This window comes from Rugamonas sp. (assembly GCF_025354735.1).
Taxonomy (GTDB): Bacteria; Pseudomonadota; Gammaproteobacteria; order Burkholderiales; family Burkholderiaceae_D; genus Rugamonas.
Genome location: NZ_JANXMI010000134.1, coordinates 1 through 57,671 on the forward strand (window position 1 = coordinate 1; position 57,671 = coordinate 57,671).

The following is a 57,671-nucleotide window of genomic DNA, read 5'->3' on the forward strand; positions in this document are numbered from 1 at the left end:
AAGTTCGTGATCATTGGCCACTGATTTATAGCCTTGTCGGCCATCCAGATATTGCCGAACCACTGTCAGCTTGAACTGCTCGTTGTACTTGGTCATGAAAAAAACCCAAAAGTTGGTGTCCAACTTTTGGGGTTCAGTTCAGGGAGGCTGGCCAGACTTCAACTACCGATGCCGCAACGGCGCGGCGATCAGCGCTCCGAGGTTTTATCGTTGCGGTCGCGTTCGTCCTTGTGGCGCGGTTCTTCCTTGCGCTTGTCGGCGGCCGGCTCGCGATGCTGCTCGACGGCTTCGCGACGCGGTTGCGCCTCGACATTCTGCCGCCCATCGCGATTGGCTTGCTGCGCTTGCGATTGCGGCTGCGATGACGGCGGCTGCGGCGCTTGCCCGTGCGCCGCCATCGACTGCTGCGCCTGAAGATGCTGTTGCAGTTGCTGCTGCTGTTGTTGCAATTGCTGCTGTTGTTGCAGTTGCTGCTGTTGCTGCGCCTGCTGCTGCTGTTGTTGTTGCTGTTGTTGTTGTTGCTGTTGTTGTTGTTGTTGTTGTTGCTGTTGTTGTTGCTGCTGTTGTTGTTGTTGTTGCTGTTGTTGCGCCGGCGCGGCACCGCGCACCGGAATCTCGGCGCCCGGCGCCGGACGCGTCCAACGGCCATCCTGCCCCGGCCGCTGCGCACGGTCGTCATGATACTGATCGCGCTGCGGCGCATTCATCGGCACATTCGCCGTCCCGTTCACCGATCCATTCACCCCGGCCGGCACGACGGGCGACCCGCCATGCGGTCCTTCGCGCCATTCCGGATGACGGCCGTCGCCGCTGCGCGCCACGCCGCCCGGCGACGGCAGCGCCGCCATCGACGGCAAATTGCGCGCCGCGCCCGGCGCCACCAGCACGCGCTGCGCGGGGCTGACCGGCACCATGCGGCGCGCCTCGAATTGCGCGCGCGGCAGCACGGTGACGCCGTCGCGATGATCGCGCCGCTCCTCGAAGCGCTCGACGGTGCGGCCGTCATGGCTCCACGCCAGACGCCGTCCGACCTCGATCGACACCCGGTACGTCGGCACATAAGCCTCGCGCGGCGACAGCGGATACCAGCCCATGCCCGGCGCGCGGCCGGCGCCGAACGCGACTTCGCCGCCGCCGACCCAGCCCACCAGCGCCGGCGACCACACCGGCCGGCCGACGCCGCGTCCCGGCGCCCAACGCCAGCGTTGTCCCACCATCACCCAGCGGCCGTAGTGCGACGGCGCATAGCCCCAGGGCGCGTTGTCGACCCAGGTCCAGCCCCAGGGATCGAGCCAGATCCAGCGGCCGTCGCGGTAGGGCGCCCAGTCGGCCGCGACCGTGTTCGGCGTCCACAGCGGACCGTAGTCGTTGCTGTCGACCCAGCTGCCGTTGCGGTCCAGCTCCTCGTAGCCGGTCACGTCCGGCGGCACGTAACGCGACGCGACGGCGGTGTCGTCGCCGCGGTCGCGCGCCTGGGCCCAGTCGTCGAAACCGTCGCGCCGCAGCAGGCCGGTGCGCACATCCTCCGGCGTGACCTCGACGCTCTTGCCGCTGCGCAGCGACACGATGGTGCCGGCGCCGTCCACCTGGGCCGCGCCGGCCAGCACGGCGACGGTGGTGGTGTCGGCCACGCGCTCGGTGTCGACCCGCAGCGCGGTCGGCTCGTTGAGGGTGACGCGCGCCTGCGGCGTCGTCAGCGCGAAGCCGCGCAGCAATTCATCGGTCTTGACGCGCACGTTGGCGCTGCCGTAGTTGAGGCGCAGCTGCAGGCGGTCGTCGTCGAGCTCCGTCACTTCCAGGTCGGAATCGCCGTCGAGGCGGATGGCGGCCGAGCCGACCCGCACTTCGGCGCGCGCGCCGCGCATGGTGGTGATGTGGTTGGCGCTGGTGACCGGCCAGTTCAGCAGCGCGACATTGGCCACGCCGTCATTGCCCAGCACCGTCACCTGCCCCTGCACGCTGGAAATGCGGCCCACCAGCTGCGGCGGCTCGGACTGCGCCAGCGCCGGTCCGGCGAACACGGCCGCCAGCAGCATCGATAAAACTCTATTGCGGCCCATGGCTCGCTCCCGTCATGATGGTTGATGCCTCGTCAGCTAGTAACGCGGCACTTTGATGCAGGACTACCGTCCTTACAAATACTTGCAGATTTTGTCAGCCGGCCGCCGGCGCGCCGCGCTTGACGAAGAACAGCGCCGCGCCGACCGCCATCAAGAGGCCGCCGAACACCCGGTTCTGTTTCTTGACGGCGCGCGGGTCGCGGAAGAAGCGCTGCATCGACGACGCCAGCCAGGCGTAGCTGTGCATGACGATCAAATCGATGCCGCACATCGTCGCCGCCAGGATCAGCAGTTGCGGCAGCAGCGGCGCCCCGTGGGTGATGAATTGCGGCAGCACGGCGACCATGAAGATGATGCCTTTCGGATTCGTCGCATTGGTCAGGAAGCCGGTCAGCCAGCGCTTGCGCGCCGACGGCAGCCGCTGCAAAGGCGCGGCCTCGGCCGGATCGTCCAGCCGGACCCTGGCGCGCCACTGGCTCAGGCCCAGGTAAATCAGGTACAGCGCGCCCACCGTTTTGACGATGGAAAACGCCAGTTCCGACGCCATCAGCAGCGAACCGACGCCCGCGCCGGCGATACAGAAAATTAGCAACAATCCCGCCTGCAAGCCGAAGATGGTGGCGCTGGCCTTCTTGACGCCGTACGACAGGCCGTGCGACATCGACAGCACGGCGCCCGAGCCCGGCGAGACGGCGATGATGCAGGCGGCGACGACAAACGTGATCCAGGTTGCGAAATTCATGCTGACCCCAAGAGAAAAAGTGGTGAGCCGGCGTCTCATGACGCCAGGCAAGAGCCATTGTAACGGGCGGCCGTGGCGCGGAGCGAAAGCGGCCGCCACGCGCCACCGCCGTTGCGGCTGAGGTAAGATGGCCGTTCCCACCATTTCCCCCGCACCCATGCCTTCCGTCCGCCACACCCGCCCCCCTTCGACCGTCCACGCGGAGCGCCGCTGACATGGCCGGCACCAGCCTGCTGGCGCTGCTCGACGACATCGCCAGCATCCTCGACGACGTCGCCCTGATGAGCAAGGTCGCGGCCCGCAAAACCGCCGGTGTGCTGGGCGACGACCTGGCCCTGAACGCGCAGCAGCTGATCGGCCTGCGCGCCGAACGCGAGCTGCCGGTGGTGTGGGCGGTGGGCGTCGGCTCGCTCAAGAACAAGGCCATCCTGGTGCCGGCCGCGCTGGCCATCAGCGCGTGGGCGCCGTGGGGCATCACGCCGCTGCTGATGGCGGGCGGCGCCTACCTGTGCTACGAGGGCGTCGAAAAGCTGGCCCAGCCGCTGCTGCACGGCGCCGCCCACGAGGAGGACGCGACGGCGGCCGCCGCGGACGAGGCCGATCCCGCCGCGCTGGAACGCGCAAAAATCCAGGGCGCGATCCGCACCGACTTCGTGCTGTCGTCGGAAATCATCGTCATCGCGCTGGGCACCGTGGCCCAGGCCTCGTTCGGCCAGCAGGTCGTGGTGCTGACCGGCATCGCCGTCGTCATGACCGTCGGCGTGTACGGCATCGTGGCGGCCATCGTCAAGCTCGACGATGCCGGCCTCTACCTGAGCCGGCGCGGCGGCGCCGTCGCGCGCGCCATCGGCGGCGTTCTGCTGACGGCCGCGCCCAAGCTGATGAAGCTGCTGTCCGTGGTCGGCACCGTCGCCATGTTCACGGTCGGCGGCGGCATCCTGACGCACGGCCTGCCCGCGCTCGCCGCGTGGATCGAGGCGGCCGCCCACGCCGGCGCCGCGACGCCGCTGGCCGGCCCGCTGCTGGCGCCGGCCATCCCCGTCGCGCTCGAAGCGCTGGCCGGCGTCGCCGCCGGCGCGCTGGTCCTCGCCGCCGGCCAGGTACTGCGTCGCTTCAAACGCCGCAGCTAAGCCCGCGCGCCGACGTCGGGAGTTGATCCACCGGATCATCCACCGTGTCCTGTGCCGATGCCATGGCGTCGCCGTTGTTGTGCGGGTGATGCGGGTGGCGCGTGTCGTGTGGCGCTTGCCGTGCTTGCCGTCGTTGTCGCATACTATCGCCATCGACAGCGCCATCTTCAATCGGCCGGCTCCGTCCCGGAACTTTTTTCGCGCCGCGCCGTCGAACCTGTGTGTACAACGGTGGACGACCCGGGGGCGTCATGAATCACGAACGAGAACAGCAGCGCCTGCACCTTGCGCTCGATGCGGCCAGCATGACGATCTGGGACTCGGAACTGCGCGACGGCAGGGTCGAGCTGAGCACCGTGAAATGGGCGGCGCCCGGCGCGGCGCTGCTGGGCCTGGCGCCGGACTTGCTGCTCCAGCCCTTCCCCGACTTCCTGCGCTGCGTGCACGCCGACGACCGCAGCGCCGTGCTCGGCACGATGCAGGACGGCGTCGACCACTACACGGGCTACGAAATCGAATACCGCGTGCTGTGGCCGGACGGCACGCTGCACTGGCTGGCGGCCAAGGCGCAAGTGTTTTGCGACGCGGCCGGCGCCGCCAGCGACACGCTGGGCATCGTGTGGGACATCACGGCCCGCAAGCGCGACGAGCTGCGCCGCGCGCGCGAGCGCGAACTGGCCGAGACGACGCTGCGCTCGATCGGCGAGGGCGTCATCACCACCGACCGCCACGGCAAGACGGAATTCCTGAACCGCGTCGCCGAGCACCTGACGGGCTGGCCCAGCGAACTGGCGCGCGGCCACGACATCGGCGCCACCTTGCAGCTGGTCGACGAGGCCGGCGGCCCCTCTCCCGAACACGTGGCGCTCAAGTGTCTGCGGCTGCGCCAGGCCATCAACTTGGCCACGCCCAGCCTGCTGGTCATGCGCGACGGCCGCCGCCTGGCCGTCGAGGAATCGGCCGCGCCGATCTGGTCCGACGACGGCGAACTGCTGGGCACGGTCGTCGTGTTCCGCGACGTCAGCCACGAGCGCAAGCTGAGCAAGCAGCTGTCGTGGCAGGCCACGCACGACACGCTCACCGGCCTGATCAACCGGCGCGAATTCGAAGCCTGCATCGCCGCCGCCCTGCACAGCGCCAAGCACGACGGCCACGTCCACGCGCTGCTGTACATGGACCTCGACCAGTTCAAGGTCGTCAACGACACCTGCGGCCACTCGGCCGGCGACCTGCTGCTGCAGCTGCTGGCCAAGATGCTGCAACAGCAGTTGCGCGACAGCGACATCCTGGCCCGCCTCGGCGGCGACGAGCTGGGCGTGCTGCTGCCGCACTGTCCGCCGGAGCAGGCGCTGCGCATCGCCGACGACCTGCGCCAGGCCATCAAGAATTTCCGCTTCGTGTGGGAACACAACAGCTTCGAACTGGGCGCCAGCATCGGCATGGTCGACATCAACGACAGCAGCAAGTCGACGACGGAACTGCTGATCGCGGCCGACCAGGCTTGCTACCAGGCCAAGGAGGGCGGGCGCAACCGCGTGCACCGCTACCAGGAATCGGATGTGCGGCGGGCCCAGCGCCACGGCGAGATGCTGTGGGTGGCGCGCCTGAACGACGCCTTCGCGCGCCAGGCCTTCCGCCTGTACGCACAGCCCATCGTCAGCCTCGGCCCGCGGCCGGAGCGGCACGACGAGGTGCTGATCCGCATCGACAACGAGCACGGCGGCCTGATCCTGCCCGGCGCCTTCATCCCGGCCGCCGAGCGCTACGACATGATGACGTCCATCGACCGCTGGGTGATCCGCGCCGTCTGCGCCCACGTGCGCAGCGTGCGCGACGGCCTGGCGCCCGAGCAGGCCTACATCGACGCCCACCAGAGGGCGCCGGCCCAGTATTCGATCAACCTGTCGGGCACCTCGCTGGGCGACGAGGGCCTGCACGACTACATCGTCGACCAGTTCGTCGCCCACGCCATCGCGCCGGAGCAGATCTGCTTCGAGATCACGGAGACGGCCGTGATCGCCAACCTGCCGAAAGCGCACACCTTCATGAGCCGCCTGAAGGCGCTGGGCTGCCGCTTCTCGCTCGACGACTTCGGCAGCGGCCTGTCGTCGTTCGCCTACCTGAAGGCGCTGCCGGTGGACTTCCTCAAAATCGACGGCATCTTTATCCGCGACATCGCCACCAACGCCATCAACCGCGCCATGGTCAAGGCGATCAATGAGGTCGGCCACGTGATGGGCATCCGCACCGTGGCCGAATACGTGGAGGACGCGCCCACCCTGGCCGTCGTGCGCGACATCGGCATCGACTACGCCCAGGGCTACGCGGTGGGCGCGCTGCGGCCGCTGACGGCGGGCCTGGAATGAAGGACAGGATGGCCGCAAGCACCAGCGTTGATTCCACTGTTTTTGATGTAGATCAATCAAAACGGCGGCGCGACACCCTACACTGGCCGCATATCTTGCAATGAAGCAAGTAATCGCAGTCTTCAGGAGGGCGCCATGCGCAACAACTCACCCGTCACCGACCGCGAGGTCGAGGTATTGCCCGACCAGGCCATCGTGTCCAAGACTGACTTGGACGGCAACATCAGCTACGTCAACCCGTATTTCATCGCGATCAGCGGCTACGACGAGGCCGAGCTGATCGGCGCGCCGCAAAACATCCTGCGCCATCCCGACATGCCGGCCGCCGCCTTCGCCGACCTGTGGGCCACGCTGCGCGCCGGCATGCCGTGGACCGGACTGATAAAGAACCGCTGCAAGAACGGCGACTTTTACTGGGTCAAGGCGAATATCACGCCGATCCGCGAGCAGGGCCGCGCGCTCGGCTATATGTCGGTGCGGGTGCGCGCCGACGCCGACCAGGTGGCCCAAGCCACGCTCGCCTACCGCGCGCTGGGACGGGCCGGCGGCGCCAGCGCCATCCGCAATGGCGCGCTGATCCGCGCCGGCGCGGCCGGATCGCTGGCGCGGCTGCGCCACACCACGCTGGCCACGCGGATCTGGCTGTGCACCAGCGTCGTCAACCTGCTGCAGGCGGCGGTGTGCGTCCTCAGCCTCGTGGGCCACGACGGCCCGGCCGGCGCGCAAAGCTACCTCATCTTCGGCGCCACCTTCATCGGCCTGCTCATCAACGTGTTCCTGTGGGCCACCTTGCGCGGCTCCGTGCTGCGGCCGCTGGGCCAGGCGCTGCGCGGCGCGCGGGCGATCGCCGCCGGCGACCTGTCGGGCAGCTTCGCCAGCGGCGCCACCGACGAAATGGGCCAGCTGCTGCGCGCGCTCGACCAGATGAACAGCAATTTGATCGCCACCATCCGCGACGTGCGCAACAACGTCGAAACGATGGCCGTGGCCACGCGCCAGATCGCCGCCGGCAACGCCGACCTGTCCGGCCGCACCGAGGCGCAGGCGGCCAGCCTGGAGCAGACCGCCGCCAGCGTCGACCAGTTTTCCGCCACCGTCAAGCAGAACGCCGCCAATTCCACCCAAGCGAGCGCGCTGGCGGCGGCGGCGTCGACGGTCGCGGTGCGGGGCGGCGCCATCGTCGCCGACGTCATCGCGACCATGGACGACATCAACGGTTCCTCGCGCCGCATCGTCGACATCATCGGCCTGATCGAGGGCATCGCCTTCCAGACCAACATCCTAGCCCTGAACGCGGCCGTCGAGGCGGCGCGCGCGGGCGAGCAGGGCCGCGGTTTCGCCGTCGTCGCCGGCGAGGTGCGCAACCTGGCGCAGCGCTCGGCCAGCGCGGCCAAGGACATCAAGCAACTCATCGAAGTATCGGTCGGCAAGGTCGGCGCCGGCATGGTCAAGGCCCGGCGGGCCGGCGCGACGATGGAGCAGGTGGTCGGTTCGGCGCGGCAGGTGACGGCCATCATGCAAGAGATTTCGACGGCGTCGCGCGAACAAAGCATGGGCGTCGACCAGGTCAACGCCGCCATCGCCCACATGGACCAGGTGACGCAGCAAAACGCGGCGCTGGTGGAGCAGGCGGCGGCCGCGACGGCCAGTCTGGCGGCCGAGGCGGGCGGACTGACGCGGGCGGTCAGCCTGTTCCAGTTCGGCCCGGCGCAGCGGACCGGGCGCGCGGCGCCGCCGGCGCAGCGGCCACGGCGAGCGCAGCCGGCCATGCCGCGTTTGGCGGCCTGACCGCGCCTTCAGCGATAAGGCTCGGTTCCGGCCGCGATGGCGCGCAACCGGTCCGGCGCCAGCAATTCCACCTCGCGCCGGCTCACCGTGAGCAAGCCGTCTTGCTTAAACCTCGACAGCAAACGGCTGATGCTTTCTATCGTCAGCCCCAGATAGTTGCCGATGTCTTCGCGCGACATGCGCAGCTGGAAGGCGTCGGCCGCATAACCGCGCGCCGCGTAACGCGACGACAGGTTGACGAGGAAGGCGGCGAAGCGCTGATAGGCCTGCATATTCCCGAGCAGCAGCATGACGCTTTGCTCGCGGCTGATTTCCTGTCCCATCATGCGGTGAAAGTGGCGCAGCAAGGTCGGCATCTCGCCCAGCAACTGCTGCAAGCGGTTGAATGGAATTTCGCACACATCGCTGTCTTCCAGCGCCCGCGCGTCGCACTGGTGGCGCTCAGTGCTGATGGCGTCCATGCCGAGCAGCTCGCCGCCCATCTGGAAACCGGTGATTTGCTCGTGGCCGTCGGCGCGCAACTGGTAAGTCTTGAAATGACCGAGCCGGATCGCGTACAGATTGACGAAGGGATCGCCGATACGGAACAGCGTGGCGCCACGCTCGACCTTGCGGCGGTGGCCGATGATGCGGTCCAGCTTGTCCATATCGGCCAGGTCCAGTCCCATCGGCAGACACAGCTGATGCATGCTGCACGTGGCGCAGCGCGCGCGCAGGATCTCGACGGTCACGCCGGGCGACAGCGGGGAAGGCAGGGCGGGTCTCATGGCGCCAGTGTAGTGCAGCCGGCGCGGCGGCTTGAAATGGGACCATGCGGCGATGCGGCGTACGGCCCGGAGGCATTGCGGCATGGCGGCGGGCGGCGGGCGGGACGGGGCGGCGCGATCGGCCGTCGCGGGACGGGCGCGCGGTCCGGCCGTAGCGATGCGGGCGCCGCGGTTCGGGCCGGCCGATTCAGGCCAGCAGATATTCGCGCGCCATCAGGCGGGCGCGGTGCAGCCGGCTTTTGGTGGCGGCGGTGGTGATGTCGAGTTGGCCGGCGATTTCAGCGATGCTCATTTCGGCGAAGTCGCGCAGCAAGATCACTTGCAGATAGTCGGGCGGCAGCGATTCGAGCGCGTTGACCAGCTCGATGCGCAGGCCGGCCGTGTCCTGGCTGGCCAGCCATTGCTCGGCGCGCTCCTCGTCCCAGGGATCGCTGCTGAGCGCCTTGCGCGCCAGCTTGTGGCACTCGTGCCGCACCACCTGGAACAGCCAGCCGGAAAACGCCGCCAGCAAGCGCACCGACGCGAGCCGGCGCGACAGCACCAGCAGCGCTTCCTGCACCGCGTCGTCGACGTCGCTAATCAGGCAGGAACGCTGAGCGTAGCGGCGCAGGTCGGGCTGGCACAGGCGCAACAGCTGGGCCAGCGCCGCCGGATCGCCGCGGTGGGCGGCGTCCAGCACGGGCAGATAACGGTCAGCGAGGGCCATGGGCCTGCTTGGCGGCCTTGTCGAGACGACGCCCGACCATGGCGCACATCGGGCAAAAGCCGAACAGGCCGGAGCCGACGATGCCCGCCGCCGCCAGTGCCAGCACGATGCCGGCCGTGCCGCCGATGACGCTCAAGCCGATGATAACGGCGGCCACGCCGACGATCACGCGCAACACGCGCTCCCAGTTGGGTACATTTTTCACATAGAACATATTGCTCTCCTTTAGCGTTAGAGGAAACCCCTCACCCACTAAGAGGCGGGCAGCGGCCGTTTCGATTCGCGGGCCGCAAATTATTTATTTTCCGGCCGCCGATTTGCATTGCCGCCCGATACTCGTTAGGCTAGCGCCATCGTTCACCCACGCATCGCATCCCATGGCCGTCGCCCATCCTCCCGTTCTGGACCAGCATCTGTGCTTCAAACTGTACTCGACGTCGCTCAAGATGACGCAGTTGTACAAACCCATGCTGGCCGCGCTGAACCTGACTTATCCGCAATATCTGGTGATGGTGGTGCTGTGGGAACGGGAAGGGCTGGGCATCAAGGACGTGGCGGCCCGGCTGCAACAGGACTCCGGCTCGATCACGCCGCTGGTCAAGCGGCTCGAAGCGGAAGGCTATCTGTTGCGCAGCCGCGATCCGCAGGACGAGCGCAACCGCGTGCTGACGCTGACGGCGGCCGGCAAGGCGCTGCGCAAGGATGGCGTGCGCATCAGCGAAGCCATCGCCCACGCCTGCGCGCTGACGCACGGCGAAGTGGCGGACATGATGGGCGGGCTGGAGCGGCTCAACGCGCGGCTATGATCGTTGACGCCTTTGCCCGAAGTAGGCTAAACTTCATTCAATACGGCCCCTTTCAGTTTCCCGGCTTCGGCTAGGTAGTTGCTTAGGGGTTTTTTATTGTCTGCTCATTCGAAAGCATCCCATCCATCTACAGCTCCCATGCCCCCAAGGCTCAAGCCAAGGTGGCGAAGGTCGGGGAAGCTCGCCAGATGGTTCTTTACTCGCAGCTTCCAGCGAGAATGGGGATTGATCGTTCCCAGCATGTGGCCTGCCATGACAAACAGCATGTAGCAACGGGCTTGCCGATGAGTGTGCCCATGAAAATGCTGAATCCACGGGATCTCTTCCTGCGGGGGCAGTTTCGGCTGCTCGACGATGTTGCGGTTCCATAGCCGGCAATGATGAGCGCAAACGTTACGAAAATAATTCAGACTACGCAGCCAACCTGCAAAGATACGTCCATTGCTGATCCCGTATTTTTTGGCAATGCTATCCTGATCTTTTTCTTGCATACCGCCAAACAACTTTGACATCGTCCCGAAGTCCCAAACTTCGCAAGCTATCCATATTGCCAGTGGGAGGCCATATTTGCTTTTGTTGTGGATGACGAACTCTTCCTTAGATCTGCTGACCAATCGCGCGTGATTACCTATCCATTGATGGTGCTGGGAAGTCCCCGTCTTCACGTCTATTTTTTCCGTGAATGTAGAGTGAAACAGGTCCGCATGTAGATAGGCGAATCTATCGTAATTTCCAAGCCTATGCGAAATGTCTACCCGCATTGCTATTTCGATTCGTTCGAGCGCATCCATCGCAAGAAGGCGCAACTGCTTGTCGAACACATACAAGTCGACAGCATTGTGAAAGCTGGCACCATCCTTAAATGTATCCAAAACGACGCGATTGACCTGCTCTCGTTTTTTCGCTTTCGGCGGATAGTCGCAGCACTCCCCGGTGCGTTCCCGGAACGCAAACCAATAACCGCTAAGTCGGTAGTAGCCGATACGCGCAAGGCAGGCGATAGCTTTATCCCTATCACCGATCAGTAGTCCGCGCGACTCCAACATGTCGATTTGCTGGTGTTCATCCTTCCATGGTTTGCAGTATGCCATACCAACTTTCTCGGGATTAGGCACTTATTTTATCTGCGGCTGAACGGATAGCTCGGTCAATTTTCAACTAAAGCCATATCTTTTTTTGCCCGGCTGGTGCGACTCGCCACCGCAAGCAAAACATCGCTCACGCATTCAAGGAGGACGAGTCCGAAGCACCTTGCATGCACACAAGCGACGCATCAAAAATAAATTGCACGCTAATGATTAGTGCGCTATATTACGTCCATGCCGCAGCCATCACGTTCCGCCGCGGCAGCAGAAACCGCATCAACATTGTTCAAACCAGCCATATAATTAGCGCGCTAATAAATAGCGCTTTATGCAAACCCGCCGCACGACGGCTACCCGCAAAGGATTCATCATGAACCGCACTTCGATCTCCACCGCCCTGTTCGCCTCCGCCGTCCTGTCCGCCGTTGCCGCCCTGCCGGCGCAAGCGGCCCCGGTCGCCGACAGCGGCACCACCGTCGTGCTGGTCCACGGCGCGTTCGACGACGGTTCCAGCTGGGACAAAGTGATTCCGCTGCTGCAGGCGAAGGGTCTGAAAGTGGTGGCCGTGCAAAATCCGCTGACGTCGCTGGAAGACGACGTCGCCGCGACCCAGCGCGTGGTCGATGCGCAAACCGGTAAAGTGGTGCTGGTCGGCCACTCCTGGGGCGGCGCCGTCATCACCCAGGCCGGCACCAGCGACAAGATCAAGGCGCTGGTCTACGTGGCCGCGTTCGCGCCGTCGGAAGGCGACGTCATCGGCAGCATCGGCAAGGATTATCCGACCCCGCCGGGCTCGATCACCCTCCAGGCCGACGCCGCCGGCTATTTGTCGCTGCCGGCCGCATCCGTCAAGCTCAACTTCGCGCAAGACTTGCCTGCCGCCGCCGCCAATCTGATCGCCGTGACCCAGGGTCCGATCAATTCCAAGGCCTTCGGCACGCCGATCACCGTGGCGGCCTGGAAAAACAAGCCCAACTATTTCATCGTCTCGGCCAAGGACCGCATGATTTCGCCGGACCTGGAACTGGCCATGGCCAAGAAAATCGGCGCCACCACCACCACGCTGCAAACGAGCCACGTGCCGATGTTGTCGCAGCCCAAGGCCGTCGCCGACGTCATCATCGCCGCCGCCCAGCGCTAAGCGGCGAGCGCCGGCGCGCCGTCCCGTTCCATGGACAGCCTCCGCAACGCCCGCGCGTTGTGGCGCTGTCCATTTTTCTTTCTTGCCAAGCCTGGTCTTTGATAGGAGAATCGCCCGGCACGCCGCCATTTCGTCGTCCCAGCAAAGGAAAGCATGAAGCCACTCGGCATCAAAGTGAAAGTCGCGCTGGCCACCAGCGTGACGTCGGTCGTGATCGTCGGCCTGCTGACGGTGTTGCAGATGCGGCGCATGCAGGACGATTTCACCAAAGTGCTGTTCACCCAGCAGACGGCGCTCATCAACCGCACCGCCGAGGAGCTCGACGACAAGCTCACCATGTTGCTCGGCATCGTCGCGCTGTCGGCCCAGCAGACGCCGGCGGCGCTGATGGACACGCCCGGCCGCCTGCGCGACTATTACCGCAACCGCGCCGTGCTGTCGCTGTTCGACGACATGCTGGTGCTCGACGCCCACGGCATCGTCGTCGCCGACTTGCCGGAACAGGACAAGCGCCTCGGCGTCGACGCTTCCGACCGCGCCTACTTCAAGCAGGTGATGGCGCAGAAAAAGCCGCTCATCACCGAACCGCTGATCGGCCGCGTCAACAAGCAACCCATCGTGCAGATGGTCGCGCCCATCCTCGACGACAAGGGCGAAGTGGTCGGCGTGCTGATGGGCGTGCTGCGCCTGTACAAGGACAATCTGCTGGGCCACCTGCGCACCGCCAAGGTCGGCCGCAGCGGCTATTACTTCGCCCTCACGCGCGGCGAGGCGCCCGTCTACGTGCTCTACCCGGACGCCCGCCGGTTGCTGCAGCCGCGCCCGAAAAACGGCAATCCGGCCACCACCCGCGCCCTGCAGGGCTTCGAGGGCACGACCATCAGCACCAACAGCTTCGGCCTGCGCGCGCTCAACAGCTTCAAGACGCTGCACTCGGTGAACTGGGTGCTGGCCGCCACGCTGCCGGCCGAGGAAGCGTTCGAACCCTTCGACGGCGTGCTCTACCGGCTGGCCCTGTGGTCGGTGCTGGCCTCGGCGCTGGCGGCGGCCGTGATCGGCTTGATGACGCTGCGGCTGATGGCGCCGCTGGTGCGGCTGCGCGACGCCATCCTCGCGCTGCGCCACGACGCCACCCGGTTCACGCCGATCGCCGTCGTCACGCACGATGAAATCGGCGAACTGACGATGGCCTTCAACGGCCTCATGCACGAGCGCCTGGCGGCCGACGCCCGCCTGCAAAGCCTGATCGAATTCGCCCCCAATGCGGTGCTGGTGATCGACGGCGACGGCCGCATCGAGCGCTTCAATCGGGAAGCCGAGCGCTGCTTCGGCTATGCCCGCGACGCCATCGTCGGCCAGCCGCTGGAACAGCTGGTGCCGCAACGGCTGCGCGCCGAGTACGTGGCCTACCGCGAACATTTCGTCCATACCCGTTTGAGCGCCGAGCCCCTGCGCATGGGCGCCGACGGCCGCGACCTGCTGGGCCTGCGCCGCGACGGCAGCGAATTCCCGGTCGAACTCAACCTGAGCGCCGTGCACACCGACCAGGGCACCAAGGTGCTGGCCGTGGTCACCGACATCACCGAGCGCCACCGCCTGCGCCTGGAGCTGGAAACGCGGGCCCAGGAACTCGAACGCGAGCGCGACCGCGCCGAGGCGGCCAACCGCGCCAAGAGCGACTTCGTGGCCAATATGAGCCACGAAATCCGCACCCCGATGAACGCCGTGCTGGGCATGGCCTATCTGCTGGGCACCACGCCGCTGACGCCGCAACAGCGCAAATACCTGGCCATGGTGCGGGTGTCGGGACAGTCGCTGATGGGCATCCTCAACGACGTGCTCGACTTTTCCAAGATCGAGGCGCGCAAGCTCGACATCGTCCCCATCGACTTCGACCTCGACGAGACCATGAACACGCTGGCCACGACGATGACCATGAACGCCGGCGAAAAAGAGCTGGAGCTGGCCATCAGCGTCGACCCCGACGTGCCGCGCCAGCTGCGCGGCGACGCGCTGCGGCTGCAACAAATCCTCGTCAACCTGGCCGGCAACGCCATCAAGTTCACCGAGCAGGGCGAGGTGGTGGTGACGGTCAGCGTCGACGCCCGCGACGCCAGCAGCGCGCTGCTGCGCTTCGAGGTGCGCGACACCGGCATCGGCATCTTGCCGCAACAGCAGGCGCAGCTGTTCAGCGCCTTCGCCCAGGGCGACGAAAGCATCACGCGGCGCTTCGGCGGCACCGGCCTGGGCCTGACCATCACCAAGCGGCTGATCGAGCTGATGGGCGGCCAGATCGCCCTGGACAGCGCACCGGGACGCGGCAGCAGCTTCTGGTTCAGCCTGTCGTTCGACTTGCTCGCCGTGCCGCGCGAAGAACGGCGCAAGCCGGCCATCGGCCCGCTGCGCCTGCTGATCGCCGACGACAACCAGACCAGCCGCGAGCTGATCGGCAAGCTGATCCACGCCTGGGGCTGGCAAGCGGACGAAGTCGATTCCGGCGCCGCCGCCATCCGTTTGTTCCGCCAGCGCCAGCAGACCGAGCACGCCTACGACGTGGTGCTGGCCGACTGGCACATGCCGGGCATGGACGGCCTGGCCACGGCCAAGGAAATCCGCCTCGCCGCCGCCGGCCGCAAGCAACCCATCGTCGTCATGGTCAACGCCTTCGCCCGCGGCCGGCTCGAAGAAATTTCCAGCGCGCCGGAAGCGGACGTGGTGCTCGTCAAGCCCATCACCAGCTCCAATCTGTTCGACGCGCTGCACCAGGCGCTGGCGTCGCAATCCGCCGCCGGCGACGACCGCCTCGCCGATGCCGGCATCGCCGGCAGCCTGACCGGCGTCCACTTCCTGCTGGTCGAAGACAATCTGTTGAACCAGACGGTGGCGCGCGGCATCCTCGAACACACCGGCGCCACGCTCGACGTGGTCGGCGACGGCCAGCAGGCGGTCGACCTGCTGCGCGGCGACGCCGGCCGCTACGACATCGTGCTGATGGACATGCAGATGCCGGTGCTCGACGGCTTCAGCGCCACCCGCATGCTGCGCCAGGAGCTGCGGCTGACGCTGCCGGTCATCGCGATGACGGCCGGCGTGCTGGCGTCCGAGCGCAAGCGCTGCGTCGACGCCGGCATCAGCGACTTCATCGCCAAGCCGGTCGAGGTCGCGGAAATGCTGGCCGTCATCCAGCGCCACCTGCCGGCGCGGCTGCGGCCGGCGGCGACGGAAACGGGCACCGGGGAAATGGTCGCCGGCGAGAAAACGCCAGCGGTGGGGACGCCCGCCGAACCACCGGCGGCGACGCCGGCTGCAACGGCCACACCGGCTGCCACGGCTGCAACGGCCGCAATGGCCACACCTGCTGCCACGGCCACGCCGGCCGCAACGCCCCCGCCGCCGGACGCCGGCAGCGAGGCCAGGGCGAGCAGCACGGCAGCCCCCGCCCAGCCTTCCGCCATCGATAGCGTGTTCGCCGCCAAGGTGGCGGCCGCGCTGGCCAAACGCAAGCGCCCCGGCGCCGTTGCGCCAGCCACGATGGCGGCCGCTGATGCCGGCGGCGAAACTCCGGCCCCCGCTGTTGGCGGCAATGTTGGCGGCGCTGGCGGCGACAATGTTGGCGGCACTCGCGGCGCTGACAGTAGCATTGATGGCGGCATTGATGGCGCCATTATTGGCTCCGTCGATGAGGCCATTGATGGCACCGCCGACGGCAACGCGCATGCCGGCGCGGCTGCCGGGGCCGCCACGACCGCCGCCCACGCCGCATCGCCACCGGCCACCGCAACCGGCGACACGCCGGGCAGCTTCAACATCGACAGCCTGCTGCGCGTCATGGGCCGCGATCCGAAAGGCCGCGCCGTGCTGCACAAGATGGTGCGCGGCGCGCTCGACACCGGCATGCAACCGATGACGGACATCGACCTGGCGCTACAGGAAGACCGGCTGCGCGATGCCGCGCGTCTGCTGCACAGCCTGCGCGGAGCGGTCGGCGCGTTCGGCGCCAAGCGCCTGATCGAAGCCACCATCGAGGCCGAAACCGCGATCACCGAGCAGCGCGAAGCATCGCTGCCGGCGCTGTGCGACGCCGTGCGGCGCGAGCTCGAGCAAACGCTGGCGGCCGCGCGCGCCTGGCTGGTGCGCGACGAGCGCTAGCGGCGCGCGCGGCCGGCGCCGGCGTGGGCCACTGCGACGCTCACGCCGCCGTGGGCCGATGCACGCTCACGGCACCAGTAGCGCGCCGTCGGTGGCGAACGTCACGGTCCCGCCGTAGCCCTGCGCGATCGAGCGGACCACCTCGTCGCGCGCCTGTTCGACCGCCGGCGACAAATGACCGAGCAGCAGCCGCCCGACGCCGGCATCGCGCGCCAGTTCGCCGATGGTCTTGGGCGGCGTGTGCAGGGTATACAGCACCGGCGGCGAACGCGGCGGATCGAGCACCACGCTGTTGAACACGAGCAGATCGGTGCCGCCGGCGATGGCGCGCAAATCGGCCAGCGCCTCGGCGTCGAGGTCGCCGCTGAAGGTGACGCTCTTGCCCGCATAATCGATGCGGTAAATCACCGACGGCGCATCGCGGTGATGGCCGGCGATGGCCGTGATCTTCAAGCCGCCTTCGCTCAGCGCCACCCTGGGCAGCAGGCCCGGCTTGACGGCGCTGGCGATGTCGGTGACCTGCCAGCTCAGCGGCGCCGAAAAATCGCGCAGGTAGCCGAACGCACCCTGCTGGTCGAACAGCAGATGCATCAGCCGGCTGGTCGACGGATAGGCCGCGGCGCCACCGCCGCCGCGCCGACCGTCCGGCCCGAACACGCGAAACTTGATCGGACCGCCGCCCGCCACCGCGCGCGCCTTGAACAGTCCCGGCAACTCGCCCACATGGTCGATGTGCAAATGCGTCAGCAGCACGATATCGGTGCGCGCCAGCGACAGCCCGGCCTCGCCGAGGCGGACGAAGGAGCCCGGCCCGGCATCGACGAGGATGCGCGGCACGCCGTCGAGCAGCACCAGATAGCTGGACGCCGCCCGCCCGGTGGCGCCCGGTCCGCCCGAGCCGAGCACGGCCACCGATAGCGGCGCCGGCGGCGCGGCCGCCACGCCAGGCGGCAGCGGCGCCGGCCCCAACGTCTGCGTCTGCGCCGCAACCGGCATCGCGACAGCCATCGCCAGGCAGGCCAGCGCCAGCGCCCGGCGGCGCGGATAGACCGGATTGTTTTTCATATCGACTTTCTGCGGGATCAATTGCCGACGATACCGCCGACGCCTGCCGGCGTCAATGCGCAATCAGGCCGGCGCGCAGCGGCAGCCGCGCTGACCATCACCATTACTGCCTGGTCGAATAAATCGCCTGCGCGATCAGCACATACAGTAAAAACACCAGCGACAGCGTGACGACATAACTGCCTTGGGACAGGGCGAACCAGGCCCACAGCAGGTTGACCAGCAAGGCCGCGATGAAGAAGACGAAGGAAACAATGCGCACGTTGACGCCGGTACGGCCGTCCGCATAGCTGATGCCGAGCGCGCCGGCCAGCGTGAGCGACAGCGAAAGAAAGGCGCCGACGGCGCTGCTGCCCTTGATGACATTGCTGTCGATCGCAGCGACCGCGTACGCCAGCAGCGCGCCGAGCAGGGCGGCGATCAGACAGTTCAGGGGATGGATTTTCATCCCTGCTCCCCGGGCGTGAACACGGGCGGCGCCAGCGCCACCAGGCGCAATACGTCCGGCAGGCTGGCGGCGGTCTGCCATTTGCTGATGCCGGGGCGCCAGATGTAGCTATCCTTGCCGACCTTGCGCTCGCTGATAAGGCGGCTCAATTCCTGTGCCGAAAACGGCCCGGCCGTGAGGCCGTCCAAAATCACATGATAGTGGTGCTGCGTATCGAGCGGCGGCGTTTGCAGGCCCGGCATGTGGCTGGCGCGCAAGGCCTGGTTCATCGCCTCCGTCATCTGCCGGGCGACCGCCATGCCCAGCCCGAATTCAACCAGGCGGTTGATCGAGAAAAAATTATCGTCGTTCATCATGCGTCTCCGGGGGACTCGGGCCGCTGCTGCTGTTGCTGCTGCGGTGGCGGCATCGGCGGGCGGGCGCTGGCGATCATGGCGGCCAGCTCGGGCAGATTGCCGGCCAGCTCCCAGTTGCCCATGCCCGGCTTCCATGCGTGGCTAGAATCGAGCAACTGCCCACCGCGCGCCATCTCCTGCAACTGGGCGTGGCCGAACGGGCCGGTGCTGACGCCGTTGACGCTGATGTGGTATTGCAGCTGCGGCGGTGGCGGCGGCTGCATCGCCGGCGCGTTCATATTCATCATATTGGCCATCTGGCCGCCCATCGCGCCGCCGACGGCGAGGCCGGTCATCATGCCGACCGGATTGAAACCGCCGCCACTGCCACCGCCGCTCATCGCGCCCATCTCGCCGAGGTTGTTGGCGGCCGCCTCCAGCACCCTGGTCTGCTGGTTGATCTGGTGAGCCGCCAGATGCTGGGTTTCGGTTTGCAGCGTCTGGAATTTCTCGGCCGCTTCGCGCTGGATGCGCAGCGTTTCGCGCATGTTGACGGCGTTGATGTCCTGGGTCTGGTCGAGGTTGCGGATGCTGATGTCGTTCTGCTTCTGGCGCATGGCCACTTCCAGGTCGGCGGTGATGCTGCGCAGCTGCTGGTATTCCTCGGTGCTCTTGTCGACTTCGATCGTCGCCAGGTCGAAACGGACCAGTTCGACGCCAAAGTCGGCCCGGAACGCCTGCGCGATGCGCGGCTCGATCAAGTCGTTAATGTCGAGCAGCTTGCGCTCGATTTGCAGCACCGGGATGCCGTGGTCAGCCGGCGCGTTGCTGATGATGCCCTTGACATACTTGAGCACCGCGTCGCGCACCAGCACGCGGAAATCCTGCAAGTCGAAATGAATCAGCCGGTGCAGCTTGATGAAGGCGCGGTAGTCGCTGAGCTTGAACTTGATGGAACCGCGCGCCGCCATCCGCACCGGGAAGTCGAGGAAGCGGTTGTCGAACACGTCGAAATACGGCACGCCGAAGGGCAGGTCTTGCTGGCCCTGCAAGTTGATGAAATATACCTCGGCCTGGAACGGCGACTGCCCGGCGTAGGCCAGGCCGAGGATGCTCGTGATGACGGGGAAGTTGGACGTCTTGATGGTCTCGTCGAACGGACCTTCGATAAAGTCCTGGTTGGCGCCATCCTTCTGCTGGTAGACGAACACGGCCACTTCGCCATCCTTGACCCGCAGGCTGCTGCCCCAGCGGATCGCGTTTTCCTTGTGCGTGCTGTTGGCGGCGCCGCTGGGACGCCACTTCCAGATCAGGTAGTTTTCTTCGTCGCAGCGGATGACATCCATCATCCCGCCTTCGCTCTTTTTGCCAAATATGCCCATCTGTCACCTTCCCCGTATCCGTGATCGCGCGCGTGGCGGCCTTACCATTTCTTCTCGACTTCTTTGGCTTTTTCCTTCTGCGCCACCACGCGGGCGGCGTCCTCGGCCTGGCGCTCGACGGCTTGTTTCGCCGCCGCGACGCGCTGCTCCGCCGCCACCTGTTCGGCCGCCGCATGGTCCGCCGCCGCCGATTGCTGCGCCGTCTCGGCCGCCACCGCCGCCTCGATTTGCGTCTGCGCCTTGGCGCGCTTGCCATCCCACACGAAGCGGCTATGCTGGTTTTCCACAGACTTGCAGGCGGCGTCGGCCAAGTCCCAATACAGCTTGCCGGCGCTGGCGGCCGCGTCCGCGTAATGCCGGCCCTGATAACCCTGATCGGCGCTGGCGGCGATTTTTTCCAGCCGCGCCGCTTCGATGCGGGCGCTGGCCGTGTACTGGTCTTCGCACTCCTGCACCTTGTTCTGCGCCAGGCGCGAGCTGACCATGCCGGCCAGCGCCAGCAGCACCGCGCCGACGGCCAGCGCGGCGAACACCGGATTGCGCCTGGCCTTGATCCGCATGCTGGCGGCGACGCTGCCCTCCAGGCTTTTTGCGATGCCGTCGAATTCGGCCAGCGCGCTGTCGTCGTTTTTATAAGCGTGCCGGGCGCGGTTCAGCACCTCCATGAATTTGCTGCGCCAGTCTTCGATATTCGGGTCGGGCTGCACGCTCTGGACGATCTTGGGCTGGATGAAGAACATCAGCTGCCGCAAGTCGTCGCGCGAATTAGGGACCGGAAAGTCGCGGATCACGCGGGCCCGCTTGTCGGTGACCGCTTGCACGCGGTGGCGGCCCTTGATGCCCTTGTCGTCGACTTCGCGCTCGATCTCGTCGAAGCGCGCGACCAGGGCGGTGATCGAGCGGTTGGCGTCGACGTCGGTGAATTCATGGCCGCAAGACTGGCAGGCGGAAACAAACGCGCCCAGTTGCGCGCCGCAGCTCGGGCATTTGTTGACGCTGCCCTTTTTTTGAAAGACAGGCGTTTCTGGAGACTGGTTCATAGCGTATTTTCTGAGAGGGAAACAAGGGCCCCGGCCGCCGCAGGGAAGCCGGGGCGGCCGGGGCGAGCCGAGCCTTAGCCGTTGAGCGCCTTGGTGGCGTCATCCGGCAACACGATCTTGTTGGCCTTGGCAAAATCTATCGACCGCTTCAGCGTATTTTTCAAGTTGGTGAGCGAGGTCGGCAGCGACTTCGCCACATACAGGGCCGCATCGCCCGCCGCGCCGATCGAGCTCACGCCCGGCTTGAAGTTCTGCACGTCGCCCGTCATGCCGGCGTAGGTTTTGACGCCCTTGACGAGGTCGATCACGCCGGCCACATACATCTTCTTGCTCTCCGCGCTCATGGCGACCTTCTCCGTGCCGAGCGCGTCCTCCAGCGTCTTGCTGCCTTCGGTCTGGACCAGGGCGGCGTCGCGCAGGCCATCCGTGGTGGCGCCGCTGGTCAGGTTTTTCGCCGCCAGCGCTTCGCGCTCGGCCGCGCTTTTCTTGCCCAGGGCGCTGAGCAGATGCACGTCCGCGCTCATCACTTGCTGGGTGCCGCCGACATAACTCTGCACCAGCGCTTCGGCCGAGACGCTGCTGCCGCCGCCGCCCATGGCCTTGCCCAGGCCACCGAGCTGGGCGAAGGAGGGCGCGGCCAGCGTCGCGATGGACAGGCACAGAACCGTGCCGACAAGTTGTTTGCTCATAATTGCTACTCCCGCCGACTGAAAAAAGATGGAGCCCGCCCGTCAGCATAAAAAACGGCCCCAACGACCTGCCTATCTGTTTGCTTACCGGTGCAAGCCCTATTGGATGCCGGCCGCGTTGAGCCGGCTGATGACTTCGCGCGCGGCGGCCTCGGCGGCCTTTTTCAAGCCCTGGTCGCGGGCCGTCGCATTGTCCGGCGCCACGCCATACCACTGCGTCAGCGGCACCGACGCCACTTCGCGCGGCAAGCCATTGCTCAGGTCCAGCACGCGGCCGGTCACGCCCACGCTCACGCGGACCATGCCGGTGGCCGGATCGGGCGAGGGCGGCCCCGCGTCCAGCGTGGCGATCACCAGCAGCGGCACTTGCGCTTTCTTGAGCGTGGCGACGATGGCGCGCTGGGTGGCCGGCTGCAGGTCGTTGCCGGTCGAGAAATCCTTGTTGATCGATTTGAAATCGCGGTCGCTGATGACGTAGGCCGGATCGACCATCACAAAGCCGCCCTGGGAAAACAGGCTGCTGATGGCGGTGCCGACGTTGGCGATCGGCAGCAGCCGGTAGACGGTGTCGTCGGCCTTTTGCGTCGAGCTGCCGCCGGTTTCGACTTGCGCCGTGGCGCGCTGCGCGCCCCTGGCCGTGCCGCTAGCGTCGGCCTCGGCCTCGACGCGCTTGAGCACGCGCGCATCGAAGGAACGCACGCTGGCCGCCTCGCGCCCGACAAACAGATACACCAGCTGGGACTTGGCCGCGCTGCCGGCCTTGCCGGTATTGCTGGCGCCGCGCAGGGCGGTGCGCAGCCGGGCGACGTTCAAATCGATGCGCACGGCGATCGAGTATTTGTGGACGCTGGCCTGGTCCTGTTCATTGAGGATGGCGGTGTTGAAGATGAACTTGTCCAGGTTCTCCGCGACCTTGCCCTCGATGCTGTCGAAGTTTTGCGACTCGGACTCGCCGCTTTCAGCGAAATAGCGCTCCACCGCGGCCAGCTGGGCTTTGACATAGGCCTGGTCCTTGACGTCCTGGGTCAAGCCGCCGGCGTAAGAGAGCGTGCCGACGCCCTTGGCCTGGATGACCTGGGCGTGCGCGTGGAGGGCGGACAGGCACAGCGCCGCCAGCAGCAGGATTTTTTTCATTTGCACGTTTCCAGGGTGGTACGGGCCGCCGCCATCTGCGGCTCGATCGGTTGCACGGAGGCGGCTGAGTCCAGCCATTTGGAGCCGGGCCGGCTCAAGGCGTCGGCAAACTTGGTGTACAGGCCGCGTATGGCGTCCTGATAGGCGGCGAAGTCGTCGCTGTTGACCTGGCCGGCGGGCAGCACGGCCGTTTCGCCGTTTTTCAAATTGGTGGCGATGAAGGAGGTATTGAGCTGGGGTTCGAGAAAATTCAGCGTCATGAACGCGCCATACACATAGGTGGCGCTGACATCGGTTTCGGCGGTTTTAATCTTGGCGAATTTGTTCAGCTTGAGGTCGAACACATAATCGCCTTCGCCGAGTTTCAGTTTGATGTCGTCGCCGCTTTCCAGGCGCATGGACATGATGCCGCCGACGGCGTGGCCGATATTATTGGGCAGCATGGAAATGCCGAGGCGGGCGGCCAGCACCGAACCGAGCGAGTCGGCCAGCATCGCTTGCACGGCGGCCGGATGGGCGCGCATGGCGGCGGGAAACTGCGCCAGCGCTTCGGGGCTGATGTCGCTCTGGCGCACCTGCACCGTGTGCTTGCCCTCGCGCGGCGGCGTGGCCTGTTCCAGACAGCGGGCGAACTGGCTGATCAAGCCCCTGGCGTCGGGCCGGCGCAGCAAATTGTCGACAAAGCCGGCGATCCGCTCGCGGCTCGGCGGCTGCGGCGTGGCGTCGAACAGCGCCACGCTGACCGGACAACTGCGCACGATGGTTTGGCTCTTGTAGTCGAAAATAAGGGTATCGCCCCGTAAATTGACGAAGGTCTTGTAATAGCCGCCATAGTTCTCGGTGTCGACCGTCTCGCCGGTCAGCACCAGCACCGACATCAGGGCGCGATCGTTGCCCAGGCCCACCGCCGCACCGGGCGAAAACTGATAGGCGGCGTTCTTGATCGCGCCGGCCTGGCCGACCACCAGGCGCGAATAGCTGTTCGCGCCGCCGCCCCGGGCTTCCTGGTCGCGAAACAGCTTGAACGTGTAGGGAAAGCGCTCGGCGGCGCTTTGGAAGTCGCCGGAAAAAGCGAAGCCGGCGATCGATACGTCGGTGGCCGAGGCGCTCAGCGCCAGGCCGGACAAGACGGTAGCGGCGGCGACACGGCGCAGCAATGTCGCTGGAAACCAGCCCGGAAATGCACTTGCCTGTGTTGTGAAGGAGGAGGTCACGCTGGTCTCTATGGTTGCGATAACGTTCTTAATTTTAGTGCAGTCTAATCACAAAAATGCGATTGTGCAATAAAATAAAATACCGCTTCGCAACAAACCCATCTATTTCCCCATTGCGGGCCGCCAATAATTCCGCCTTCTCCGCCTTGTTTTGCTTGGTTTTGCCTTGCTGGGCCGCAGCGTCATTTCACCTATCCCCATGCAGGGCTGGAATCCGCGCGATCTCTTAAAGATTTTTTATTTATCTATACAAAATGCATAACGATTTATACTATATAAATAATATATACTATATAAATAGTATAAACCGTTTATTTTCATCCAGAAAAATTCTTCAACTCGATCGATTTTTTTGTCATCAGTATGCGAATTAGCGCACAGTGTGTCGCCGAAAAAGCGCGAAAAATGGCAGTTCACACTGAGAAAGGACGAATGATGGATAACCCTAATTCCTCGCGTCGCGCCTTGATCGGCGCGGCGGCTTCCGGCCTGCTGGGGGCGGCGATGGCCCCTGCCGGCGCGCAACAAGCTGCCAGCGCCGACGCCGCTCCCCGGCCGCCCGCCGATCCGGTCAGCGCCTATCCGGCGCCGCCATTTCCTTTTCAACAGCAACCGTGGCCCGGCCTGGTCGGTAAAATGTCGCCGCGCCCGGACCATGGCGAAACCAGCTACAAGGGCTCGGGCCGGCTCAAGGGGCGCAAAGCGCTGTTGACGGGCGGCGACTCCGGCATCGGCCGCGCCGCCGCCATCGCCTACGCGCGCGAAGGCGCCGACGTGGCCATCAGCTATCTGCCGGCCGAGGAAGCGGATGCGCGCGAAGTGGTGGCGCTGATCCGCGCCGAGGGCCGCAAGGCGGTCGCCATTCCCGGCGACATCAAGGATGAAGCGTTCTGCAAGAAGCTGGTGGCCGATGCCGCGCGCGAGCTCGGCGGGCTGGACATCCTGGTCAACAACGCCGCCCGCCAATTCTCGCGCGACTCCATCCTCGACATCACCACCGCCCAGTTCGACGAAACCTTCAAGACCAATGTATATGCGATGTTCTGGATCACCAAGGCCGCCGTGCCCCTGCTCAAACCGGGCGCCACCATCATCAACACGGCCTCCGTCAACGCCTACAATCCGGGCGAGAACATCATCGACTACGCCGCCACCAAGGGCGCGATCATGATTTTCACCAAGGGACTGGCCAAGCAGCTGGCGACAAAAGGCATCCGGGTCAACGCGGTGGCGCCGGGACCGTTCTGGACGCCTTTGCAGGTGACGGGCGGCCAGCCGCCGGAAAAGCTGCCGGAATTCGGCGCCGATACGCCGATGAAGCGGCCGGGCCAGCCGGCCGAGCTGGCGGCCGTTTACGTACTGCTGGCGTCCAATGAATCGAGCTATGCCACCGGCCAGGTGTATGGCGCCGTCGGCGGCGAGGGCGGTCCGTGACGACTTCCTCGCCGGCCGCAAGCTGGCCGGCCATCGCTGATCCCTGGCGCCGGCGTGCCTGGACGGTCGATTGCCGGGGTCCATTTTTGGCGGTAAGGAATATGCAAAAGCTTATTGTGATCGGTGCGTCGGCGGGGGGCGTGAACGCACTGACGAGCGTTACGTCGGCCCTGCCCGCCAACTTGCGCGCCACCGTGCTGATCGTCATGCACATAGGCGCGCGCCGCAGCCTGCTGCCCGAGATCTTGCAAAAGCTGTGTCCCTTGCCGGTCAAGCACGCCGAAGACTGCCTTCCCCTGCTGCCGGGCCAGGTGCTGATCGCGCCGCCGGACCGCCATCTGACCGTGGAAATTCACGACGGCCAGCCCAGGGCGCGACTGTGGCGCGGCCCCAAGGAACACTACACCCGCCCGGCCATCGATCCCCTGTTTCGCTCGGCCGCCGCGGCGTTCGACGGCCTCGTGATCGCCGCCATCCTGACCGGTTATCTCGACGACGGCACGGCCGGCTTGCACGCGGTAAAAACTTGCGGCGGCTATGCCATCGTTCAAGATCCGAAAGACGCGCAGGTGCCCGACATGCCGGCCAGCGCGCTCAGCTATGTCACGGTCGACAATGTGCTGCCGCTGTGCGAGATCGGGCCGATGTTGACGGCCCTGGCCGCACACGCGCCGCAATGGCCCGCCGGCGCCGGCGTCGGCGCGGCGGACCGGAAACCCCAACCGCCCGAATGGATGAGGGTGGAAAACCGCTATGTGCGAGGCGTGGGCGACATCGAGGATTTACAGCGCATCGGCATCCCGTCCGGCTATACCTGTCCCGAGTGCAATGGCGCCCTGTGGAAACTGAATGACGTCATCCCGCCGCGCTTCCGCTGCCATACGGGCCATAGTTTTTCCGCCCGCGTGCTGGCCGAACTGCAAGATGACACAGTCGAAGCGGCGCTGTGGTCGTCGCTCAGGGCCTTGCAGGAAAAAGCCCGCATGGTGCAGGAACTGTTTGAAGACGCGGCGGTGCTACAAGACCCGGAATCGAAGGAGCGCCATCGCCAGCATGCGCTGAAGCTGCAAGCGGATATCGCTACGCTGCACGCCCTGTTGTCCAAATAAACTTAGGGCGTAGCTGTCGCCTTGGGCTGCCAAAGCTCGATCTTGTTGCCCTCCGGGTCTAGCAGCCAGGCGAATCGCCCGGTCGCGTCATCGCTGCGCTTGAGGACCGAGACGCCTTTCGCCTCCAGGCGTGCGATAAACGCGTCCATGTCGTCGACGGCGTAATTAATCATGAACGCGCTGGCCGATGGCGCAAAGTAGCTCGTCGAGGCGGGCAGCACATTCCACACCACCGCCGGCGGATGCTGCGGAGCGTCATAGCGCAGCACCGCGCCGCCCCAGGCTTGCAACGGCAGGCCGAGCACATCGCGGTACCACGCCACCAGTGCTTTTTGATCTTTCGCTTTGAGGAATATACCGCCGAGCCCGGTGATATGTCCGACCGGCTCGGACGGCGCCGGCTCCGCCGCCCGCACCAGCAAAGGCAGGACCAAACTACACGCAAAAACCCATCGTATCGACATTGATAGCCCTCCCATTAGTGTCTCTTATTATATGTTCGTTTGCTGCGTTGACACTGGCGTTGGCGTCCGGCGCCATCCTATCCATCAGCGGCGCGGCTATTTTTGGACAGTGACAATGCGCGTATGTTCACCGTCGGGAAAGTGCTAAATTGAGAGGCTGCCCAGTCCCTGTCATTTCCCTCAAACAAACCAGCGGGAGGATATCGTGCGATTTTCTGACATCGGCATTAGCCGCAAACTCTATCTCGGCTTCGGCTCGGTAGTCATTATCCTCGCGGTACTGCTGGCGACGGCCTACACCAACTTTTCGCGGCTGGCGCAGGCCAACGGCTGGAACAACCACACCCACGAAGTGATGGCGGAAACCAAGACCATCCTGGAAAGCCTGCTCAATATGGAAACCGGCGAGCGCGGCTACGCGCTCACCGGCGAAGAAGCCTCGCAGGGACCGCTCACCGCCGGCCGGGCCGATTTCACCACGCACCTGGAACAGGCGCGCAAGCTGACGTCGGACAATCCGGCCCAACAAGATCGTCTGCAACGCTTGCAGCAGGCCGAGCAGAACTGGTACGGCCAGGCGGTCGAGCCGGCGCTGGCGCTGCGGCACAAGGCCAACGACGGCGCCTCCATCGACCCGCTGCTGGTCTTCGAGCGCGAAGGCCACGGTCGCGCGGGCATGGACGCCATGCGCGTCATGCTCAAGGAAATCGGCGGCGCCGAGGAAGGGCTGCTGGTGCAGCGCGCCGCCGACGCCATCTCGCTGCAAAACCTCACCGCCAACACGCTGATCTTCGGCGGCCTGCTGACCATCGCGCTGGCCGGCGTGCTGGCGTGGATACTGAGCCGCAGCATCGTGCTGCCGCTGGAACACGCGGTCCGCATCGCGCGCACCGTCGCCTCGGGTGACCTGACCAGCGACATCCAGTCCGACTCGCGCGACGAGACCGGCCAGATGTTGCAGGCGCTGGGCGAGATGAACCGCAGTTTGGTCGACATCGTCGGCGAAGTGCGGCGCGGCACGGACACCATCGCCACCGCCACCAGCGAAATCGCGCGCGGCAACCAGGACTTGTCTTCGCGCACCGAGCAGCAAGCCAGTTCGCTGGAGGAGACGGCGTCGTCGATGGAGCAGCTCACCGGCACCGTCAAGCAAAACGCCGACAATGCGCGCCAGGCCAACAAGCTGGCGGCGTCGGCCTCGGAAGTGGCGGTCAAGGGCGGCGACGTGGTGGCGCAGGTGGTGCAGACCATGAGCTCGATCAGCGACTCGTCCAAGAATATCGTCGACATCATCGGCGTGATCGACGGCATCGCCTTCCAGACCAATATCCTGGCGCTGAACGCGGCGGTGGAAGCGGCGCGCGCGGGCGAGCAGGGCCGCGGCTTCGCCGTCGTCGCCACCGAGGTGCGCAATTTGGCGCAGCGCTCGGCGGCGGCCGCCAGGGAAATCAAGACCTTGATCGGCAGTTCGGTGGAAAAGGTGGAAGCGGGCAGCAAGCTGGTCGAGCAGGCCGGCGACACGATGACGGAAATCGTCGACAGCGTCCGCCGCGTCACCGACATCATGCAAGAAATCGCATCGGCCAGCGAGGAGCAGATCGCCGGTATCGAGCAGATCAACCAGGCCATCAGCCAGATGGACAATGTGACCCAGCAAAATGCCGCGCTGGTCGAGCAGGCGGCCGCCGCCGCCGAAGCCTTGCAGGATCAGGCGGTCAACCAGGCGCGGGTGGTCGGCGTGTTCAAGCTCGATGGCCGCGATACCCACGACAAGCCGCCCGCCGCGCGGCCGCTGCTCAAGCCCGTGCCCAAGGCGGCGCCGGCGCTCCAGCGTCCGGCGTCCAAGCCGGCCCGGCCCGCGCCCGCGCCCGCGCCGGCCAAGCGCGCGCTGCAGCGCAAGGTCGTCAGCGCGAAGGCGGCGGTCAAGGCCGAGGCGGATGGTTGGGAAGAATTCTAGATGGCATGTATTCTCGCCAAATATCATCGTAAATGAGCCAAGGGCAAGAATCGATACTGTCGGGCCAGGCGGCTTTTTCGCCGGCTACAGATCCTGGGTCCCGCTCCCGACCAACTCGACGCCACGATGGCAATTGTCGCCAGCATCCTTTAATTGACGGCTGCCGACCTGGAACTGTCAAGTGTCGAACAACTGGGCGCGCAGGCGGGCGCGATCTTTGGACGCATCGCCAACGTCGACGGCGACACCACCGACATATTTTCCCCGTTCCTACGGTGTGCCTGGCACGAACGCCAGTTGCTGGTCGACCTGCCGGCGGTGTGAGAGGCGTGGATGGGGGCGCGCCCGGCGTTCCTGCTGCGCCGGTCCCCAGGGGCGCCACCGCCAAGCCCCGGGCCGCGCTAGACACGATGGTCGTAGACGAATTGCCGAACGCGCTCGGACGTGATTAAGGCCGCGTCGGGATGGGCCGGATTGATCAACACATTGTCTTCCTCGTTGATGATCACCGACGGCACCACCAGCAGTGCTGAAGCACCTCCCGCCAACCAGGCCGAGCCAATCGAACGAGAGATCATGCCTTCGGGAACTACATTCCAGCCGACCGGCAAAGGACGGGGCGTAACCACGCGCGCCGCCCACACCGCGTCCAGCACGTCGATGCGCACCGGGATACGGTTCCACGGCAGCATCATCCCTTTTGCGAAGTGGGCGCGGGTTTCCCAGGCCGCCAGCGAAATCGATGTAGCAGCGTAGGTCACATGCTCGCCGGCGTGGTTCCATCGCGACCCGCCGCTGGCGGCTCCCTTGCCGGCCATGTCTTCCGCTGTATAGCTGGTGGTGTCCGAGGCGATGCGCCACAGGCTGACCGTCATGCTGCCAGCCCGCCGCGCATACGCTCCAGTACTTGCTCAACCGCGCGCTGCCCTTCGGGATTGCGTAACATGTCGGCCGGCGTCTTGTTCCCCAGTTCAGGCAGCTTTTCATGGACCCAGCGCGCAAACCAAGCTTCCAGGTCAAAGGTTTTCATCTGCTCCGGGTCGCCGCTCTCGTCCAGCATCCTGCTCAAGGTGGCCAGCAGGCGCAAGTAGGCCATGATGCGATGCCCAGCAACGTCAGGCAGCGGCCTGTTGGCGGCTTCGTTGCGCACAAAGGTAGTCTGCGACACACCAGCCAGGCCCATGATCACGGAAGCCGGTTCGCCGGTGGCCTTGGCAATCATCTTGACGACGTCGGTTGGCACCCCGGCTTCCACAGCGTCATACAGCTGAACGCCTGGCGCCTCGCGCACCCGCTCCACCAGCGCCCTGAGCTGGAGCAGCGAGGTTTTCCCGACACTGCCGGCCTGCCCCATTTGTTTGGCCCACAGAAAATGTATCTTGCTTGCAGCGGGTTGCGTACGCTCCGCTACGCCCTTGACTGCCAGTTTCCCCGCTGCCCGCCGGCTCCGGTGCGGCACCTTCATTTCACTCGTTGCGGCCATGCTGGCACCCATTTGGTTAAATTGTGACAGTCAAATGGTAATCCATAAAACAGCAAGGCTCAATACGTAATTTCGGGGCCGCCTCCTGCTGGGCATCAGTGGGTCAAGGGTTACCATTAGTGCATCGCCTGCTTTCTTTGATTTCTGCCGAAGTTGATGAGAGCAAATAAAGTTGGTCGGGATGACGGAGGTTAAGTACTTGATTTCATTGGCCCTAGCACACATGGCAAAGTTGGTCGGAACCTGCAAGTTAGTAGGATTCGCGATGCAACTTGGAAATATAGTTGGTCGAAGGCGGGTGATGCACACGTTTGCCCAAGCATTAGGTCTGCTGGCTCAGACTTGATCTGACACGAACTTTCAGATGACTTAGAGTTTAAGAGACGCCTACCGGCCGGCTACAGCCATTGGTAATCCAGGCCGGCTTCACTCTTTTGGCGCGGCGACTCCGCTGTCCAGCATCGCTAGACGTTCCCAATCTGGCGAACCGAATTCCCTGCCAACAGGCGCAATGTCCAGCCACGCTTGCTCTTCCGGGGTGCGTTTTAGGTCATATGAGCGTTGCAAACGTCCCTGTGATTGCTTGGTGCGCCGGCGCTTGATCGTTCTAGCCTTCATCCTGTCCGCCTTATCTATAAATTGCGATCTTTAGCGTCAGCAACGCGTTGCCTATGTGTTGGAGTCGTGTTACGTCCGAATATAACCTTGAAGAGAAGAATATACGACGCAGCTGCCGACGTCAGCGAGGGCTATTTCGACTCGCTGTCCAGTCCCAGCATACGTCCCGGGAATCCGGCCACGTCTAACTAGCGCGTGTCGCCGACCGGCAATCACTGCGGTGAGGAGCATGTTTGAAGCGCGCACCAAGTAGGCCTAGCTCGTCATTGGTCATCCCGGTGCACGGGACGCGACCAGCGCAAGCATAGCTCAGGAGTTTGAGCATTTGCTTCAAAACATCGATCCGTCATCTTACTGCCGCATTAAATAATTTGGCGAACTCATCCGAGAAAATTATGCTAAGTGAAGCGCGCAGGCGCTCGGCATTCTCGTGGCCGTATACCGTCTCGAACCGGTCCTGTGCGTGCTGCCAGAGTTTATTCGACTCTGCAAGTTTCGCCTGGCCAGCGGCGGTAAGCCTGATGCGTCGGGACCTTCCGTCCGACTCGTTTTTTGTTTGCTCAACATAACCATCTCGCTCCAGCGGTTTCATGTTGTGGGCCAGGGCCGAACGGTCCAGAGTCATCGTGTGCGCCAAATCCGACATAGTAGGACTGCCAGCCCTGTCTATACTCGACAAAATGGAGCACTGGGACATCTTCAGCCCGCAAGGCGCCAAAATGGTGTCATACAGTTGCGTCACTCTTCGGGTTGCTTTCCTGAGCGTCGCGCCGTTACAGAGAAGTGGGTCGTTGATTGTATTGCTGCGCATGTTGGAAATATAGACGGGGTTGAGAGGAGCAGAATGTCGGTTGACAGATATGGGCATATGCAACTATATTCGGAATTGATGGTATATGCCATCAATTCGATCAGGGGTATCAGCATTGCAAAAAGAAACAAATTCGACTCCGCAGGCTGAAGACGGCGATTTAGCCTTCGTCGAACAAAATCGATGCACCAACGGCGCTTTGCGTCGGGCCACACGTCGTCTATCGCAACTCTACGACGGTCTGTTGGCGCCTAGCGGCCTGCGAAACACGCAACGCGCCATTTTGGTGACCATTGCACGTTACGGTAGTGCGACCTTAAGTCAGCTCGCCGAATCCCTCGTGCTGGATCGATCCGCCCTTGGCATTAGCATCAGGCCCTTGGAAAGAGAAGGTTTCGTCGTCGTTGGAATCGACCCGAGCGACAGGCGCAATCGAATCGCCAAGCTGACTCCCGCAGGCGAGCACATAATTGAGAATACCGCTCAATTGTGGACTGTCGCGCAAGCGCGTTTCGAAAACAAATTTGGTGCCAATAGAGCGAAGGAGCTGCGGAAAACACTTGCGTTCATCGCTGCCCAAGACTACGACGGCGCGGCTGCGGTTCGGCAACTGGAGGCTGGAGATCCTTTGCTTGAATTTAACCGATGCAACAACACCGCCTTACGGAAGGCCACCCGTCGCGTATCCCAGCTGTACGATTCCGTGTTGGCGCCGACTGGTTTGCGCTCCACGCAACGCTCACTGTTGCGCAGCATTGCCCGCTCCGAAAGCCAGACCATGGGGCAGCTAGCCACCTCCCTGGTGCTTGATCGGTCCGCGCTGGGACATAATCTCAGGCCGCTAGAAAGGGAGGGGCTCATCGTCCTGGAAATCGACCCTACCGATAAACGTAGTCGGTTGGCAAAGATCACCAAAAAGGGGGAGGGCAAACTCCGTGAAACTGCCGTCTTGTGGCAGGTGGCGCAACAGCGTTTTGAAAACAAATACGGCGCGGCCAATGCGCAATCGCTTCGAGAAGTGCTTGCTGCCATCGCCGCGGAAGAATTCGACAGCGAACTCAAAGCGGATGCGCATTCCATCTGAGCGTGCGTTCCATTTTTAGTCAGGCCGGATCGATAGAGCACAGGAACTTCAGAAGCTGCTCGTTGACCACATCCGGCGCCTCGTGCTGTACCCAGTGGCCTATGTCATCGAGCTCGATTCCGCCTACAAGACCGGGAAGGCCGGCGCGCATCTGGTCCAGGCTCAGTGGATAGAGTTCTCTCATTCCGTCTGCCTTGCCCCAGATGAAAAACGAAGGCTGAGTGATCTTCGCTCCCTTGAAGGCCGCCGACAGATAAAAATACGGTTCCGCGGCGCGGTAGTAATTTAACCCGCCATGAAAACCGGTGCGCTGGAATTCGGCGATGTTATGGCGAACGTAGTCTGCTGCCACCCACGAGGGCAATGCCCCGGGGGCCGGACGATGCAGGCTGCGCGCAGGGTCCATAGGACTCCACTGCCGGCCGACGGGGGCTGAACCCGATGCCCAATACAGCATGCCTGGAATCGTAACGGCGGCATCGGCCCAGATCTGATCGGCGTCGGGCCGTATCTGTTCGAACATATAAAAATCGTTTTGATGGCCTGTCTTGCGCATTTTTTCGAAAACGCTAGTATCGCCGCGCGGGACGTAGGGCACGCTCAGGCAGAACACCGCCTTAAATCGGTCGGGACGCATCATCGCAGCGTTCCATGCGTGCGTTGCGCCCCAGTCATGGCCCACGAGGACTGCGCTGGAAATCTTCAGCGCGTCGAGCAGGCCGACCAGGTCGCCAGCCGTTTGCAGCGGCGTATACAAGCTGGGATCGGCGGGCGCCGAGCTGCGTCCATAGCCGCGCATGTCCGGGGCAATAGCCCGGTACCCGGCTGCGGCGATGGCCTTCATCTGCCGGCGCCAGGTATAAGCGGTATCCGGAAAGCCGTGGCAGAAGAGAACGGCAGGGCCGTTGCCCAGCTCGGTGACGTGCAGGGAAATGCCGTTGGTGGCGACGTCGTATTCTTTGAAACCTTCGCCGTCGCCGGCAGCGTCCGCGCTGGCCATCTGGCCCAACATAAGGCTTGCGCCAACGGCGGCGCCGCTGGCCAGGAAGGCGCGGCGGGAAACAGCCGGCGGCAGAATGCGCTCCTCGCTCGAAGTTTCATGGTCCGGTTTGAGTTCAGGATTTTTTGCGTCGATGTTCATGATATTCACCTCTTCCTTTTAAGCTGACAGCCCTTTGGTTTGAAGCCATGAACGCATGGCTTCGATGAGTTCTTGCTTGCGTTCGAGCGGCAACCAGTGGCCGGATGGAAGGCTAGTCACGGAAAGATCCGGGCAGGAGCGGCGCATAGGGTCTCCGAGGCTGCTGCGTGTGATGTCGCAGATACCGTCAAAGTCGCCGTTGACGAACAATACCGGCTGGCGCAGGCGGCCTTCATCCGGCGCGGCCTGCGCGTAGGCGATATTCGCGTCATCATTCAGATACCATGCATTGGCCGGACGGAAGCCAGTGACGCGGAAGGCATCCACAAGCGCGTCGAAGTCGGCGGCCGGCCATAGGGTCGGATCGGGCGGCATGGCCGGCGCGCGATGCGCAGAACCGAACCAGCCGCCATTGCGGCCAACCAGCGCGGAACGGTAAGCTTTGTTCACCGACGCCGCATCGCCGCGTCGGTAGATCACCGAAAGGCTGGCCGGGATGTCAGCGTTGAAGTCGCTGACCGTCTGGTCGAAATTGGTCAGGTAGAAACGGTAATAGTTCCATTGGCCGTCGGGATATTGGTCGGCGGGATAAAGTGTGCGGTCGACTAGCGGCAACAGGTTCGGTAGCGCGAAGCCTAGCGGTGCATATGGAACCGACACCAACACCACACCGCGGCTACGCTGCGGGTGGTGAGCGGCCAGCGCCGCCGCCACCGGACTTCCCAAGTCGTGGCCGACCCATACCGCCGGACGCGCGCCGAGCTGGTCGTGCAGCGCCACCATGTCGTCGACGATCTCGCTCACGGCATAGGCGCTGGCATCAGCCGGCACCGACGAGCCGCCGTAGCCGCGCATGTCCGGCGCGACGCAACGCCAACCCTCGGATGCGAATGCGTCGATCTGCGCGCGCCACATCAAGCCGCTCTGGGGCCAACCGTGAAGGAAGATCATCAAGGGGCCGTCTGCAGGCCCGGCTTCCCAGTAGCGCGTAGTGTGACGGGGCGATTGAAAGATGTGCGACGTTAATGTCGCCGAGGCCGCAGCGCCGAGGCCTGCGTCTTTCGCCTCAGCGACCTGGCCCAGCAACAGGCTGGCGCCGATGGCCGCCCCGCCTGCCAAGAAACCGCGACGGGAGATGACTGAACCCATCGCGGGGGCTGCACTCAATTCTGCAGGATTTTGCTTGATGCTCATGATGACCACCTCTGACTTTTTCGGGTTTAAGTTTGTGGAGCCGTGATGGCGAAGGACTGGACGGTCACCAGTTGCGGGTCCGGACCGCCGCGCCTGCCGGTATCGAGGGCGTCGATCGCCAGGACTTCGCCCGGCGTCAGCGCGAAGTCGAAGATGTCGATGTTCTCGGCAATGCGCGCCGGCCGCACCGATTTCGGAATCGGCGAAGTGCCCAGCTCGATCTGCCAGCGCAAGATAATCTGGGCTGGCGTCTTCCGGTACTTTTTCGCCAGCAGCGCCACGGTCGGATGCGAGAGCGGGTCCTGCACTTCCTTCGACGCCTTGGCCTTTTCGCCGTAGCGTTTGATACCGCCGATAGGCGACCATGCCTGAGTGATGATGCCGTGGCTGTCGTCGGCTTCGCGCAGCGCGCGCTGGTTAAAGAATGGGTGCAGTTCCACTTGGTTCACTGCGGGAATATGTCCGGTTCGCTGGATCAGCTTGTCGAGATCGCTGGCGTCGAAGTTGCACACGCCGATAGCCCGAACCCGGCCGTCCGCGAGCAATTTGATGGCCGCCTGGTAGGCTGCGACGGTCGCGTCGAAAGCCGATGGCACAGGCCAATGAATCAGGTACAGATCGAGAAAATCCAGGCCGAGCTTGCGCAGACTGAGCTCGAACGCGCGCGGAGTTTGCTCAGGACCGTAGTCGCTCATCCAGACCTTGGTCGTTACAAATACCTCGTCGCGGGCTATGCCGGCGGCACGGATGCCTTCCCCGACCTGCTGCTCATTCATGTACGCGGCAGCCGTGTCGATGAGCCGGTATCCCGCCGCTATCGCCGAACTGACTGCGGCGACAGTTTCCTCGGGTTCGCTGTGGAACACGCCCAGACCCACCGCAGGCATGTCGATTCCGTTATTTAATTTATACTTGGGACCTAAAGGGCTTGCCATATCTACGTCCTTTCTTGAATTAATTAGTAGCATATGCCCATAATAATGTTAGCATATGCCCTTAATGTCAAGCGCCGATGAAAGAAATATGAACTGAACCACCCACCCACAGAAGGAGAACACCATGACTATCCCACAGCAAGCAGACTTCCCGGCGTACACCGAACACCGCATCGCACGTGATCGCGGCAGCGTCTATGTGCGCGATTTTCCAGGCAGCGGACCGGCCTTCGTGCTGCTGCATGGATTCCCGGACAACGCGCACATCTACGACGACCTGATTCCCCACCTTGTGGCGGCGGGCCGCAGGGTGGTGGCACTAGATTTTCTGGGCTTCGGCGCGTCCGACAAGCCGGAGGGCGCGCACTACAGTTTCGTCCAGCAACTTGGCGACTTGGAAGCCGTGGTGGATGCGCTGAAACTGGAGACCATCATTCCGGTCGGCCACGATGCCGGCGGCCCGGCGGCGGTCAACTTCGCGCTGAAACATCCGTCGCGTAGCGCCGCCGTTTGCCTGATGAATGCGTTCTACGGCGATGCGCCAGGACTACGGGTGCCGGAATTTATTGAACTGTTCGCCAACAAGGGATTGAAGGCGTTGACGCGGCATTTTCTGGCGAGTCCCGAGCAGTTCGCATGGCTCCTGGCGTTCCAGCGCGACCAGATGCAAGCCGGCTTGACGGAGGCGCAGAAAGCGCACTACACCGATTTTCTCGGCGCGATCATCGACAACAATTTCAGGCAACGGCCGAGTGCCGGGCCGGCTTTTGCGCAGATGACCTATCAGCTAACGGATGAGGTGGCCGCCAATACGGCGCGCCTGATCGAGTTTAGAAATTCCGCGGTGCCCTTTTTATTCATCTGGGGAAAAACCGACCCTTATCTTCACGTCACAGCTGCGGAGTACATGAAATCGCAGGCCAGGAACGCCGCTCTGCATGTCGTAGACGCTGGGCACTGGCCTCAGATAGATCAACCGGTTGAAGTAGCTCGGGTTCTGCTAGCGGCTCATTAAAACTGCAGTTATTTCGCATGTCTGACCAGGCGCGCCGATTTGCGGTGTCGGCAGCCTGGCTGAGGACGGACACCTAAGTCGAGGCTCTAGCCGGATGAGGTTTGCTTGTGCGCACCTCGCGTACACTGCACCGATATAGCGGTCACATTGCCTTGGACATCTTTCTCCAATCGAGTCGCGCAGGGTTGCGTTGCCCAGCTTCTACTGATTTGCGCGGCAAAGGTGCAGCCTCGCTGCTGGGAATTTTTAGCTGAGCATTTAAGAATATATCAAATTGCAAATCGAAAATGTGCTCAAAAAAGCAGCTATTCAAGCATTTAAGCCGTTCGTACAGGCGTTGTTGCATAAATCGTCCCGCGCCCAGTGCTGACTGACGTTTACACGCCACAGCACATAATGCAGGCTGTTAACTTTAGGCGTAATTGTGTAGATTCTGGCTTTTTGCCGTGATGAAACGCAAAGATAAATGGCAACGACAAGGGCCAAAGCAGAAATACCGGATCACCAACTGGCCGGCATACAACGCTGGATTGATCGCGCGCGGCGACGTGACGGTTTGGCTGGAGACTGACCAGGAGCAGCCTGCCGCTGCAGGACCAGCCAAGCGCGGCAGGCCCTGTGTGTACGCTGACGCCACCATTGTAAGCGTCTTGCCTCAACCGTCTTGACTGGATATTTCATTGTTGGGCAAGGATGGCATTGCCTCGCTGGGAGCTGCGATTTTCAGGCCGTAGCAAGCTGCGCGGCGCAGTTCCATGGCAGGAAGTCGTCAACCCGGTTGACGGGATGCTCGGCGATGTTGGCCAGCACATGGCGCAGCCAGGCTTCCGGATCGACGCCGTTGAGCTTGGCCGTACCGATCAGCGAGTAGATGGCGGCGGCGCGCTCGCCACCGCTGTCGGCGCCGGCGAACAGGTAGTTGCGGCGGCCGATGGCGACGCCGCGCAGCGCCCGCTCGGCGGCCGAATTGTCGATCTCGATGATGCCGTCATCGCAGTAGCGCAGCAGCGCCGGCCACAGGTTCAGGGCGTACTGGATCGCCGCCGCCGTGTCCGACTTGCGCGACAGTTTTTCGAGCGTGGCGCGCAGCCAGTTACCGAAGTCGTCGAGTAATGGGCGTGCCCGCAGCTGGCGCACCAACTGCCGTTCGTGCGGCGGTTTGCCGCGAATCTCGGCTTCGATCACATACAGTTCGGCGATCCGCCGCAGCGCTTCGGTGGTGATGGCCGACGGCCTGGCCGCATGCAGGTCGTAGAATTTACGCCGCGCGTGCGCCCAGCAGGCCGCTTCCTGGATCGTGCCGTCGAGGTAGAGCGCATTGAAGCCGGCGTAGGCATCGGCCTGCAGCAGGCCGCTGAAGTGGGCCAGGTGGGTTTGCGGATGGATGCCTTTGCGGTCCGGCGTGTAGGCAAACCAGACGGCCGCCGGCGTGGCGTCGCCGGACGCGCTGTCGTCGCGCACGTATGTCCACAACCGCGCCGTCTTGGTCTTGCCGTTACCCGGCGCCAGCACGGGAATCGGCGTATCGTCGGCATGCAGCTTGCGGCCGGCCAGCACGTGGCGCCGGATCACGTCGACCAGGGGCCGCAGCAGCGCGCTGGCGGCGCCGACCCAGTTCGCCAGCAGCGCGCGCTCCAGTTCGACGCCTTCGCGCGCGTAGATCACCGATTGGCGGTACAGCGGGATGTGGTCGGCGAACTTGGCCACCAGCACGTGCGCCAGCAGGCCGGGGCCGGCGATGCCGCGCGTGATCGGCCGGCTCGGCGCCGGCGCTTGCACGATGGCGTCGCAGCAGGCGCACGCCAGTTTCGGGCGCACATGGCGGATCACGCGGAAGCTGGCCGGCACCCATTCCAGCTGCTCGGCCACGTCCTCGCCCAGGTGGCGCAAGCCGCCGCCGCAGGCCGGGCAGGCATCGGCCTGCGGTGGATACACGCGTTCGTCGCGCGGCAGATGATCGGGCAATGGCTTGCGCGCCGCCTTGTTGCGCGGCGCCTTGTCCAGCGGCGCGCGCTCGCGCTCGGCCTCGCCCTCGGTGGCCTGCAGGTCCTCCAGTTGCAGTTCGAGCTGTTCGATCTGATGATCGAGTTTCTCGGACTTGCGACCGAACTGCATGCGCCGCAACTTGGCGATCAGCAGCTTCAGGTGCTCGATCTCGACCTCGGTCGTGGTCAGCTGGGCGCGTAATCCCGCCACCACTTCGTCGCGCTCGCGCACCGTCTGCTCAGACGCTAGTAACAATGCCTTCAGGGCATCGATGTCGTCGGGCAGGTCGGCGTGGTTGAGCATGGGGGCGAGTTTACGCGAGCGGCCCGATGTTTACAAGGCCGACTGCGGCCGCCAGGTACGCTCCGGCCGGCGCCAGTCTATGCCTTCGAGCAGCATCGACAGCTGCGCCTGCGTCAGCGTCACGCTGCCATCGGCGGCTTGCGGCCAGACGAAGCGGCCGCGCTCAAGCCGCTTGGCCAGCAGGCACATGCCGTCGCCGCTCCACCACAGCACCTTGATCATGTCGCCGCGCCGGCCACGGAACACGAACACGTGGCCGTTGTAGGGATCTTCGGCCAATGCCGTTTGTACCTTCACCGCCAAACCGTTCATGCCGGCGCGCATGTCGGTGATGCCGGCGGCCAGCCAGATCCGGGTTCCTGCCGGCAGTCCGATCATGGCAACAGGCGGGCCAGCAACAGCGTCAGCGTGGCCGCGTCGACCGAGCCTTCCAGCCGCAACTGGGCTTGGCCCACGCTCAGTACGATGACGCCAGATGGACCGCTGGCGAGAGCGGCCGGCACCGGCGGCGTATCGACTACCGTGACGGCCAACAGCTGGCTCGGCGCATTGACCTCATTCCCGGCCTCGGTACCGAAACGCTTGCGCCAACTGAACAGCTGATTGGTATTGATCTTCAATTCGCGGGCGATCAGCGACACCGATGCGCCTGGAACCAAGGTGCGCGCCACGGCAGCACGCTTGAATGCATCGCTATGCTGGCGATATGGGCCGCGTTTCGCCCTGGTGGTGACTGGTTGAATTATTGTGTCCATAAATAAATTTGTGGACACAATCAATTTGCGTCCCAAATTCAATCATGGCGACGTGCAGCTCTCAGGGGAAGACGGCGCTGGATTGACGCTTACCCACCATTCAGATGCTGCTCGGACTCAAGCAGGTGTTTCGCCTTCCGCTGCGCGCGCTGCAGGGCTTCGCTAGTGGTCTGGCCAAGCTCGGCATGCCCGATCTGCAGGTTCCCAACTACAACCCTGTGTCGCCGGGCGCGCGATCTGCAAGTGACGTTACCGATCTTGCGTAGGGGCGAGGCGCTGCATCTGGTCATCGACAGCACGGGGCCTGAAGGTATTTGGCGAAGGCGAATGGAAGGTACGCAAGCATGGCACCTCCAAGCGGCGTACCTGGCGTAAGGTACACTTGGCGATGGACGTGAACACGGGCCAGGTTTGCGCAGCACTGATGACGCACCAAGGTGTTGGCGACGCCGCAGTGCTGCCCGCGCTACTTGATCATATCCCGCCCGATGTGCCGATCGATATCGTTGGCGGCGACGGCGCGTATGACACCAAAGCATGCCACGATGCTATTGCCGCCCGTGGGGCACCGCAGTCAATCCCGCCGCGCGAGGGCGCTGCGCTGTGGCACCAGCGTCTGCCGGGCGCAACATGGCGCAACGAAGCCATTAGCGCCATCGCTACCAGCAGCCGACGAAAATGGAAAGTCGCTAGCGGCTATCATCGGCGCTCGCTCGCCGAAACTTTGATGTACCGGTTGAAGGTGCTGACCGGTCGGGAGCTGGCCGCGCGAACGATAAGCGCGCAGGCAACCGAGGTAGCTGTTCGTGTCGGTGTCCTCAACCGCATGACCGCACTGGCCCGCCTCAGTCCGTCCGTATTGCGTAAAGTCAGCATGGGTTTGGGCAGATTGTAGTCAGAATGAATTTATGCAACAGTGCCGATATCGTCTGTGTGGGCTCCGGTGTAGTGAGCTTCGAAGCGCAGTGTCTCGACCCGAGCACCGTGCAGGCCCAAAGCAGTCGGTACACCTGTCAGCATGTTTGCAAGGTATAGCGCCCCGACACGTGTTTGGAACACACCACCGCCACCGTCGGTGGCAATCGTGCTTATGACTTGGGTACCCTGGAGGGCGCGCGTTGGGGCTTAGATTGCTTGCTCATTGAGAAGGGATTTCGACGCCATTCGCACTCCTGCTGACGACCATAAATGGTTTTTAGAGAGCCATGATTTTAACCTCACTTTGGAACCTACCTGAAACAGTCCTTCGACCAAGGCTAACATTTCTTTTGGCCGCACCATGTCAAAATCATGGTGTAGGTACAACTGCTGCTCCTGAGCTATCTAAATTTAAGCGATGAATCATCTCACGCTCATATGGGTAGATAAAATCATTCTCAGGATGGCCATATGCGCGGAAACGAGATTGAGCGAAAATTGATATTCGATTTGCCGAATCTTGCGATAAAGCCCATGCTAGCGGCGGCTCGTGGAGCAGTCGTAGTTCCGTCGGTGCAACCCCATGCAAATGTTCTAGAGCTAAGACTTCTGGAGGACGTTCCATTTGAGCTTTATAGGTATCGTCCACTGCATTGAGAGTATCTTCCGTCATTGGCCAATAAATAAGATTGGACGGCTTAAGACGTCTGCGTAACTGCTCCATTGCCCAATCGGTACGCCCTTCACGCGAATTCACCATGGCTTTTAATGGTGCTTGCAGTTGAGCGAGCAATCCAGGATCGGCATCATTGAGCACTTGCAATACGGGCCTTCCTTCAGCGGGATTGCTCGTTATGACATAGGCCTTGATGCGATCAGCAGCTACGTGGTGATCGAGCAACCCGTCTATCACGTCCAGGAGAGTCACGATCCCCGAATTATCAGAATATCCACCATCGACCAGTGACTGCTGCGTTACCATATAGCTTTTAGACCATGCGTTCCAGCCGTACACATCACGTGTACGCGGCGGACTGATATACGGGAAACGAGCACTATCTATCGCATCGGATAGCAATGACTGCCCGAATACTGCACAGTAGCCGTCGTTCGGGCAAAGTAATGGCTGACTCATTACCACCCGTCGACCATCCTGCACAGATGTGGAGTTGAATAGAACTAGGGGCTCCGTACCATCCACTTCCCCAGCGCGTTTAGCACGGGTGTTGCTGAATGTGTCGACTATCGGCCCGATATGCGGCTCGTTTTCCAATAACTTTCGATATTCACGCTTCCAAGATTGCATCAAAATTCCCGCTCTACTACGGAAATCATCCCATCCCGCATCTTCAGATCGAAGCCATGTCGGCAACAAACTCAGTGGAATATCTCTAAATAATAAACGAATCATCATCGGCGATAAATAGTCTGCCGAGTTCAAATTGACGAGTGGCTGAAGCAACCTCGCATAGCGTTCTTGCGGTACTTTACGCTCCCAGCATTGTTCGCGCAACTCTTTAGTCCAAGGAGCATCTCTACGGCTAGCGATATAAGTAGCGGTACCTAGAGCGCCACCTGAGACTGCGCTGATCGCAAATACTCTATCACCGAAGACACCGCAGGTTGCTGCGTCTACCGCAGCGAGCATAGTGGCCGTATGTGCAGCAGCTCGAGTTCCTCCGCCGGCTGACGCGATGACAATAATCGGCTCTTGATCATTGCTACCGCCATGCAGCGCTTGCCATGAGTCGTATTGCTTCTGCACTATCGCCCCTGGCAGGCAAATTCCGGCACGGTCATTGCACAAATCGCTATTTAGAGCCACTTCTGGCTGGCGCAGTAGTAACGGCGGAACATTAGAGATCAGGGTAATCGCTATAAACCCAGCAATTGCCATAAATCGAAGGACCAGTGGTATTGCAAAAAAGAACAAGAATGTTATCAATACACCGGCAATCAACCATAAAATCACCGCAGCTGGGGCAAACAGCAATTTCGCGGCTTGTTCTGGTACAAGCGCCGCTACGATGCAAAGCAGCACTACCAGCATTGAAGTACTAAGCACGGTCACCAGGCTACGCCATGGCAACCGAGGCGCTAGTCGCGTAGCCAGCCTTTTAAACGTCAACGCACGGTTGATATTTCGATACCAACGTTTTCCTTTTCGATGCAAACCCGCATTGCGACGAAATATTACAAACACCAAATATAAAGCTGGCAGCATCATTGTCACAGGGACAGTCCAAACCCAAGTTTGAGCTATAGTTGCCGATCTGGCCACCAAACCTATCTCGACGGTTGCTAAGCCAGTTAAGAATTCCATTACAACAATTGCTAACCCGCGCAACCAACTGCGGACAGCAAATTGCCAAGCAAATATCGCATAACAAACGAAGATTCCTAGCCAAGGAACCGTAAAGGCCCACCCATCCATTCCAATGGTTGGCTGGATACTGCACAACACAACACCAATGCTACTTGCAGCAAATCCGATCGCAAGCTTCTTGCGCCCAAAAATCGAGCTAAAACGGAAATGTAGGAAGACAGGGCTAAGCAAAAGCAAAGCAATCACAACCAATACCAATTCTATGCTGGCTATAGATGCGGTCGACCTAGACGATTCAAGTAAAATGGTTGAAATTGCATAAAAAGGCACTGCTCCGGCCAATCGAGGTATCCAGATTTCGATTTGCTTGGTAAATCGATTACTATTGCGCTCGTGTCCATTCCGATAACTAACCAGAATTCGTGCTAAATACCAAATCGTTAACGCAAACACAAGCGACAAAAGTTCAAAAACTATAAATTGCAGTGCCGTTGCACGTACTCCATATGTGAGCCCGCAGCGGGCTTCATCGGTGCCACAAATTAGCAACAGCGCCTCTAGAAACTCCCCAGTTTGCGGTAATGCAAGTAGTACACCAATAAGCGACGCGGCAGTAACTGGCAACAAACAGCGCCGCGTGACATCACTCAGTGCGAATAAAAATTCCCACCAAGTACGCAATACGCTCGCATGTGCAGCAACGCCTGATTGGCTCTGAACCATTTTTTCCGATGTCATAGCATCCTTGTTCTCGCAATTAATTGCCAAAAATCAAGTTTAACTATACACAATACATTTCCATGGTGCAGTATTATTTGCTATGTGATCACGTTTGTTGGAGCCGACACCACATTGATCCGCAGCGCCTGTATCAGTTGCCGTAGGAACTGACCCGGCCGCCCTCACTGGGCCTGCGTTTGCTTGGACCTGCCAAGGTCAACGAATCTTGGTAGCCTAGTTAATTTGGCGTCGGCGCGAACACCAGCACAATGTCGCTAAATAACGCCGATCAGTGATACCCTAAATTCAGTCTGCCTTCAGCTCCGGCTCAACGCCAGTAGGTCCCGAATCAGCAACGCAGCTATTATTTATTGGTCGAACTGATGCCATCGTGTTTTATTGAACATGCTGATAATCTAAACTTAGCCATCGACCAACAAGTTGGTCTTCTACAAGGAAGAAGCAAGCCCCATAGCTCGCCTATCTTACAATCCAGTGGGCAGCATGCCCCTTCGACGTCGGCCCGAACCGGCATCGATTAGATGTTTACAACCCGCCGCTTAAGACAGATATCCCGCAGATGACTTTCGACCTCACTCAGTTGGGCTCCAACGCTGTTACACGCTGCCTTAAGGCTTTCCCCACCCATGAAAACCTGTATGGCCATGTCCCTAGGAAACCTCGCGATTGACTCATTGCTCACGCGCTTGTCGACCTCGTTCAGAACCTCCAGCGCATCATCCGAGGAAGGGTATAGAACGGCCAAAATCGCCGCGCAAGCCAGTCCTGGGTAAGAGACATGTTTATCGACGCAGGCGCCGTCGATTTTGCGGACGTAGCTTTGTGGGCTTTTGGTTAAAATTTCTGGAAAATATTTGCTTAGCCAGCTATCTGGAAATTGCTCGGCGATCCAGTCACTGGCAACATGGCGTTTTCCGATTTCACCCACCCGAAGGCCGAGGATGCGACATCGTTCGCCAATGACCTGCGACCACGTTTGCAGGTGAAGCGGGCGGTCTCTTTGTAGCCAGTTTAAAAGGATGCGCTCCAAACGCAGCAATGCAGGATTACTAATCTCCTCCTCATCATTCAAGACAATGCCCTCCGCTCGCTTTGATATAAAGCTAGCAGGTTGCACGGCTGTTTTGACAGACTGCGACAACGGAATTCGGTGCTCAATACACCAGTGGACGCCATCGATCTGATGCCACCGCCTCAAGTGGCTAAAACCACGAAATCCGAGGTCGAGCTTCGAACACTCTATACACCATCGGAACTTCGTCAAAGCGGTGCCAAAGCCGCGTCGAGCAATCGTCTGTTTTTGCTTGGACTCGTGTGGGCGGCCGTGGTAGTTTGATATCGGATACATCACGGGCAGCATTGAGTGTCTTGACGTGAATATATTTTGTTCTAGCCCGCAGGCGTTAGCTAATAACCATATAGGTGGCTGATGTCTCTTGTCGGTTGCACTATTCCTTAACAGCTTAATTGCCAGCTCAACGGAAGTGATTCCGTTTACCTGGGCAAATCTTTCAAGGATCCCTGCTGCTAGTTCGTCTTTTAACGGTATCGGTATGTTGTGAATCAAATACTGCTCCGGTGGTAGATTTGCAAGACCCAATCTTGCATTGCTGCTTGATTCCGGTCTGCTAATAATTTTTACAGATCCTGTCTAGCAGAACATATTTTTCTGATGCGGCGGTGTGGGCTCGTAGCTCAAAACTGATGACAATGTTTTTATCGTGGAAGGCCACTGCCCAGGATTTGCGATAGCTTTCCTGAGACCAGGCAGCGACCTGCTGATTTCGTCTAAGGACCGCGCCCCTGATGACGATAGCCAGGCCTCAGCGGCCACCTGCAACGCCGCTGCCATGCGCAGGTCGGCGTTCGCGATTCGCCTAGGGGCATGGTTTGATCCAACTTCCTTCGAGACACTCTCACACGAATGGCGAAGCCACTCTCTGTCATTGCGATAAAGCCAGGCATAGGCCGCTGGCTCCAGCTTACGCAAAGCCGCGATACCAATGTAGCTACGCAGATGCGCAATGTAACTCCACGATTGACGTGCCGCACTTCTCCGCTGCTCATGAAGGACCTCGTGCCATTTGTCCTGGAGGCCTGGTACGGTTCGAATAATCCGCGTCACTGTGCCGATGGAGGATTCGCAGACATCTGCAACCTCGACTTTACTAGCGCCGGCTTGAAGCATCGATACTGCAATCTCCCATTTCGGGACGAGAAGTTTCTTCGGTCTTCGCGGCGAAGGAATGTGCAATTTAGCTGCCCAAGCAGCCACTGTCGAATACGATACTCCAGCATACCTAGCAGCGGCCGTCATACTGATCTCTCCTGTTGCAACGGCGGTCAAAAGCTCAGCGTGTTTGCTCTGCAGCCCAAATTGAACTGGCAATTTGGGGAAGCTTTCGTCATCGCACTTTGCCCATTTTTGTGCGTTATCGTATTCGCCCTGAAATTCAGCAAGATTTTCAAACCAAAGGGATATCCACACTAGATTTCGGAGCGGATGCGATGCAGCACGGCCAGACAGAATTCTCTGAAGCTGGACAGCTAGTAGATCGCTGCTTGCTTGATGATTTAGCCCTGGAAGTTTGATTGACCAAACGGCCAAATCATCAAGGTATGAACGGATTTTTGGCCATTGGATGCGGCCACTTCCATGCGTCATATGCAATGCTGCCAAACGGCCCCTGATCGTATATGCAACTTGCGCCGCGTCGGCGAATCGGCCGGCTTCATAGCACAGCAAGTCTGTACTAAGGCGGCTCAATTTTGACAACCATTTGGCCTCCCTGGAAGTAGGCAGCAGCTGGTCTGAAATGTTTAAAGACGCACGTTCATCAATGACCGGCAAGGCCCATACGGATCGAAATAGTTGCTTTGCGCGCGGTGGATATACCGTCAAGGACATCTGATGTTGCACGCAAATCCAAACACCAGGTAATTGGTGGCTACGTCTCCAGTAAGGCCACCCATGACTGGATAAATCACCGGCGACACAAGCTGGACATGCCTTTAAAGGATGAGCCGCTCCGAGGCCGCTTGTGAGTAAACCCAGTCGATACTTCAGGTGAGAAATTCCATCCCCAAAGAGTGCGGTCTCGGCGACGTCACCGTGGGCCTTAGATTTGAACGGCAGATAAAAAGGTAGTAGGGTCATGCGTTGCATGATTACCTGAGCTGGCCCCAGGATACCGAAGCCGCGCTCCGCCAATGCCGTCAGGCGACAAGGAAAGTCATGCGCAAGGCCAGCACGTGCATCGCCAAAAAGCTGAACGCTAGTGTTTTTATCCAGGCCGTTGGCCGTCAGTCGATGATATCGGCTACACCAGCTAAATAATGTTTCGTCTGGTAGCGGCGCTAGACAAACAGGCAGATCTCCCTGCTCAACTTGCATTCTCATCGTTCATCTCCGGGGTCTCAACTGCTAACTTCTTCTTGCTACCAGAGCGCTGCTCCTGAGTGACTTTCCGGAATAGCGATGCCCCGTCCAAAAGAGACTGCGCTGATACTGCAGTTCGCTTCGGCATTCGTAACACCTTTACTTCGCTGCCATTAGCTGATACCGATTCTGAGGAGCGTCGCAGCGTGCGGAGGGTGGCTTGCGCATCTATGCTTAACGTGCCCTCGATCAACGCGGCGGAGACATCAGAGGGAAATGCTTGAGCTTGAGTAGGCGATTTTGATTTAGCTCCAGCGGCGGCCGGCACCACATGGCGTTCAGTAAATGCACAAACTAAGTCGGGCCGCCGCTCCGTGTTGTGCGTAATAGCAAGTGAGGCTAGATCCTCGATGTCCTTGCGATATGCACTGTATGCACGACTACCAAATGCCAAACGCACCTCAGTCATTGTGACGACGGAGCGTCCGTGGTGTGCAGTCTCCCTATAGGCTTGTAGCAGCAGCTCGCGCAACGCGCGAAATAGGCCAGCCGTAAGCCTGTGCAATTCTTCAATCTCCGCGTCGGTTTCGATTTTGAAGCAATCAGGAGCGACCCTCAAATATTCCTTGATGCTATCGGACCATAATTCATCTTTCGCTGCTGGGGGTTCCACAACATAAGGCGCCGCCAGCAATCGATTTTTCTCCTCTTGCGGCCGCTGCAAGAGCTTGTTCACCAACGAATAATTAGCCACAAAAATTAACGGAACACCAAGACTAGCCAACATCATAATGAGCTGCGTTGTCTTCACGCTGGCAGTGCTGCTCTGCGTAAAAAACTGCATTTCATCGACAATTAGGGCGGACGTAGCTGTGGTGGAAAACCACAGCCTCACGTGCTCCATCAATGTCTTGTTATCCCGCTTCATGCTAACAAGAGCAACCGGGTTAGCGAGCTCTTCTAAGACCCCGCGTATAGACTGCTGGCCACCGATTCCGATGCGTCGAACTGGACAAAGCGTCAACCGCTGGCAGTCACTTACGAACTGCCCCTTGTTGTCGAGGGCACAAATTCTTTCAAACGCTTTTACCAAAGAAGATTTGCTAACGCCTGCCAGCCCTGTCAGGCAGCGAATGCTGTGAACCTCGCAGGGTGCCAATACTCCCGCGCTTCGCTGCCGATTGTAGTCCTTCAAAGTCGGAGAGGTCGATGCCGAAAAATGTGCGGCGTGGACTACGAACGATCGCAATATTTCGATATGCTGTACTCCTGGGACGAAGATCTCTTTCCAAGCTTGTTCAAGCCTGCGGCAGGCCTCTTCAAGATGCAGTGCTTGTAGCCCCTCTACCGGCTTCACAGCGAGGTAAGCTGCCTGCTTAATCACCTCGTCGCTATCAAGTTTACTGAACCATGAGAGCCATGGCGGTTGGCATTGTAAAGTGTTCATCGGCGACCACCTGCTCGAAGGTATTCGGCCACCTGTTGCGCTTCTTCGCGTGACGCGCCCTTTGATCTTCGAGAGCGGCCAGACTTCACTTCCGACTGTTCAAATGGCTTGCCTGTGTAGTCTTGGAAGGCCGTCTCGTACTGTGCTTTTACCGCCAAGCGATGCGATTTCAGTTCCAGCTTCGCGTCGCGTCTGATTTGTTGCAGCTGCTCGATCTCCAAGACCGAAATATAGAGCTGTTCCTGCCCATCTCGTATAGCCAACATAGCGTCTACTTGGACTAAATGCCCTCCTATGTCTACCCATAAGTGGCGTACGCAAGTATCCAAAATATATCCGGTTAAGACGTAGCGGCCCAAGTCATGCGCTTTCTGCAGGATTCCAGATTGCTTCAGCTCCTCGGATTCAAATCGTGAATCCTTGAAATACACGGCATCATCGCGCACGGTCACTTCTACCGGCAAAAGACAAGCACGCACCGCCTCATCGAAAACGGTAGGTATAGAAACGTTTCGGCCTTTGCTATCAAGGTACTTCCAAAGGCCGACCGGAGTAGGAAATACATTCTCACTCAACGCGAGGTTGTTGAGCCGGTCGGTAACGTCAATGCATTGGTTGTCGGCGATCGTACGCATGATTTCCTGCACAGCGATCTGCGGAATCGTCAGCCTAGTCTCCAAATAATGCGGCTTGCCTTTTTGGTTAACCTGCTTGGGATGGGTAGTCTCGATGGAGGCCTTGGACTGTCCAGAATAACTTGGGGCCGCCTCTTTGATCATCGCATTTAGCCCTTCAATTGCGAGCTCGGCCTTTGCTGTACTACCTGGTCCCCGATCATTAACGATGTGCGGCGAGAGGCCAATGCTTGGCCAATCATCGTGGCAGATATCAATTCCAAACAGGCCGCAAAATTTCATCTTATCGATCGCGGCGCAAAATAAAGCCATGCGATACGCAGCTGCGGTTTCGGATCCAAACGAAAAGCCAATACCTACAATCATTCCCGAGGTGATACAGCGGATGCGCACTACCCACAGAGGCGGTAGGTGACTGCCTTGGAGGTAGCCCTTTGCCACTTGTATGCAGCAATAAGCGTCCTGCTCTGTTCGCTCCATTAGATTACCTACACTTTCAGCAAAGCGTCCCTGCGAATGCCACAAGGTGTCTCGGCCGCCTGCGTATCCATATTTATAGGTCTGTCTCACCTCAAGGGGGAACTCCAAATTCACGCGATAAGCAAATTGTCCGAAGGAGGGAAATGGCCTTCCCGCCGGATGAACAAACACCTTTCTGCCAGATGATTTATTTTGAACAACACAGCCGAAAACGGAGATTAATGTACGGTGATAGATACGGTTGAAATGCTGACCTGGGCCAGCGAACGTTCTGTACCCCTCCAACATCCTTTTGATCATCTCAGGATCATTGGCGTTGTAGCCATGATTCGCGCCATATAGCCGGGAAGGGCGTCCAAATTTCTTCTGACGTCCGCTTCGATCCCAACGTCCAATGCGATTTACAGCGTAATGCAGTGCCCATCGGCTGAGGCCAAAGCAAACGTATGCATAGAATGCAATTCTCAACCGCATTTCGTTCTGCCTCGGCTTGCATGCCCTTGCATGTGCGTTAATGACCGCATCAGGGGCATCAGCTGTCAGTACTTGGTCGAGGTTTTGCACCAGTGGCCATAGATGCAGCATCGTCTGATCGATACGCTGGTCATGGCTTCTTTTTCTCGTTTTGCCATGCAGTGAATAAGCCCTAAGTTCATCAATCGATAAACTTGCTAACCAAGGCGGAAGCTCTTCCTGGTGCTCACACGGCGCTATTAGCCCTGCGTCAACCCCTTGCTCAAAACTGTAGCGCGATAAATAGTGTAGGACGGGCTTGAACGCGAACGACGGCCGCGATGAAGACTTCGCTGACTTATGTGAGATGGGCGGAGCAGTACCCACGTCAGCGAGGCCTGCGTCCATGAGGTTTTTCTCCGATAATTCGGAGGGACCGAACTCGACCAACAGTACGCGCTGCTTCGCGGCGTCGCTCCGTAGTAGATGATAGACCCGTCCTTTTTTAAGCGTTTCGAAGCCTTCAAACGCGCAGAGCTGAGTACCTGTTTGCATAGGAACCCCTCAGGCAGTCTGGCGAGAAAACCAACTCGCGAAAACAGCAATAGGATCACGACGTTCAGCTTTGAGCGGGTGATCAATAAAGATCGCCTCGTCCATCAGCTCAGCACGAACATCGCGCTGCCAAAGGGCGCGTCCAAATGCCGACCGCAATGCATCAAGGGACACGTCATATCGATGCACCATTGAAAGCAAAATATCCAATGGTCGCTGCGTCGTTCGCGTACTGGCTTGCAGTCGTTCGCAAAGCTCAGCGTAGATCCCGGCGTCTAGTTCTGGGGCTCGATGCATCATCAACAATAAGCTCCTGATATTTTGCAAGAACATATCAGGCAGATCGCGGTCTACGATTCGTATTGTGGGAATGCCGGCATCGAGATAGTAGCGCTCTTCAATCGCATGGCGCATTTCAACGGCAGTGCGCTCTTTCGCTGGCGCGCGTGCAGGCTTATCGGCGAGAATGAGACGGCTGCTAAATTCTTCCTTACTGCCTTTGATGGTCCAGTTCACGCAATACGGACCGGCCTCGTCGGCAAGGAACAGGAGGAAATCACCGATGAAGGGAAAAGGGACGGGGACTCGGCCCGGCCCGTCTGGGTGGTCGATGTATATCCAGTGGTGGTGGTTGATCACATCCAGTCGTTCGCAGACATCGATTGTTCCGCGCAGTGGGTGAAGGATCATCCCGGTCGCGCGTTCATGACTTGAAAGTGGATGCGGCCTCGCCTCGGTTGCGAGCATTCGCTGTTCATGGATTTCAAATAGCGATGGATTGTATAGCGCGACCAGGAGAGCTTTTTGCTCTACCGATGACAGCGCATGGCAATAGCGCCCGAGCTTGTCAGACCAGACCTGTGCAGGCCGGCTCCTTGCCGGCGCCTCTTCGCGCGTTGCTCGTATCGCTGGGTCGTAGTCGGGGCTGCACTTCGGCGGATCTTGACGGCGTAGTACTTCTTTCAGGCGTGACTGGCCGATGTGTTTAGGCTGAGCCATGGATGTTCCTTTCCTGCCGGGCGCAGCCGGCACTCAAACAAAATAAATGGAAAAGGAAGCCCTTGACTCAGGTCCATGGGACGAGTACATTGAAGTCGTGAACTGAAATGTGAGGGGCTTCCTCGCTACGCAACGCCACTGGCTCCTAACCCAGTGGCGTTTTCGTTTCTGCATGCTCTACATGATCGGCTCCGTAAATTTGATATATCGGGCGAAAAAAATTACTCTGAACTAGGTCGCGCTTCTCCGAGGCCCAACTGCTTGAGCTCTTTGATGGCTCAACCAAGTCGCAACATCTATGGCCAGAGCGAAGCTACCGCGACGATGCTGGATTTTGAAAATGGGAACTGGGACTGTTCCTCTGGACAGCGCACGTTGAAATGAAGCAGACGACTGATAACCCAGCTCTTTAGTCAAGGCCGTTGACCCGAGTACGGAGCCGTATTGGGACTGCAATCTCGCAGAAAGCTCTTCAGCAATTTGCCGCGTATCAGTCAAATCAGCGTCGATGGTATCCATTGTGTTGCTCCGTCCGGTGTAGTACTGATGGTACGATTTTGCGAAGCTCGGGACTAGAGGTGAAAGTTGAACGTGAAAAAATTTGCGCGAGTTAACGTAAGTGCTTGATACCACTACAAAATCATTAGAGGAACTGGGTTTCGCATCGAACATGCGAAAGTCGTTCAGCCCTAGAAAGCGTCATGTTGTAGACATGATCGCTACGATTTGCTGGTTTCACGCGCTGAGAATTCATCTGGATGCGAGTACCGTCGTAGCAGTGCAGCGTGCGATAGAGCCGGTGGAAATCGGAGATCCGGATGGGGTTTACCGGCGGTGGAGGGAATACCATAAAGGGAGACACTCGCCGCGCCGCCGTGTAATCGATATGTGCAACGAGGTGTGCCCGCAAGCTGTCGCGGTATATCGATCGCCGTTGTGGTGTGCCCTACGACTTGATCGGCCAATCGATCAGGTTGCTAAATCCCTCCTCGGAACTACATGTCGCCTTGGCGATGAGTTGATTAAACGAATGTGGAATTTTCCTGAAAATTCCAGGCCGCATGTGGATCCACGCTGGATGCGTAAACGAGGTATGGCGATGCTTCGGCAAGGGAATCTAGAAGGGTTAGCCGTGCTCGTCGTTTGCATGCGACTAGCAGCTTCACAGGGGCTGAGTCGATTGGCAGTGACCTTCTATCGATACGCTGCTCACTGTATGAAGACCTTGGGCATTTGGTTTTATGCACTGGGCGTCGCCCAAGGGTTAAGCGAATACTTAGAAGATGATCTGCTTCCAATATGTGGCGATGCGGCGTTTCTGGGAAACTTTAGCTCTGTGCACTATCTCTCGCAAATTCAATCGATGGGAATCGAGCTAAAACGAGTAGTGGCCGCTAACAATAACAGGCTCACTGCCATTGAAGAGGTCGAGGTAGTGATAGGTTGGTTGGATTTGTAACCCCTCAGTCTTTCGTTTGGATACTACTATAAATGTGGGGTATCAAAGCCCGACGACCTCCGTGACTACCTTTTTATCCTGATCTATAACGGCGATGCGGTTTCCCCTAGCCTTGGCTTCTGACGCAACATGGTAGAGGGCAACAGCTCGCCGCAAAATTTGGCTTTTTGTGGTCCCGTGGGCAGACGCCAGATTTTCCAGTAGATCATTCGCTTCAGGAGACATATCCAGGCTCACTCGAACAGCTGCCGACCGCTTTTTGGTATTCATAATCCCCCCAATGTGTAAATTCTACACATATTCTACACATCTTTGCATTCTGGTCCACCTCCGCGATATCGCGTAACTCAACGGCATTGGCAGCCAACAACACCTTCGTTTCTTCAGATACAGGACCTCATCCGCACCCCTGCTTCAACTTCATCACTCTGGATATTGCGCAACGTGCAAATGATGCCCGCCGCCGCCACGATCTATTGAGTATTGCCCTGAATCTCGTGTCAAAAAGCCATCGCCATACCGGCATTTTTTGTAGGGGATATCGTTGCAATCGTATAGAATTCAGTACTTAAACACGCCGCACAACGGTATTGAAAGTGACCGATGAAAGTACTGTTTGATACTAAAAAAGTACAAAAAACGGGCCGTATTGCGCTCAGTGAACAACTCCTACGCAATGCCGGGTTGCAAGAAGGGGACTCCGTAGACATCTATTTCGACGCATCTTCAAAGCGAATTATTCTGGAGCGGGCTGATGCCTCGACTCAGCCAAGCCACGAAGGAAAAGGAAAAAAAATATGATCACTGCCAACGAGCGATTCTCTGGCCATGAGTCATTTATTTGCCGATACGGATGGCTGCCGAAGATCTTTCACGCTATATCGCAAGACCCATTGCTCCTCAAACAAGAAGAGCAGGCAATGCACACGCTTGGAATTGGTCGAAATATGGTCAAGTCATTACAATTTTGGGCCGAGGCAACCGGAGTGATCACGAGCGCCGGCCCCAAAGGACACATTCCTGGGCCTATCGGAATATGCGTGTTTGGAAAGGACGGTTGGGACCCATACCTCGAAACCCTTGAGACACTTTGGCTAATGCATTGGCAATTGAGCACAAATGCAGGCCTAGCAGCCTGGGCCGAAGTGTTCGGTGAGGGTAAGCAGGTTCGGTTCGATAGGCCGCGCTTAGTTGCGGCGTTGGCCCAGCGTGGCGAGAAATCATCGCGTCCGTTGGCAGCTAGCACCCTCGAACAACACGCTTCCATCTTCATCCAAACTTATTTTCAGGCAGAGCGCGGTACAGATGACACTTCATGGTGCCCGCTTCAGGATTTGGGATTAATCACAGCAGCAAAGAGCGAAGATAACCGCATTCTTTATAGCACTGAGGGAAACGCGCCTGTTGGATTGTCGCTCCGTGTATTTGGAATGGCTCTCGTTGATTTCATACTACGGCAGTCCAACGGAACTTTTTCGGTTGACTTTGGCAGTGTCTTAAAGGGTGCCAACAGCCCCGGTATCGTGTTTCGCATGGACGAGCATCAACTCAGACATTTTATTGACGCTGCAATCGCTGGGGCTTTTGAAGGGGCGATGCGGTTCGTCGATACCGCGGACACGCAAAGCGTTATCTTGCTCCCAAAAAAACTAAATTCACAGTATCGCTTGCGGCTGCAAGAAGAGGCACTAGAACATGCGTAACAACATAATCGACTATCTGGCCTTCGCAGGAAGACACACACGCTCTATCTCCCTGGTCCGCGATCTCTACGACAACTGCACCATCGACGGCTATCTACTTACCCCTAACAGCGTCGGGGCAATACGTCAGATTGGTGAGGGAATTGCTTTAGGTCGTGCTCAACGAGCGTGGAAGATTGTTGGTCCTTACGGCAGTGGTAAGTCCGCCTTAGCCATAGTGCTGGCGCAACTCTTCGCTGGACCTAAAGCGCATCCCGCCGCGTTAAAAAAGTTGTGCGATATTTCAACGCAAACGGCCGAGCTATTTGAGAAATCTGATCGACTCTCGATACCAGTGGTGGGCGCCCGAATTTCATTTGGACTTGCACTTGCGACTTCGATATTTGAGGCTGCAGAACAACTTAGTAAATTCAAGCTCTTAGCTTCATTCAAGAAGCAGTTTGATTTCGAAAATCGAACCTACAAGGGACGACCATTTGCCGCAACAGCTGGTGAGATGGCAGCTACATTTTCGGAGATCGTTGTCATGGCAGGGCAGCAAGGCCTAGTCCTTTTTATTGACGAGGTCGGAAAATTTGTCGAATACGCTGCGCTCAATCCAGAAGAAGGCGATCTGATTGCGCTTCAACAAGTTGCAGAAGCGTCATGCACAGCAAACGACGATAAATTAGTCGTCGTTGCAATGCTCCATCAACACTTCGCTAGCTACGCCTCGGGAATTGGACGAGCCCTTAACGACGAATGGCACAAAGTTGCTGCGCGTTTTGAGGAAGTGCCGTTCGATGAACCGGTTGAAAGGTACGCCCACTTTGCGAGACATGCCCTTGGGACAACGCCAGATGCCTTAAGAGTCAAGAGTTTGGTCGCAGAGAGCCGCAAAGTTTACGCGCACGCGTTGAAGAGGGGGATCTTGAGGGCCCCATCCGTTAGTGATAAGAAGCTTTTCGAAAATGCAGAGCTTATCTATCCGCTGCATCCTCTAACACTCTGTTCACTTGCTACGGTTTCAAAACGCTATGGTCAAAGTGAGCGTTCCTTCCATGCCTTCTTAAACGGAAGTGAGCCTAAAGGATTGCGTGAATTTGCCGAGCACAACACACTTGGGGCTTGGTACCGGGTAGCGGATCTATACAACTTTCTGTCAGAAGGATACGGTCTTCGCTTCCGCGACTTGGGGGCTGAGCGTAGATGGGCATTTGCTCAAGCAGTAATTGAGCGCTTGAGCCTTGATGCGCCTTCGACTTTAGTTCTAAAGACTATCGCGGTTTTGGAGCTATCCCAATCGGGTGTATTCGTCCCAATCACCGCAGAAACGATTTCGTTTGCATTGGGTGAAGATGACCCAAAGGCTGTCGAATTGACGCTAGCGAGTCTTTTGGAGCAAGGCATTTTAGTCAAGCAGCGCAGCTCGGCAGCGTATGCTATGGCAGTCTCCGAAGCGGTCAATATCGAGGCGTTGTATGAACGGGCTGCGCGCGCAAGTGAGGGAGACTTAGCAATAAGCGGGATTAGTAAAACACTATCCCAGCGCCACGTGGTTGCGACGCGTCACTATGCCGAAACAGGAACTATTCGGACAATGGGTATCCTCGTTGGGACAGCAGATGCATGGCCGCAGCAACCGGCGGGCAAATCTGATGAAGCAAAACCTGACGCGTGGCTCAAGATAGTCCTGGTCGTAAAGGGGTCAACCTCCGAAACGCTAGCGTTGGCCCGCTTAAACAAAGAGCTTGATCCCCTCAGCGCGATCACCTGCTTACCCGTATCTAGCGAAGGTCGCGCGGCGTTAGCTGAGCTTGCTATCTGGCAAACCGTTTCGCGCGAGGTCAACAGTAAACGACTCGACCCGTGGACATCTCGTTACGTCGACGGTCGGCTGCAGAACGCTAGCGAAACAGTTGAACGTCTAGTGACTTCGGCATTGATGCCTCATTCCGAGCAGCCCGGTCCTTCCTATTGGAATTCTGGTCAATTGATTCGCGGAAGCGAGCTCATGAATGCGAACCAAGTGGCGTCTTGGCTGTTCAAAAAGGTGTACAGCCGAGCACCGCGTATTGTCAACGAGCTCATCAATAAGGAAAAACCAGCGTCGGCGATTGTTCTCGCACGACAACGATTGTTCGATGTGATATTAAGTGGTGAACCCACGCGCAAAATTTGCGGTGACAACGAATTTCCGCCGGAGCGCTTGATACAAACCACATTGCTTCGTGATACTGGAATATGGCAAGAAGCCGACG

At 60.5% G+C, this 57,671-nt stretch carries 49 protein-coding genes and 1 pseudogene (1 of these 50 running past the window's edge); 17 read left to right on the plus strand and 33 right to left on the minus strand.

What is annotated here, in order from left to right; translation table 11 throughout:
- Positions 1–188 precede the first annotated feature (188 nt).
- Entirely contained in the window at positions 189–2,060 is a 1,872-nt protein-coding gene (locus Q0S71_RS10875) for a DUF6600 domain-containing protein (protein ID WP_295994866.1), read from the minus strand.
- Positions 2,061–2,154: 94 nt separating this feature from the next.
- Entirely contained in the window at positions 2,155–2,802 is a 648-nt protein-coding gene (locus tag Q0S71_RS10880; protein WP_295994869.1) for a LysE family transporter, read from the minus strand.
- Positions 2,803–3,017: 215 nt separating this feature from the next.
- Between Q0S71_RS10880 and Q0S71_RS10885 the strand changes: the two genes are divergently transcribed.
- The 3 genes from Q0S71_RS10885 (at position 3,018) to Q0S71_RS10895 (ending at position 8,086) form a co-directional block, all read left to right on the plus strand.
- Positions 3,018–3,932, plus strand: a complete 915-nt coding sequence (locus Q0S71_RS10885) for a DUF808 domain-containing protein (RefSeq protein ID WP_295994873.1) — start codon at positions 3,018–3,020, stop codon at positions 3,930–3,932.
- Positions 3,933–4,183: 251 nt separating this feature from the next.
- Positions 4,184–6,298, plus strand: coding sequence for an EAL domain-containing protein (locus Q0S71_RS10890; RefSeq protein ID WP_295994876.1), 2,115 nt, complete (start codon positions 4,184–4,186; stop codon positions 6,296–6,298).
- A 135-nt stretch (positions 6,299–6,433) separates the two neighbouring features.
- Positions 6,434–8,086, plus strand: a complete 1,653-nt coding sequence (locus tag Q0S71_RS10895) for a PAS domain-containing methyl-accepting chemotaxis protein (protein ID WP_295994878.1) — start codon at positions 6,434–6,436, stop codon at positions 8,084–8,086.
- 8 nt (positions 8,087–8,094) lie between these two features.
- Here the strand turns inward: Q0S71_RS10895 and fnr are convergent, their stop codons facing one another.
- The 3 genes from fnr to Q0S71_RS10910 form a co-directional block, all read right to left on the minus strand.
- Complete coding sequence (gene fnr / locus Q0S71_RS10900; protein WP_295994880.1) at positions 8,095–8,853, minus strand: fumarate/nitrate reduction transcriptional regulator Fnr; 759 nt, start codon at positions 8,851–8,853, stop codon at positions 8,095–8,097.
- A gap of 187 nt (positions 8,854–9,040) precedes the next feature.
- Positions 9,041–9,559, minus strand: coding sequence for a sigma-70 family RNA polymerase sigma factor (locus Q0S71_RS10905; RefSeq protein WP_295994883.1), 519 nt, complete (start codon positions 9,557–9,559; stop codon positions 9,041–9,043).
- Entirely contained in the window at positions 9,546–9,773 is a 228-nt protein-coding gene (locus Q0S71_RS10910; RefSeq protein ID WP_295994885.1) for a DUF2892 domain-containing protein, read from the minus strand. Before Q0S71_RS10910 ends, Q0S71_RS10905 begins: the two co-directional genes overlap by 14 nt.
- Before the next feature lie 163 nt (positions 9,774–9,936).
- Here Q0S71_RS10910 and Q0S71_RS10915 point away from each other — a divergent pair, with 163 nt between their 5' ends.
- On the plus strand, positions 9,937–10,365 hold the full coding sequence (locus Q0S71_RS10915; protein WP_295994888.1) for a MarR family winged helix-turn-helix transcriptional regulator: 429 nt from the start codon (positions 9,937–9,939) through the stop codon (positions 10,363–10,365).
- A 104-nt stretch (positions 10,366–10,469) separates the two neighbouring features.
- Here the strand turns inward: Q0S71_RS10915 and Q0S71_RS10920 are convergent, their stop codons facing one another.
- Positions 10,470–11,456, minus strand: a complete 987-nt coding sequence (locus Q0S71_RS10920) for an Abi family protein (RefSeq protein WP_295994892.1) — start codon at positions 11,454–11,456, stop codon at positions 10,470–10,472.
- Positions 11,457–11,820: 364 nt separating this feature from the next.
- Between Q0S71_RS10920 and Q0S71_RS10925 the strand changes: the two genes are divergently transcribed.
- Both Q0S71_RS10925 and Q0S71_RS10930 read left to right on the plus strand, forming a co-directional pair.
- Positions 11,821–12,591, plus strand: coding sequence for an alpha/beta hydrolase (locus tag Q0S71_RS10925; RefSeq protein ID WP_295994895.1), 771 nt, complete (start codon positions 11,821–11,823; stop codon positions 12,589–12,591).
- Positions 12,592–12,744: 153 nt separating this feature from the next.
- The gene (locus tag Q0S71_RS10930; RefSeq protein ID WP_295994897.1) at positions 12,745–16,740 is read left to right on the plus strand and encodes a response regulator; all 3,996 of its coding nucleotides are present in this window, start codon (positions 12,745–12,747) and stop codon (positions 16,738–16,740) included.
- Between the two features lie 66 nt (positions 16,741–16,806).
- Here the strand turns inward: Q0S71_RS10930 and Q0S71_RS10935 are convergent, their stop codons facing one another.
- The 8 genes from Q0S71_RS10935 to Q0S71_RS10970 all read right to left on the minus strand — a co-directional run bounded on the left by Q0S71_RS10935 (position 16,807) and on the right by Q0S71_RS10970 (position 23,990).
- Positions 16,807–17,805 (minus strand): MBL fold metallo-hydrolase, encoded by a 999-nt coding sequence (locus Q0S71_RS10935; RefSeq protein WP_295994900.1) that lies wholly within the window; start codon positions 17,803–17,805, stop codon positions 16,807–16,809.
- Positions 17,806–17,908: 103 nt separating this feature from the next.
- Positions 17,909–18,253 carry a hypothetical protein gene (locus Q0S71_RS10940; RefSeq protein ID WP_295994903.1) on the minus strand — a complete coding sequence of 115 codons (345 nt, stop codon included), beginning with the start codon at positions 18,251–18,253 and terminating at the stop codon, positions 17,909–17,911.
- Positions 18,250–18,609 (minus strand): DUF4339 domain-containing protein, encoded by a 360-nt coding sequence (locus Q0S71_RS10945; RefSeq protein WP_295994906.1) that lies wholly within the window; start codon positions 18,607–18,609, stop codon positions 18,250–18,252. Before Q0S71_RS10945 ends, Q0S71_RS10940 begins: the two co-directional genes overlap by 4 nt.
- The gene (locus Q0S71_RS10950; RefSeq protein ID WP_295994909.1) at positions 18,606–19,937 is read right to left on the minus strand and encodes an SPFH domain-containing protein; all 1,332 of its coding nucleotides are present in this window, start codon (positions 19,935–19,937) and stop codon (positions 18,606–18,608) included. The genes Q0S71_RS10945 and Q0S71_RS10950 overlap by 4 nt, the downstream gene beginning before the upstream one ends.
- Before the next feature lie 74 nt (positions 19,938–20,011).
- Entirely contained in the window at positions 20,012–21,010 is a 999-nt protein-coding gene (locus tag Q0S71_RS10955; RefSeq protein ID WP_295994911.1) for a hypothetical protein, read from the minus strand.
- Positions 21,011–21,084: 74 nt separating this feature from the next.
- Positions 21,085–21,699, minus strand: a complete 615-nt coding sequence (locus Q0S71_RS10960; RefSeq protein ID WP_295994913.1) for a hypothetical protein — start codon at positions 21,697–21,699, stop codon at positions 21,085–21,087.
- Between the two features lie 99 nt (positions 21,700–21,798).
- Positions 21,799–22,833, minus strand: coding sequence for a hypothetical protein (locus Q0S71_RS10965; RefSeq protein ID WP_295994915.1), 1,035 nt, complete (start codon positions 22,831–22,833; stop codon positions 21,799–21,801).
- Positions 22,830–23,990, minus strand: a complete 1,161-nt coding sequence (locus tag Q0S71_RS10970; RefSeq protein WP_295994918.1) for a hypothetical protein — start codon at positions 23,988–23,990, stop codon at positions 22,830–22,832. Before Q0S71_RS10970 ends, Q0S71_RS10965 begins: the two co-directional genes overlap by 4 nt.
- Positions 23,991–24,551: 561 nt before the next feature.
- Between Q0S71_RS10970 and Q0S71_RS10975 the strand changes: the two genes are divergently transcribed.
- Positions 24,552–25,481, plus strand: a complete 930-nt coding sequence (locus Q0S71_RS10975; RefSeq protein ID WP_295995187.1) for an SDR family oxidoreductase — start codon at positions 24,552–24,554, stop codon at positions 25,479–25,481.
- Positions 25,482–25,582: 101 nt separating this feature from the next.
- Entirely contained in the window at positions 25,583–26,590 is a 1,008-nt protein-coding gene (locus Q0S71_RS10980) for a chemotaxis protein CheB (protein ID WP_295994921.1), read from the plus strand.
- Between the two features lie 2 nt (positions 26,591–26,592).
- Here Q0S71_RS10980 and Q0S71_RS10985 read toward each other — a convergent pair whose 3' ends face one another.
- On the minus strand, positions 26,593–27,054 hold the full coding sequence (locus Q0S71_RS10985; protein ID WP_295994924.1) for a VOC family protein: 462 nt from the start codon (positions 27,052–27,054) through the stop codon (positions 26,593–26,595).
- 205 nt (positions 27,055–27,259) lie between these two features.
- Between Q0S71_RS10985 and Q0S71_RS10990 the strand changes: the two genes are divergently transcribed.
- A complete protein-coding gene (locus Q0S71_RS10990) occupies positions 27,260–29,011 on the plus strand; it encodes a methyl-accepting chemotaxis protein (RefSeq protein WP_295994926.1) in 1,752 nt (583 codons plus the stop codon).
- A gap of 153 nt (positions 29,012–29,164) precedes the next feature.
- The gene (locus Q0S71_RS10995; RefSeq protein ID WP_295994929.1) at positions 29,165–29,335 is read left to right on the plus strand and encodes a hypothetical protein; all 171 of its coding nucleotides are present in this window, start codon (positions 29,165–29,167) and stop codon (positions 29,333–29,335) included.
- 77 nt (positions 29,336–29,412) lie between these two features.
- On the opposite strand, the gene Q0S71_RS11000 is transcribed toward Q0S71_RS10995, so the two are convergent.
- The 3 genes from Q0S71_RS11000 to Q0S71_RS11010 all read right to left on the minus strand — a co-directional run bounded on the left by Q0S71_RS11000 (position 29,413) and on the right by Q0S71_RS11010 (position 31,980).
- Positions 29,413–29,886, minus strand: a complete 474-nt coding sequence (locus tag Q0S71_RS11000) for an RES family NAD+ phosphorylase (RefSeq protein ID WP_295994931.1) — start codon at positions 29,884–29,886, stop codon at positions 29,413–29,415.
- Positions 29,883–30,476 (minus strand): antitoxin Xre/MbcA/ParS toxin-binding domain-containing protein, encoded by a 594-nt coding sequence (locus Q0S71_RS11005; protein WP_295994934.1) that lies wholly within the window; start codon positions 30,474–30,476, stop codon positions 29,883–29,885. The genes Q0S71_RS11000 and Q0S71_RS11005 overlap by 4 nt, the downstream gene beginning before the upstream one ends.
- Before the next feature lie 982 nt (positions 30,477–31,458).
- Positions 31,459–31,980 (minus strand): MarR family winged helix-turn-helix transcriptional regulator, encoded by a 522-nt coding sequence (locus Q0S71_RS11010; RefSeq protein ID WP_367185291.1) that lies wholly within the window; start codon positions 31,978–31,980, stop codon positions 31,459–31,461.
- Positions 31,981–32,008: 28 nt separating this feature from the next.
- On the opposite strand from Q0S71_RS11010, the gene Q0S71_RS27380 reads away from it, so the two are divergent.
- A complete protein-coding gene (locus tag Q0S71_RS27380) occupies positions 32,009–33,007 on the plus strand; it encodes a MarR family winged helix-turn-helix transcriptional regulator (RefSeq protein ID WP_367185292.1) in 999 nt (332 codons plus the stop codon).
- Between the two features lie 19 nt (positions 33,008–33,026).
- On the opposite strand, the gene Q0S71_RS11025 is transcribed toward Q0S71_RS27380, so the two are convergent.
- The 3 genes from Q0S71_RS11025 to Q0S71_RS11035 are packed head-to-tail and all read right to left on the minus strand — an operon-like array spanning position 33,027 to position 36,277.
- Complete coding sequence (locus Q0S71_RS11025; RefSeq protein WP_295994937.1) at positions 33,027–34,148, minus strand: alpha/beta hydrolase; 1,122 nt, start codon at positions 34,146–34,148, stop codon at positions 33,027–33,029.
- An 18-nt stretch (positions 34,149–34,166) separates the two neighbouring features.
- A complete protein-coding gene (locus tag Q0S71_RS11030) occupies positions 34,167–35,342 on the minus strand; it encodes an alpha/beta hydrolase (RefSeq protein WP_295994940.1) in 1,176 nt (391 codons plus the stop codon).
- A gap of 26 nt (positions 35,343–35,368) precedes the next feature.
- Positions 35,369–36,277, minus strand: coding sequence for an aldo/keto reductase (locus Q0S71_RS11035; protein WP_295994943.1), 909 nt, complete (start codon positions 36,275–36,277; stop codon positions 35,369–35,371).
- Positions 36,278–36,401: 124 nt separating this feature from the next.
- Here Q0S71_RS11035 and Q0S71_RS11040 point away from each other — a divergent pair, with 124 nt between their 5' ends.
- Positions 36,402–37,292 carry an alpha/beta fold hydrolase gene (locus Q0S71_RS11040; protein WP_295994946.1) on the plus strand — a complete coding sequence of 297 codons (891 nt, stop codon included), beginning with the start codon at positions 36,402–36,404 and terminating at the stop codon, positions 37,290–37,292.
- Between the two features lie 142 nt (positions 37,293–37,434).
- Here Q0S71_RS11040 and Q0S71_RS11045 read toward each other — a convergent pair whose 3' ends face one another.
- The 4 genes from Q0S71_RS11045 to Q0S71_RS11060 all read right to left on the minus strand — a co-directional run bounded on the left by Q0S71_RS11045 (position 37,435) and on the right by Q0S71_RS11060 (position 40,372).
- Positions 37,435–37,638, minus strand: coding sequence for a hypothetical protein (locus Q0S71_RS11045; protein WP_295994949.1), 204 nt, complete (start codon positions 37,636–37,638; stop codon positions 37,435–37,437).
- Positions 37,639–38,015: 377 nt separating this feature from the next.
- Positions 38,016–39,581 (minus strand): IS66 family transposase, encoded by a 1,566-nt coding sequence (locus Q0S71_RS11050; protein WP_295994952.1) that lies wholly within the window; start codon positions 39,579–39,581, stop codon positions 38,016–38,018.
- A gap of 30 nt (positions 39,582–39,611) precedes the next feature.
- Positions 39,612–39,959: an IS66 family insertion sequence element accessory protein TnpB gene (gene tnpB / locus Q0S71_RS11055; protein WP_295994954.1), complete on the minus strand. Its 348-nt coding sequence runs from the start codon at positions 39,957–39,959 to the stop codon at positions 39,612–39,614.
- Positions 39,956–40,372: a transposase gene (locus tag Q0S71_RS11060; protein ID WP_295994957.1), complete on the minus strand. Its 417-nt coding sequence runs from the start codon at positions 40,370–40,372 to the stop codon at positions 39,956–39,958. Before Q0S71_RS11060 ends, tnpB begins: the two co-directional genes overlap by 4 nt.
- Before the next feature lie 62 nt (positions 40,373–40,434).
- Here Q0S71_RS11060 and Q0S71_RS11065 point away from each other — a divergent pair.
- Positions 40,435–41,231 (plus strand): annotated as a pseudogene (locus tag Q0S71_RS11065) (IS5 family transposase); the annotation flags it as partial.
- Positions 41,232–41,624: 393 nt separating this feature from the next.
- Here Q0S71_RS11065 and Q0S71_RS11070 read toward each other — a convergent pair.
- The 7 genes from Q0S71_RS11070 to Q0S71_RS11100 form a co-directional block, all read right to left on the minus strand.
- Positions 41,625–44,318 (minus strand): hypothetical protein, encoded by a 2,694-nt coding sequence (locus tag Q0S71_RS11070; protein WP_295994960.1) that lies wholly within the window; start codon positions 44,316–44,318, stop codon positions 41,625–41,627.
- 520 nt (positions 44,319–44,838) lie between these two features.
- Positions 44,839–45,888, minus strand: a complete 1,050-nt coding sequence (locus tag Q0S71_RS11075) for a TniQ family protein (protein WP_295994962.1) — start codon at positions 45,886–45,888, stop codon at positions 44,839–44,841.
- An 84-nt stretch (positions 45,889–45,972) separates the two neighbouring features.
- Entirely contained in the window at positions 45,973–47,721 is a 1,749-nt protein-coding gene (locus Q0S71_RS11080; RefSeq protein WP_295994965.1) for a TnsD family Tn7-like transposition protein, read from the minus strand.
- Positions 47,705–49,147: a hypothetical protein gene (locus Q0S71_RS11085; protein ID WP_295994967.1), complete on the minus strand. Its 1,443-nt coding sequence runs from the start codon at positions 49,145–49,147 to the stop codon at positions 47,705–47,707. The genes Q0S71_RS11080 and Q0S71_RS11085 overlap by 17 nt, the downstream gene beginning before the upstream one ends.
- Positions 49,144–51,270, minus strand: coding sequence for a hypothetical protein (locus tag Q0S71_RS11090; protein WP_295994970.1), 2,127 nt, complete (start codon positions 51,268–51,270; stop codon positions 49,144–49,146). The genes Q0S71_RS11085 and Q0S71_RS11090 overlap by 4 nt, the downstream gene beginning before the upstream one ends.
- Before the next feature lie 9 nt (positions 51,271–51,279).
- Complete coding sequence (locus Q0S71_RS11095) at positions 51,280–52,269, minus strand: hypothetical protein (RefSeq protein WP_295994972.1); 990 nt, start codon at positions 52,267–52,269, stop codon at positions 51,280–51,282.
- 231 nt (positions 52,270–52,500) lie between these two features.
- Positions 52,501–52,788, minus strand: a complete 288-nt coding sequence (locus Q0S71_RS11100; protein ID WP_295994974.1) for a hypothetical protein — start codon at positions 52,786–52,788, stop codon at positions 52,501–52,503.
- Between the two features lie 100 nt (positions 52,789–52,888).
- Between Q0S71_RS11100 and Q0S71_RS11105 the strand changes: the two genes are divergently transcribed.
- Positions 52,889–53,728: a hypothetical protein gene (locus Q0S71_RS11105; protein ID WP_295994977.1), complete on the plus strand. Its 840-nt coding sequence runs from the start codon at positions 52,889–52,891 to the stop codon at positions 53,726–53,728.
- Between the two features lie 42 nt (positions 53,729–53,770).
- Here Q0S71_RS11105 and Q0S71_RS11110 read toward each other — a convergent pair whose 3' ends face one another.
- Positions 53,771–53,998, minus strand: coding sequence for a ribbon-helix-helix protein, CopG family (locus Q0S71_RS11110; RefSeq protein WP_295994980.1), 228 nt, complete (start codon positions 53,996–53,998; stop codon positions 53,771–53,773).
- Between the two features lie 333 nt (positions 53,999–54,331).
- Between Q0S71_RS11110 and Q0S71_RS11115 the strand changes: the two genes are divergently transcribed.
- The 3 genes in view from Q0S71_RS11115 to Q0S71_RS11125 are tightly spaced (each overlapping or abutting the next) and all read left to right on the plus strand, a layout consistent with a single transcriptional unit that may run on beyond the window.
- A complete protein-coding gene (locus Q0S71_RS11115) occupies positions 54,332–54,529 on the plus strand; it encodes a hypothetical protein (RefSeq protein WP_295994982.1) in 198 nt (65 codons plus the stop codon).
- Positions 54,526–55,431 carry a DUF4007 family protein gene (locus Q0S71_RS11120; protein WP_295994985.1) on the plus strand — a complete coding sequence of 302 codons (906 nt, stop codon included), beginning with the start codon at positions 54,526–54,528 and terminating at the stop codon, positions 55,429–55,431. Before Q0S71_RS11115 ends, Q0S71_RS11120 begins: the two co-directional genes overlap by 4 nt.
- Positions 55,424–57,671: the 5' portion of a hypothetical protein gene (locus tag Q0S71_RS11125; protein WP_295994988.1), read on the plus strand. 1,187 nt of this gene lie beyond the right edge of the window; only the first 2,248 of its 3,435 coding nucleotides appear in the window; the start codon lies at positions 55,424–55,426; the stop codon falls past the right edge of the window. Before Q0S71_RS11120 ends, Q0S71_RS11125 begins: the two co-directional genes overlap by 8 nt.

Coding starts and splice junctions, on each gene's coding strand:
- Q0S71_RS10945 (WP_295994906.1), bottom strand. CDS start 18,609: ATGATGAACGACGATAATTTTTTCTCGATCAACCGCCTGGTTGAATTC.
- Q0S71_RS27380 (WP_367185292.1), top strand. CDS start 32,009: ATGCCATCAATTCGATCAGGGGTATCAGCATTGCAAAAAGAAACAAAT.
- Q0S71_RS10935 (WP_295994900.1), bottom strand. CDS start 17,805: ATGAAAAACAATCCGGTCTATCCGCGCCGCCGGGCGCTGGCGCTGGCC.
- Q0S71_RS10980 (WP_295994921.1), top strand. CDS start 25,583: ATGCAAAAGCTTATTGTGATCGGTGCGTCGGCGGGGGGCGTGAACGCA.
- Q0S71_RS11025 (WP_295994937.1), bottom strand. CDS start 34,148: ATGAACATCGACGCAAAAAATCCTGAACTCAAACCGGACCATGAAACT.
- Q0S71_RS11115 (WP_295994982.1), top strand. CDS start 54,332: ATGAAAGTACTGTTTGATACTAAAAAAGTACAAAAAACGGGCCGTATT.
- Q0S71_RS10965 (WP_295994915.1), bottom strand. CDS start 22,833: ATGAAAAAAATCCTGCTGCTGGCGGCGCTGTGCCTGTCCGCCCTCCAC.
- Q0S71_RS10910 (WP_295994885.1), bottom strand. CDS start 9,773: ATGTTCTATGTGAAAAATGTACCCAACTGGGAGCGCGTGTTGCGCGTG.
- Q0S71_RS10955 (WP_295994911.1), bottom strand. CDS start 21,010: ATGAACCAGTCTCCAGAAACGCCTGTCTTTCAAAAAAAGGGCAGCGTC.
- Q0S71_RS11035 (WP_295994943.1), bottom strand. CDS start 36,277: ATGGCAAGCCCTTTAGGTCCCAAGTATAAATTAAATAACGGAATCGAC.
- Q0S71_RS10960 (WP_295994913.1), bottom strand. CDS start 21,699: ATGAGCAAACAACTTGTCGGCACGGTTCTGTGCCTGTCCATCGCGACG.
- Q0S71_RS10985 (WP_295994924.1), bottom strand. CDS start 27,054: ATGTCGATACGATGGGTTTTTGCGTGTAGTTTGGTCCTGCCTTTGCTG.
- Q0S71_RS11045 (WP_295994949.1), bottom strand. CDS start 37,638: ATGCAACAACGCCTGTACGAACGGCTTAAATGCTTGAATAGCTGCTTT.
- Q0S71_RS11120 (WP_295994985.1), top strand. CDS start 54,526: ATGATCACTGCCAACGAGCGATTCTCTGGCCATGAGTCATTTATTTGC.
- Q0S71_RS11040 (WP_295994946.1), top strand. CDS start 36,402: ATGACTATCCCACAGCAAGCAGACTTCCCGGCGTACACCGAACACCGC.
- Q0S71_RS10890 (WP_295994876.1), top strand. CDS start 4,184: ATGAATCACGAACGAGAACAGCAGCGCCTGCACCTTGCGCTCGATGCG.
- Q0S71_RS11000 (WP_295994931.1), bottom strand. CDS start 29,886: ATGACGGTCAGCCTGTGGCGCATCGCCTCGGACACCACCAGCTATACA.
- Q0S71_RS11100 (WP_295994974.1), bottom strand. CDS start 52,788: ATGGATACCATCGACGCTGATTTGACTGATACGCGGCAAATTGCTGAA.
- Q0S71_RS11080 (WP_295994965.1), bottom strand. CDS start 47,721: ATGAGAATGCAAGTTGAGCAGGGAGATCTGCCTGTTTGTCTAGCGCCG.
- Q0S71_RS11010 (WP_367185291.1), bottom strand. CDS start 31,980: ATGCCCATATCTGTCAACCGACATTCTGCTCCTCTCAACCCCGTCTAT.
- Q0S71_RS11090 (WP_295994970.1), bottom strand. CDS start 51,270: ATGCAAACAGGTACTCAGCTCTGCGCGTTTGAAGGCTTCGAAACGCTT.
- Q0S71_RS10950 (WP_295994909.1), bottom strand. CDS start 19,937: ATGATGGATGTCATCCGCTGCGACGAAGAAAACTACCTGATCTGGAAG.
- tnpB (WP_295994954.1), bottom strand. CDS start 39,959: ATGATCGGACTGCCGGCAGGAACCCGGATCTGGCTGGCCGCCGGCATC.
- Q0S71_RS10895 (WP_295994878.1), top strand. CDS start 6,434: ATGCGCAACAACTCACCCGTCACCGACCGCGAGGTCGAGGTATTGCCC.
- Q0S71_RS11085 (WP_295994967.1), bottom strand. CDS start 49,147: ATGAACACTTTACAATGCCAACCGCCATGGCTCTCATGGTTCAGTAAA.
- fnr (WP_295994880.1), bottom strand. CDS start 8,853: ATGAGACCCGCCCTGCCTTCCCCGCTGTCGCCCGGCGTGACCGTCGAG.
- Q0S71_RS10915 (WP_295994888.1), top strand. CDS start 9,937: ATGGCCGTCGCCCATCCTCCCGTTCTGGACCAGCATCTGTGCTTCAAA.
- Q0S71_RS11110 (WP_295994980.1), bottom strand. CDS start 53,998: ATGAATACCAAAAAGCGGTCGGCAGCTGTTCGAGTGAGCCTGGATATG.
- Q0S71_RS10880 (WP_295994869.1), bottom strand. CDS start 2,802: ATGAATTTCGCAACCTGGATCACGTTTGTCGTCGCCGCCTGCATCATC.
- Q0S71_RS10940 (WP_295994903.1), bottom strand. CDS start 18,253: ATGAAAATCCATCCCCTGAACTGTCTGATCGCCGCCCTGCTCGGCGCG.
- Q0S71_RS11070 (WP_295994960.1), bottom strand. CDS start 44,318: ATGACATCGGAAAAAATGGTTCAGAGCCAATCAGGCGTTGCTGCACAT.
- Q0S71_RS10875 (WP_295994866.1), bottom strand. CDS start 2,060: ATGGGCCGCAATAGAGTTTTATCGATGCTGCTGGCGGCCGTGTTCGCC.
- Q0S71_RS11050 (WP_295994952.1), bottom strand. CDS start 39,581: ATGCTCAACCACGCCGACCTGCCCGACGACATCGATGCCCTGAAGGCA.
- Q0S71_RS10905 (WP_295994883.1), bottom strand. CDS start 9,559: ATGGCCCTCGCTGACCGTTATCTGCCCGTGCTGGACGCCGCCCACCGC.
- Q0S71_RS10975 (WP_295995187.1), top strand. CDS start 24,552: ATGGCCCCTGCCGGCGCGCAACAAGCTGCCAGCGCCGACGCCGCTCCC.
- Q0S71_RS10930 (WP_295994897.1), top strand. CDS start 12,745: ATGAAGCCACTCGGCATCAAAGTGAAAGTCGCGCTGGCCACCAGCGTG.
- Q0S71_RS11005 (WP_295994934.1), bottom strand. CDS start 30,476: ATGAAGGTGCCGCACCGGAGCCGGCGGGCAGCGGGGAAACTGGCAGTC.
- Q0S71_RS10885 (WP_295994873.1), top strand. CDS start 3,018: ATGGCCGGCACCAGCCTGCTGGCGCTGCTCGACGACATCGCCAGCATC.
- Q0S71_RS10920 (WP_295994892.1), bottom strand. CDS start 11,456: ATGGCATACTGCAAACCATGGAAGGATGAACACCAGCAAATCGACATG.
- Q0S71_RS10925 (WP_295994895.1), top strand. CDS start 11,821: ATGAACCGCACTTCGATCTCCACCGCCCTGTTCGCCTCCGCCGTCCTG.
- Q0S71_RS11095 (WP_295994972.1), bottom strand. CDS start 52,269: ATGGCTCAGCCTAAACACATCGGCCAGTCACGCCTGAAAGAAGTACTA.
- Q0S71_RS11030 (WP_295994940.1), bottom strand. CDS start 35,342: ATGAGCATCAAGCAAAATCCTGCAGAATTGAGTGCAGCCCCCGCGATG.